Consider the following 57,671-nt stretch of genomic DNA (forward strand, 5'->3'; position numbering starts at 1 on the left):
TCAGGGGCCGAACTCCGGCCCGCCTCCTTGCCTTTGCCCCCAGCCCACTGTCGCGGCGGATTACCAGCGCGGGAACCGTGAATGCGACGGCGGTCGGTGTGGGGAATGCGAAGCTGTAGGTGCCATACCGTGCAAGCCAATGGGGCAGGGAACCGATCGCTGGTTCCCTGCCCCGTTCATCAGCGGCCGATCTATGCGTCCAGGCCCCCATTGTGCGGAGCCGGCTCCAGATCGAATTCGCCGTCCCGGGCCCCCAGGACGAAGGCTCGCCACTCCGCCTCCGTGTAACGCAGCACGGTCTCCGGGTCGAGCGACGATCGCATCGCCACCGCGCCTTCCGGGAGGTATGCGATCTCCACTCGCTCCTCGTGTTCTTCCGTGCCGGGTGCGCTGTGCCACTCGACGCCCGAGATGTCGAGCGCGTAGAGCTCGTCCTTCTCCCGCTCCTTGCGTGCCTTGAGTTCTTTGTCCTCGGCCTCGGCCATGACGGCTCCGATCCTTCCTCCGCGCCAACGCACTGTGCGGTCACCCTACTTGCTCCCGTTCTCGCTGCTCAGGGGTTCGCCCGGGTGTGACCGTAACGAGGGGTGTCGGCTTCGTTACAGGGGTCGGTGCGCCCTCACCACAGCTCCACGCGGGCGGCTTGGTCGCCGCCGCACGGTGAGCCGTATGGTTCTTGATCACCCCTCGCGCCCCTGTCCGGGCGGCAGTGTCCCCATCGCGCAGGAAGGCCATGGCCTGTGAGCGGCCCGTCCCACTCCCCGTACACCGCCTCAGCTCCCGAAGCCGAGCGTCGCACCCGGCTTCGGCGGCTGCGGACGGCCGGCGCGGCGGTTCTGGCAGCGGCGGTCGTCGCCGTGGGTGTCCTGGGCCTCACGTTGGGCGGTGACGATGCGGAGTCGGAACGGCGTCCGGTGGCCGTCCGGCAGGCTCCGGACGACATCCGCGAGACCGTGGAGAAGGCGCCCGAGTCGCCGGAGGGCGGCAGGTCCCTGTACCTCGTCGAAAAGATCAAGACCGTGGGCAGGAACATCTCGTCCATCGGCACCTGGGCGACGGAGAAGGTCTTCGCGAAGGGTGTCGGGAACTACGTCCAGGGGTTCACCCAACACGGGGACAAGAGCAAGGAACTGTACAAGCTCGACTTCCCCGCCCCACTGTGCGCGGTGACGCGCCACGTCAGCGTGGCCGGCTGGACGGTCGTCGCCTACCTACCCCGGCCAGAGCCCTGACCCGGACGAGGACTCCACCACCACGGCCATGAGCCTGCCCTGCGACCGCCTCACGGTCTTCGACGTCGACACGGGCGAGAAGAAGTGGGACGTGCGGCGGCCGGGCGACGGCAGCGCCATGTCCGTCAACGTCACGATGACGGACGGCGCGGTCCTCGTCACCTGGGGACAGGGCTCTGCGGCGTACGACATGACCACCGGCAAGCGGTTGTGGGCCGACACCACGCCGTCGGCGTGCGAGGCTCCGGGTTCGCGGGTGGCAAGGGCCTGATCGCGCTGCAGCGGTGCGGAGACTCGGGGGACCCCGAGTTCCGGTCCGGGTGGAGAGGGTCGACGCCCGCACGGGCAAGTCCACGTGGACCTACAAGGTCGCCACGGGCGTCACCGAGGTCTACCTGATCTCCTCCGAGCCGGCTGTCATCGCCGTCATGGCGGGCGGCTTCGCCGTCACCGGCCTGATCTCCTCGACGACAGGGGCAAGGCGCGCGCCTCGATCCAGCCCAACCGCGATCACCAGGTCATCAACTGCAGCGAGACGTTCAACGCGGTGGTCGAGACCTGCAGCACGATCGTCGTGGGGAAGGAGCGGCTCTACATCACGACGGACGACGACATCGTCGCGTACGACCTGGGTACCGGAAAGACCGTGTTCAAGTTCGACTCCATACCCGGGCGGCGGATGTATCCGCTGAGGATGAGCGGCGGCGAACTGATCGCGTACCGGGAGTCCGGCAATCTCTCTCCCGCCGCTGTCGTCAGCCTCGATCCGTTGTCCCGCAAGGAGACGCTCCTCCTGCTCATCGGCGGGACCCTCGACCTGGTCGACGTCGGGGATCCGACGGAGGACGACATCATCTGCGAGCACGGCATCATCTGCGAGCACGGCCGGATCTACTTCGCCACCGAAGCCCTGTACGGTCCGAGCGACAAGGGGGAAGTCGGGGAGGAGACCACCGTCGCGATCGGTTACGAGAGCGTCGCCCTGTCCAGGCGCTGATCCCGGCCCCGGCCCAGGCCCCGGCCAAGCCCGTCCCCCCAGCCTGGTACCCTGGCTGACGGCCGTTTGTGTGCGCACCCCCGGACTCCGGAGGTAGCTCCCGGCGGACCTCCGTCACCCGAGTCACAGAAGCCCCCCTGAGACGCAGACCAGGGGCACTCGGTGGCATCAATGAGACTCATGAGGAGTATCGCGTGTCGCTCGACGCCGCTACGAAGAAGCAGATCATCAGCGAGTTCGGTACCAAGGAGGGCGACACCGGCTCCCCCGAGGTCCAGGTCGCGATGCTCTCCCGCCGGATCTCCGACCTGACCGAGCACCTCAAGACCCACAAGCACGACCACCACTCCCGCCGTGGTCTGCTGATCCTGGTCGGTCAGCGTCGCCGTCTGCTGCAGTACCTCGCCAAGAAGGACATCCAGCGCTTCCGTGCGCTGGTCGACCGCCTCGGCATCCGCCGCGGTGCGGCGGGCGCCAAGTAAGACGCCGTGAGGGGGGCGGTTCCCGGGAAAAGGGGACCGCTCCTTTGTTGTACGTACGTCTTTGTTGTACGTACGTCCGCGGCTCGCGGCGCGTACCGCGGCGGCCCCCTGGAAGGGGGCGCGCGGCCCCGCCGCACGCGGGACGTACGGGCGGAAACGTGCGGAGTGTCACCACCCCTTTGTAGTGTGGTAGCAGAACGCAATACGCACGCCACAGCGTGAGCGCCCGGGACACGGGCGCCCGCACGCACACCGAACGAGGAGAAGCGCACCTCGCCGCCGCCGGTCCTCGGTAGTGGCCCCCGGGGGATTGCGAATCCCGAGGGCTTCGATCGAAGACCGGCCCGCACCAGACGGCGCGCTTCTCCGCCACCGTCCCCCCGCCACACGGGCGGGCCCAGGGACGAAAGACGAAAAGTATCGGAGAATTTGCTAGTGGAGAACGAGACCCACTACGCCGAGGCCGTCATCGACAACGGCTCCTTCGGCACCCGCACCATCCGCTTCGAGACGGGCCGCCTGGCCAAGCAGGCCGCCGGCTCCGCCGTGGCGTACCTGGACGACGACACCATGGTGCTGTCGGCCACCACCGCCTCCAAGAACCCCAAGGACCAGCTCGACTTCTTCCCCCTCACGGTGGACGTCGAGGAGCGGATGTACGCCGCCGGCAAGATCCCCGGCAGCTTCTTCCGGCGTGAGGGCCGTCCCTCCGAGGACGCCATCCTCACCTGCCGCCTCATCGACCGTCCGCTGCGCCCGTCCTTCAAGAAGGGCCTGCGCAACGAGATCCAGGTCGTCGCCACGATCATGGCGCTCAACCCCGACCACCTGTACGACGTCGTCGCGATCAACGCCGCGTCCGCGTCCACGCAGCTGGCCGGCCTGCCCTTCTCCGGCCCGATCGGCGGCGTCCGCGTCGCGCTGATCAACGGCCAGTGGGTGGCCTTCCCGACGCACACCGAGCTCGAGGACGCCGTCTTCGACATGGTCGTCGCGGGCCGCACGCTCGAGGACGGCGACGTCGCGATCATGATGGTCGAAGCCGAGGCCACCGAGAAGACCATCCAGCTGGTCGCGGGCGGCGCCGAGGCGCCGACCGAGGAGGTCGTCGCCGCCGGTCTGGACGCCGCGAAGCCCTTCATCAAGGTGCTCTGCAAGGCCCAGGCCGACCTCGCCTCGAAGGCCGCGAAGCCGACCGGCGAGTTCCCGGTCTTCCTCGACTACCAGGACGACGTCCTGGAGGCGCTCACCGCCGCCGTCAAGGACGAGCTGACCCAGGCGCTCACCATCGCGGGCAAGCAGGACCGCGAGGCCGAGCTGGACCGCGTCAAGGGTCTCGCCGCCGAGAAGCTGCTCCCGCAGTTCGAGGGCCGCGAGAAGGAGATCAGCGCGGCCTACCGCTCGCTGACCAAGTCCCTGGTCCGTGAGCGCGTCATCAAGGACAAGGTCCGCATCGACGGCCGCGGCGTCACGGACATCCGTACGCTCGCCGCCGAGGTCGAGGCCATCCCGCGCGTGCACGGCTCGGCGCTGTTCGAGCGTGGCGAGACCCAGATCCTGGGCGTCACCACCCTCAACATGCTCCGGATGGAGCAGCAGCTGGACACCCTCTCCCCGGTGACCCGCAAGCGCTACATGCACAACTACAACTTCCCGCCGTACTCCGTCGGCGAGACCGGCCGCGTCGGCTCCCCGAAGCGCCGCGAGATCGGCCACGGCGCCCTCGCCGAGCGCGCCATCGTGCCGGTCCTGCCGACGCGCGAGGAGTTCCCCTACGCGATCCGTCAGGTGTCCGAGGCCCTCGGCTCCAACGGCTCGACGTCCATGGGCTCGGTCTGCGCCTCCACCATGTCGCTGCTGAACGCCGGTGTGCCGCTGAAGGCCCCCGTCGCCGGTATCGCCATGGGCCTGATCTCCCAGGAGATCAAGGGCGAGACGCACTACGTCGCCCTCACCGACATCCTCGGTGCGGAGGACGCCTTCGGCGACATGGACTTCAAGGTCGCCGGCACCAAGGAGTTCGTGACCGCCCTCCAGCTCGACACCAAGCTGGACGGCATCCCGGCCTCCGTCCTGGCCGCCGCTCTCAAGCAGGCCCGTGACGCCCGCCTCCACATCCTCGACGTGATGATGGAAGCGATCGACACGCCGGACGAGATGTCCCCGAACGCCCCGCGGATCATCACCGTCAAGATCCCCGTGGACAAGATCGGTGAGGTCATCGGCCCGAAGGGCAAGATGATCAACCAGATCCAGGAGGACACCGGCGCCGAGATCACGATCGAGGACGACGGCACCATCTACATCGGTGCCCAGGTCGGCTCGCAGGCCGAGGCCGCCCGCGCCACGATCAACTCGATCGCCAACCCGACCATGCCGGAGGTCGGCGAGCGCTACCTGGGTACGGTCGTCAAGACCACCACCTTCGGTGCGTTCGTGTCGCTGCTCCCGGGCAAGGACGGTCTGCTGCACATCTCGCAGATCCGTAAGCTCGCCGGCGGCAAGCGCGTGGAGAACGTCGAGGACGTGGTCGCGGTCGGCGCCAAGGTCCAGGTCGAGATCGCCGAGATCGACTCCCGCGGCAAGCTCTCCCTCATCCCCGTGATCGAGGGCGAAGAAGGCTCCGAGGACAAGAAGGACGACGGCGACAAGTGACGTCCCGTAGCTCCAAGGCGACGGCCCGCACCTCCACGGAGGCGCGGGCCGTCGCCCGTACCCAAACCCTGATCAAGGGCATGAACGGCATCGGTACGGTCCGCAAGACCACCCTCCCGGGCGGCCTGCGCATCGTCACCGAGACCCTGCCGTCCGTGCGCTCCGCCACCTTCGGCATCTGGGCGCACGTCGGCTCCCGCGACGAGACGCCCGCGCTGAACGGCGCCACCCACTATCTGGAGCACCTGCTCTTCAAGGGCACGGAACGCCGCAGCGCGCTCGACATCTCGTCCGCGATCGACGCGGTCGGCGGCGAGATGAACGCGTTCACGGCGAAGGAGTACACGTGCTACTACGCACGGGTGCTCGACTCCGACCTGCCGCTGGCCATCGACACGGTCTGCGACATGCTCACCGGCTCGCTCATCCGCGAGGAGGACGTCGACGTCGAACGCGGCGCCATCCTCGAAGAGATCGCGATGACCGAGGACGACCCGGGCGACTGCGTGCACGACCTCTTCGCGCACACCATGTTCGGTGACACCCCCCTCGGCCGCCCGGTCCTCGGCACGGTCGACACGGTCAACGCCCTCTCCGCCGACCGCATCCGCCGCTTCTACAAGAAGCACTACGACCCGACCCACCTCGTGGTCGCCTGCGCGGGCAACATCGACCACACCAAGGTCGTACGACTGGTCCGCGCGGCCTTCGAGAAGGCGGGCGCCCTCACGCGCACGGACGCCACCCCGATCGACCCGCGCGACGGCCGCCGCAGCCTCCGTACGGCCGGCCGCGTCGAGCTCATCGGCCGCAAGACCGAGCAGGCCCATGTCGTCCTCGGCATGCCCGGCCTCGCCCGCACCGACGAGCGCCGCTGGGCTCTCGGCGTCCTCAACACCGCGCTCGGCGGCGGCATGTCCTCCCGCCTCTTCCAGGAGGTCCGGGAGAAGCGGGGCCTCGCCTACAGCGTGTACTCGTACACGTCCGGCTTCGCCGACTGCGGTCTCTTCGGCGTGTACGCCGGCTGCCGTCCGTCGCAGGTGCACGACGTGCTCAAGATCTGCCGCGACGAGCTCGACCAGGTCGCCGAGCACGGACTGCCGGACGACGAGATCGAGCGCGCCATCGGCCAGCTCCGCGGCTCCACGGTCCTCGGCCTGGAGGACACCGGCGCGATCATGAACCGCATCGGCAAGAGCGAGCTGTGCTGGGGCGAGCAGATGTCCGTCGACGAGATGCTGACCCGGATCGCCATGGTGACCCCGGACGAGATCCGTGCCGTGGCCCGCGAGATCCTGGGCCAGCGCCCCTCCCTGTCGGTCATCGGCCCGCTCAAGGACAAACAGGCGTCCCGTCTCCACGAAGCCGTCGCCTGACACCCCAGTTAAGGAACCAAGCAATGAGCAAGCTGCGCGTGGCGGTCCTCGGTGCCCGGGGCCGTATCGGCTCCGAGGCCGTACGGGCCGTCGAGGCCGCCGAGGACATGGAGCTGGTCGCCGCCCTGAGCCGGGGCGACAAGCTGGAGACGCTGGCCGAGACCGGCGCCCAGGTCGCCGTCGAACTGACCACCCCCGCCTCGGTCATGGACAACCTCGACTTCTGTGTCCGCCACGGCATCCACGCGGTCGTCGGGACCACGGGCTGGACCGACGACCGCCTCGCACAGCTCAAGGCCTGGCTGGACGGGTCCCCGGAGACCGGCGTGCTCATCGCGCCCAACTTCTCCATCGGGGCCGTCCTGACCATGAAGTTCGCGCAGATCGCGGCGCCCTACTTCGAGTCCGTCGAGGTCGTCGAGCTGCACCACCCGAACAAGGTCGACGCCCCCAGCGGCACCGCCACCCGTACCGCCCAGCTCATCGCCGAGGCCCGCCGCGCGGCCGGTACCGCCCCGGCGCCGGACGCCACCGCCACGGCTCTGGACGGCGCACGGGGCGCCGACGTCGACGGCATCCCCGTGCACGCCGTACGCCTCCGTGGTCTCCTCGCCCACCAGGAGGTCCTGCTCGGGGGCGAGGGCGAGACCCTGACGGTCCGTCATGACTCCCTCCACCACAGCAGCTTCATGCCGGGCATCCTGCTCGGCGCCCGCCGCGTGGTGACGACCCCGGGTCTCACCTTCGGCCTCGAACACTTCCTCGACCTGGGCTGATCGGGACGGGAAACGTCATGCGCGCGAAGCTCACCTACGCCGTCACGGCAGCCGTCCTGGTCGTCTACTTCGTCCTGGTCGGAAGCCGCGGGCTCCTGCTCATAGAGACCGGCACACCGGTCACGATCGCCTTCGGCGTCGCCGTGCTCGTCCTGCCGGGGATCGGCCTCTGGTTCCTCTGGAAGAACACCCAGTTCGTCCGCAAGGCCAACCAGCTCGCCGCCGAACTCGACGCCGAAGGGGGCCTCCCCGTCGACGAGTTGAAGCGCACCCCGAGCGGCCGCATCGACCGTGACTCGGCCGACGAGGTCTTCGCACGGCGCAAGACGGAGACCGAGGACGCCCCCGACGACTGGCGCACCTGGTTCCGCCTCGCCGTCGCCTACCACGACGCCCGCGACACGCCCCGGGCTCGCAAGGCCATGCAGCGGGCGATCGCCCTCCACGACGGCAAGCCGGCGCCGACCACCTGATGTGCCGCACCCGCAGAGGGGTGAGGGGCCGGTCCGCACCCACGGACCGGCCCCTCACCCCTCTGCGCGACTACGCGGCGCGCCCGTACTCCGCCGCCCACGCCTCGATCGTGTCCGCCGCCCGGTCGAAGGCCTCCGTACGCGCCAGGAAGTCGGCGTTGTGCGTGGTCATCAGCGGCGTCACGTACTCCTGCACGTGGTCCGTGCGGACGAGGAGCAGCGCCTGCCCCTGCACGGACCGCGGCAGCCCGAGCCACCGCACCGGCTGCTGCACGGTACGCACCGAGACGCTCGCCTCCCAGGACGCCGTACGCGTTCTGAAGAAGCCCACCTGACGCACTCCTCGCGCGCTCACCCAGATGCCGACCCGCAGCAGCCGCAGCGCGCAGCCGATGACCAGCAGTGCCGCGCCGAAGCAGATCGCGCCCGTCCGCGGTGTCTCGGCCACCGTGATGATGACCGCCGCGACCAGCACGTAGGAGGCGAGCAGCAGGAGCAGCGCGGCCGCGCCGACCCGCCACGGGCCGGGCCGGTAGGGGCGCCGCCAGCGGTCTCGGTCGTCGAACGGCAGCGCTTCGTCCGCCGCCTGGTCGAAGGCGCGGTCGGCGGTCAGGAAGGGCAGGGGCACGGCTGATCCTCACTCAATCCACGCACAGGTTTCGCCGGGTGAGGCTACCGAGCCGGGCCCCTCCCCACCACTCTCGGGGGTCCGACGGGGGCACAAGGGGGTGCAACCCGGGCCATCCGGGCTCCCTGTCGGTGCCGGGCCGTAGAGTGGGCGCCGCCCGAGAGCAGCAATGGGAAGGACCCTCCGAGCCGTGACCGACACCCCCGCCGACGACCTCAAACCCAGCTTCCGCAGCGATGTCACCGTCGAGTTGGTGAAGCACAGCGCGGCCGACTCGGACGTGCTGTGGGCCGCCCGCGTCTCCACCGCCGGCGAGCAGTCCCTGGAGGAGCTGACGAAGGACCCCGAGCGCTCCAAGGGCCTCATCAACTACCTCATGCGGGACCGGCACGGCAGCCCCTTCGAGCACAACTCGATGACCTTCTTCATCAGCGCCCCGATCTTCGTCTTCCGCGAGTTCATGCGCCACCGGGTCGGCTGGTCGTACAACGAGGAGTCCGGGAGGTACAGGGAGCTCCAGCCCCACTTCTACGTCCCCGACGAGGCCCGCAAGCTCGTCCAGGAGGGCCGTCCCGGCAAGTACGTCTTCGTGGAGGGCACGCAGGCGCAGCAGGAGCTCGTCGGGCGGGTCATGGAGGACTCGTACGTCCACGCGTACGAGGCGTACCAGGAGATGCTCGCCGCCGGTGTGGCCCGTGAGGTGGCCCGCGCGGTGCTCCCGGTCGGGCTCTTCTCCTCGATGTACGCCACCTGCAACGCCCGCTCGCTGATGCACTTCCTCGGTCTGCGCACCCAGCACGAGCTCGCGAAGGTGCCGTCCTTCCCACAGCGGGAGATCGAGATGGTCGGCGAGAAGATGGAGGCGGAGTGGTCCCGGCTCATGCCGCTCACGCACGCCGCGTTCAACCTGAACGGCCGGGTCGCGCCGTAGCGGACCGCCGACTTTCGGCCAGGCACAGATGTACGGGTCAGCCGAGCGAAGTGTCCGTATTGCGGCATTTCGCGAAGTTCATCTAGCCTGATCAAACGGACCCGGCACTGCTTGAACCCCCGAGCAGGCAGTGCCGGGCTCCGCATTTGTCCTGACTTTTCCCGCCCCCCGAGGGCAGACCGTGCCCTGAGCAGCGAGTAGCGTGTTACCCATGGCTCCGACCTCGACTCCGCAGACCCCCTTCGGGCGGGTCCTCACCGCCATGGTCACGCCCTTCACGGCGGACGGCGCACTCGACCTCGACGGCGCGCAGCGGCTCGCCACCCACCTGGTGGACGCAGGCAACGACGGCCTGGTCATCAACGGCACCACCGGCGAGTCCCCCACCACCAGTGACGCGGAGAAATCGGACCTGGTACGAGCCGTCCTCGAAGCCGTCGGCGACCGCGCCCACATCATCGCCGGCGTCGGCACGAACGACACCCACCACAGCACCGAGCTGGCCCGCGCCGCCGAGAAGGTCGGCGCCCATGGCCTCCTCGTCGTCACGCCGTACTACAACAAGCCTCCGCAGGAGGGCCTGTACCGGCACTTCAAGGCGATCGCCGACGCGGCCGACCTGCCGGTGATGCTCTACGACATCCCCGGCCGCAGTGGCGTCCCGATCGACACCGAGACGATCGTCCGGCTCGCCGAGCACCCGCGCATCGTCGCCAACAAGGACGCCAAGGGCGACCTCGGCCGTGCCAGCTGGGCCATCGCCCGCTCGGGCCTCGCCTGGTACTCCGGCGACGACATGCTGAACCTCCCGCTGCTCTCCGTGGGCGCGGTCGGTTTCGTCTCGGTCGTGGGCCATGTGGTCACTCCCGAGCTGCGCGCCCTCGTCGAGGCGTATGTCTCCGGTGACGTCCAGAAGGCCACCGAGATCCACCAGAAGCTGCTCCCGGTCTTCACCGGCATGTTCCGCACCCAGGGCGTGATGACCAGCAAGGCGGCGCTCGCCCTGCAGGGTCTGCCCGCCGGACCGCTGCGCGCCCCCATGGTGGAGCTTTCGCCCGAGGAGACGGCTCAGCTCAAGATCGATCTTGGTGCCGGCGGGGTACAGCTCTAACACCGGACTTCGCACGACGCGACACCCTGACTTCACAACTGAATAGGCAGGACGAAAGCGCCTGCGTCCACATCCACAACTGCTTTTGCACGAACGTCATGCGCGCCACGTGCCACAGAGGTACGTGGCGCGCGTGGTGAGGAGAGTCTTTTGAGTCATCCGCATCCTGAACTCGGCCCACCGCCGCCGCTCCCCGAAGGTGGCCTACGGGTCACCCCGCTGGGCGGTCTCGGCGAGATCGGCCGGAACATGACCGTCTTCGAGTACGGCGGCCGTCTGCTGATCGTCGACTGCGGGGTGCTCTTCCCCGAGGAGGAGCAGCCCGGAATCGACCTGATCCTGCCGGACTTCTCGTCCGTCAGGGACCGCCTCGACGACATCGAGGGCATCGTCCTCACGCACGGTCACGAGGACCACATCGGCGCGGTCCCGTACCTGCTGCGCGAGAAGCCCGACATCCCGCTGATCGGCTCCAAGCTGACCCTCGCCCTCATCGAGGCCAAGCTCCAGGAGCACCGCATCCGCCCGTACACCCTCGAGGTGGTCGAGGGGAACCGCGAGCGGATCGGCCCGTTCGACTGCGAGTTCGTCGCGGTCAACCACTCCATCCCCGACGCCCTCGCCGTGGCCATCCGCACCCCCGCGGGCATGGTGGTCCACACGGGCGACTTCAAGATGGACCAGCTCCCGCTGGACAACCGCCTGACGGATCTACACGCGTTCGCACGGCTGAGCGAGGAGGGAATCGATCTCCTCCTCTCCGACTCCACGAACGCCGAGGTTCCTGGCTTCGTTCCGCCCGAGCGCGACATCTCCAACGTCCTGCGCCAGGTCTTCGCGGGCGCCAGCAAGCGGATCATCGTGGCCAGCTTCGCCAGCCACATCCACCGCATCCAGCAGATCCTCGACGCCGCCCACGAGTACGGCCGCCGGGTCGCCTTCGTCGGCCGCTCGATGGTCCGGAACATGGGCATCGCCAGGGACCTCGGCTATCTGAAGGTCCCACCGGGCCTGGTCGTGGACGTCAAGACACTCGACGATCTGCCGCAGCACGAGATCGTCCTCGTGTGCACCGGATCGCAGGGCGAACCGATGGCCGCCCTGTCCCGCATGGCCAACCGGGACCACCAGATCCGCATCGTCCAGGGCGACACGGTGATCCTGGCCTCGTCCCTGATCCCCGGGAACGAGAACGCCGTCTACCGCGTCATCAACGGCCTGACCCGCTGGGGCGCCAACGTCGTCCACAAGGGCAACGCCAAGGTGCACGTCTCCGGACACGCCTCGGCCGGTGAGCTGCTGTACTTCTACAACATCTGCCGCCCGAAGAACCTGATGCCGGTGCACGGCGAATGGCGCCACCTGCGCGCCAACGCCGAACTGGGCGCTCTGACAGGCGTACCGCACGACCGCATCGTCATCGCCGAGGACGGCGTGGTCGTCGACCTCATCGAGGGCAAGGCCAAGATCTCCGGCAAGGTCCAGGCCGGTTACGTGTACGTCGACGGCCTCTCGGTCGGTCTCGGCGAGCCGGCCCTGAAGGACCGGAGGATCCTGGGCGACGAGGGCATCATCTCGGTGTTCGTCGTCGTGGACTCCTCCACCGGCAAGATCACCGGCGGCCCGCACATCCAGGCCCGCGGCTCCGGTATCGAGGACTCCGCCTTCGGCGAGGTCGTCCCGCGCATCACCGAGGTCCTGGAGCGTTCGGCGCAGGACGGGGTCGTCGAGCCCCACCAACTGCAACAACTCATCCGGCGCACCCTCGGCAAGTGGGTCTCCGACACCTACCGGCGCAGGCCGATGATCCTGCCTGTGGTGGTTGAGGTCTGACCCACCGTCAGTGCCCGTACGGGAGCGGGGCTCCTCGATTTGCATCGGGGCGCCCCGCTCCAGTACGTTTACGGCTCCGCCCAGGGGGGAACCCGACGCAACTGTGCGTCAGGAGCCACCCGGACCGGGCGGAAATTCCGACTCAGAACCTCTGATAAAGTCGGAGTCGCCGGAAAGGGAAACGCGGAAGCGTAAACCTGGAAAGCGCCGAGGAAATCGGATCGGAAAACGATCTGATAGAGTCGGAAACGCAAGACCGAAGGGAAACTGCCCGGAGGAAAGCCCGAGAGTAGCTTGGGTGAGTACAAAGGAAGCGTCCGTTCCTTGAGAACTCAACAGCGTGCCAAAAATCAACGCCAGATATGTTGATACCCCGTTCCCGGCCGGTTATCGGTTGGGGCGAGGTTCCTTTGAAGTAAAACACAGCGAGGACGCTGTGAACCATCGGATCATTCCTCCGGTGGTTCCGCTCTCGTGGTGTCGACCCGATTACGGGTAAACATTCACGGAGAGTTTGATCCTGGCTCAGGACGAACGCTGGCGGCGTGCTTAACACATGCAAGTCGAACGATGAACCACTTCGGTGGGGATTAGTGGCGAACGGGTGAGTAACACGTGGGCAATCTGCCCTTCACTCTGGGACAAGCCCTGGAAACGGGGTCTAATACCGGATACAACACTCTCGGGCATCCGATGAGTGTGGAAAGCTCCGGCGGTGAAGGATGAGCCCGCGGCCTATCAGCTTGTTGGTGAGGTAACGGCTCACCAAGGCGACGACGGGTAGCCGGCCTGAGAGGGCGACCGGCCACACTGGGACTGAGACACGGCCCAGACTCCTACGGGAGGCAGCAGTGGGGAATATTGCACAATGGGCGAAAGCCTGATGCAGCGACGCCGCGTGAGGGATGACGGCCTTCGGGTTGTAAACCTCTTTCAGCAGGGAAGAAGCGAAAGTGACGGTACCTGCAGAAGAAGCGCCGGCTAACTACGTGCCAGCAGCCGCGGTAATACGTAGGGCGCGAGCGTTGTCCGGAATTATTGGGCGTAAAGAGCTCGTAGGCGGTCTGTCGCGTCGGATGTGAAAGCCCGGGGCTTAACCCCGGGTCTGCATTCGATACGGGCAGACTAGAGTGTGGTAGGGGAGATCGGAATTCCTGGTGTAGCGGTGAAATGCGCAGATATCAGGAGGAACACCGGTGGCGAAGGCGGATCTCTGGGCCATTACTGACGCTGAGGAGCGAAAGCGTGGGGAGCGAACAGGATTAGATACCCTGGTAGTCCACGCCGTAAACGGTGGGAACTAGGTGTTGGCGACATTCCACGTCGTCGGTGCCGCAGCTAACGCATTAAGTTCCCCGCCTGGGGAGTACGGCCGCAAGGCTAAAACTCAAAGGAATTGACGGGGGCCCGCACAAGCAGCGGAGCATGTGGCTTAATTCGACGCAACGCGAAGAACCTTACCAAGGCTTGACATACACCGGAAACGGCCAGAGATGGTCGCCCCCTTGTGGTCGGTGTACAGGTGGTGCATGGCTGTCGTCAGCTCGTGTCGTGAGATGTTGGGTTAAGTCCCGCAACGAGCGCAACCCTTGTTCTGTGTTGCCAGCATGCCCTTCGGGGTGATGGGGACTCACAGGAGACTGCCGGGGTCAACTCGGAGGAAGGTGGGGACGACGTCAAGTCATCATGCCCCTTATGTCTTGGGCTGCACACGTGCTACAATGGCAGGTACAATGAGCTGCGAAGCCGTGAGGCGGAGCGAATCTCAAAAAGCCTGTCTCAGTTCGGATTGGGGTCTGCAACTCGACCCCATGAAGTCGGAGTTGCTAGTAATCGCAGATCAGCATTGCTGCGGTGAATACGTTCCCGGGCCTTGTACACACCGCCCGTCACGTCACGAAAGTCGGTAACACCCGAAGCCGGTGGCCCAACCCCTTGTGGGAGGGAGCTGTCGAAGGTGGGACTGGCGATTGGGACGAAGTCGTAACAAGGTAGCCGTACCGGAAGGTGCGGCTGGATCACCTCCTTTCTAAGGAGCACTTCTTATCCGGCTTTGCCGGATCAGAGGCCAGGACATCAGCGAACGACTGATGCTGGTTGCTCAAGGGTGGAACGTTGATTATTCGACCGGTTCACGGGTCGGAGGCTGTGAGTACTGTCCGTAAGGGCGTGGAAAGCATGATCTCCGGACGTCGATCGGGTCGGGCACGCTGTTGGGTGTCTGAGGGTATGGCCGTTCAGGTCGCCTTCAGTGCCGGCCCCAGTGCACTCGGACTTCTGGTCCGGGGTGATGGGTGGTTGGTCGTTGTTTGAGAACTGCACAGTGGACGCGAGCATCTGTGGCCAAGTTTTTAAGGGCGCACGGTGGATGCCTTGGCACCAGGAACCGATGAAGGACGTGGGAGGCCACGATAGGCCCCGGGGAGTCGTCAACCAGGCTTTGATCCGGGGGTGTCCGAATGGGGAAACCCGGCAGTCGTCATGGGCTGTCACCCTTGCCTGAACACATAGGGCAAGTGGAGGGAACGCGGGGAAGTGAAACATCTCAGTACCCGCAGGAAGAGAAAACAACCGTGATTCCGGGAGTAGTGGCGAGCGAAACCGGATGAGGCCAAACCGTATGCGTGTGAGACCCGGCAGGGGTTGCGTATACGGGGTTGTGGGATCTCTCTTGATCAGTCTGCCGGCTGGTCGGCGAGTCAGAAACCGTATGGGTAGGCGAAGGACATGCGAAAGGTCCGGCGTAGAGGGTAAGACCCCCGTAGCTGAAATCTGTACGGCTCGTTTGAGAGACACCCAAGTAGCACGGGGCCCGAGAAATCCCGTGTGAATCTGGCGGGACCACCCGCTAAGCCTAAATATTCCCTGGTGACCGATAGCGGATAGTACCGTGAGGGAATGGTGAAAAGTACCGCGGGAGCGGAGTGAAATAGTACCTGAAACCGTGTGCCTACAAGCCGTGGGAGCGTCGCGTATCGAGCTTTGCTCGGTGCGTCGTGACTGCGTGCCTTTTGAAGAATGAGCCTGCGAGTTTGCGGTGTGTTGCGAGGTTAACCCGGGTGGGGTAGCCGTAGCGAAAGCGAGTCCGAACAGGGCGACTTTAGTAGCACGCTCAAGACCCGAAGCGGAGTGATCTAGCCATGGGCAGGTTGAAGCGGAGGTAAGACTTCGTGGAGGACCGAACCCACCAGGGTTGAAAACCTGGGGGATGACCTGTGGTTAGGGGTGAAAGGCCAATCAAACTCCGTGATAGCTGGTTCTCCCCGAAATGCATTTAGGTGCAGCGTCGTGTGTTTCTTGCCGGAGGTAGAGCACTGGATAGGCGATGGGCCCTACCGGGTTACTGACCTTAGCCAAACTCCGAATGCCGGTAAGTGAGAGCGCGGCAGTGAGACTGTGGGGGATAAGCTCCATGGTCGAGAGGGAAACAGCCCAGAGCATCGACTAAGGCCCCTAAGCGTACGCTAAGTGGGAAAGGATGTGGAGTCGCACAGACAACCAGGAGGTTGGCTTAGAAGCAGCCACCCTTGAAAGAGTGCGTAATAGCTCACTGGTCTAGTGATTCCGCGCCGACAATGTAGCGGGGCTCAAGCGTACCGCCGAAGTCGTGTCATTCATACAATAGGGCCAACGCCTGTATGGATGGGTAGGGGAGCGTCGTGTGCCGGGTGAAGCAGCCGCGGAAGCGAGTTGTGGACGGTTCACGAGTGAGAATGCAGGCATGAGTAGCGATACACACGTGAGAAACGTGTGCGCCGATTGACCAAGGGTTCCTGGGTCAAGCTGATCTGCCCAGGGTAAGTCGGGACCTAAGGCGAGGCCGACAGGCGTAGTCGATGGATAACCGGTTGATATTCCGGTACCCGCTGTGAAGCGTCAAACATTGAACCAGGCGATGCTAAGTCCGTGAAGCCGTCCCGGACCCTTCGGGGAAAGGGAAGTGGTGGAGCCGACGGACCAGACTTGCAGTAGGTGAGTGATGGGGTGACGCAGGAAGGTAGTCCATCCCGGGCGGTGGTTGTCCCGGGGTAAGGGTGTAGGACGTCAGGTAGGTAAATCCGCCTGGCAATAGTCTGAGACCTGATGCCGAGCCGATTGTGGTGAAGTGGATGATCCTATGCTGTCGAGAAAAGCCTCTAGCGAGTTTCATGGCGGCCCGTACCCTAAACCGACTCAGGTGGTCTGGTAGAGAATACCGAGGCGTTCGGGTGAACTATGGTTAAGGAACTCGGCAAAATGCCCCCGTAACTTCGGGAGAAGGGGGGCCATCACTGGTGAGAGGACGTGCTCCTCGAGCTGGGGGTGGCCGCAGAGACCAGCGAGAAGCGACTGTTTACTAAAAACACAGGTCCGTGCGAAGCCGTAAGGCGATGTATACGGACTGACGCCTGCCCGGTGCTGGAACGTTAAGGGGACCGGTTAGTCACTCTTCGGGGTGGCGAAGCTGAGAACTTAAGCGCCAGTAAACGGCGGTGGTAACTATAACCATCCTAAGGTAGCGAAATTCCTTGTCGGGTAAGTTCCGACCTGCACGAATGGCGTAACGACTTCTCGACTGTCTCAACCATAGGCCCGGTGAAATTGCACTACGAGTAAAGATGCTCGTTTCGCGCAGCAGGACGGAAAGACCCCGGGACCTTTACTACAGTTTGATATTGGTGTTCGGTTCGGCTTGTGTAGGATAGCTGGGAGACTGTGAACTCTGGACGCCAGTTCAGGGGGAGTCGTCGTTGAAATACCAGTCTGGTCGTGCTGGATGTCTAACCTGGGTCCGTGATCCGGATCAGGGACAGTGTCTGATGGGTAGTTTAACTGGGGCGGTTGCCTCCCAAAGGGTAACGGAGGCGCCCAAAGGTTCCCTCAGCCTGGTTGGCAATCAGGTGTTGAGTGTAAGTGCACAAGGGAGCTTGACTGTGAGACCGACGGGTCGAGCAGGGACGAAAGTCGGGACTAGTGATCCGGCGGTGGCTTGTGGAAGCGCCGTCGCTCAACGGATAAAAGGTACCCCGGGGATAACAGGCTGATCTTCCCCAAGAGTCCATATCGACGGGATGGTTTGGCACCTCGATGTCGGCTCGTCGCATCCTGGGGCTGGAGTCGGTCCCAAGGGTTGGGCTGTTCGCCCATTAAAGCGGTACGCGAGCTGGGTTTAGAACGTCGTGAGACAGTTCGGTCCCTATCCGCTGCGCGCGCAGGAATATTGAGAAGGGCTGTCCCTAGTACGAGAGGACCGGGACGGACGAACCTCTGGTGTGCCAGTTGTTCTGCCAAGGGCATGGCTGGTTGGCTACGTTCGGGAGGGATAACCGCTGAAAGCATCTAAGCGGGAAGCCTGCTTCGAGATGAGTATTCCCACCCACTTGATGGGGTAAGGCTCCCAGTAGACGACTGGGTTGATAGGCCAGATATGGAAGCCCGGTAACGGGTGGAGTTGACTGGTACTAATAGGCCGAGGGCTTGTCCTCAGTTGCTCGCGTCCACTGTGTTGGTTCTGAAACCACGAACAACCCCATTCCCTTGTTTGGTCACGGGGGATGGTGCGGTTGAGTGTTTCATAGTGTTTCGGTGGTCATAGCGTGAGGGAAACGCCCGGTTACATTCCGAACCCGGAAGCTAAGCCTTACAGCGCCGATGGTACTGCAGGGGGGACCCTGTGGGAGAGTAGGACGCCGCCGAACAAATATTGAAAGAGCTGGTCCCCGAATTTCGGTTCGGGGACCAGCTCTTTTTTGTTGGGCGTCACTTGGAGTTCACGTTGCGCGACCAGGATCCGCAGCATGGGTACCGTTGGAATGCTCAGGGCCGCGGGTGTCGGGGCCGGTGACGAGGTCGTCGTGCCGGCGTTCGGGAACCCGGAGGTAGCTCACGCGGTGAGCCTCGCAGGGGCTGTGCCGGTGTTCGCTGACATAGATCCGGTGACGTACTGCCTGGATCCCTCGGCTGTCGAGGCCGCCGTGACGTCGCGGACGGTGGCTGCGGTCGTCGTCCACCGCTTCGGTCGGTCCGCCGACATCGCGGCGCTGCGTCAAGTCGGGCAACGGCATGGGCTGTTGGTACTGGAACAGGGAGAGTCGGAGACGCCCTACAGCGAGCTGGGGGTGCGTCGGCAGCGCGCCGCGTATCTCAGCGCGAAGCTGAAGGGCGTAGGGACACCCGAGGGGTGTGACAAGCACACCTTTCAGCAGTACGTCGTGCGGGTGCCCGGGAACGGGCGCCCCGACCGGGATGCCTTCGCGCGGGCCGTGCGGGCCAGGGGAGTCGAGTGCAGCGTGCCGGTGAAGACGCCGGTGCACCGGATGCCCGGGTTCCGCCGGGACGTGTGTCTGCCGGAGACCGAGCGGGCTGCCGACGAGACGCTGGCGCTGCCCATCGGCGGCGAGATGTCGCGGCGGGAACTGCAGCGGCTGGTGTCCGCCTGCAACGCGCTCGGTGGGCTGCTGCAGCCGGCTTTCTAGTTCTGGTGCTCGGGACAACTCGGGGGCGCGTGGGCCTGGTCAGTGCGCCGGGTGGTTCTGAACAGCCGCCGATTCGAGGTATGATCTATCTCGTTGCCGCGAGGGAAACCTCGAACAGGTGACAGGCCCCTATAGCTCAGTCGGTAGAGCGTCTCCATGGTAAGGAGAAGGTCAACGGTTCGATTCCGTTTGGGGGCTCAGCCAAAAGGCCCCGCCCACCTGGGCGGGGCCTTTGTCGTGTCCGGAGTCAGTCCGATTGGAGGCCCGGGACGCGCATCGCCAGAATGGCCATGTCGTCGGAGGGGGCGTCGGAGGCGAAGCGTTCGACGGCGCGCATGACGCGGGCCGCGACCGCGCCCGCCGTGAGGCCCGTGCAGGTGGTGAGGACCTCGGTCAGGCCGTCGTCGCCCAACATGCGGGTGCCCTCACGGCGTTCGGTGACGCCGTCCGTGACGCAGAGGAGGACGTCGCCGGGGTCGAGGGTGACCGTCTGCTCGTACAGCTCCAGGTCCTCCATGACGCCGAGCAGTGGCTGCGGTTCGGCGGCCGGCTCGACCGTGCCGTCCTGGCGGAGGCGCAGCGGGAGCGGGTGGCCGGCGCAGACGACCTTCAGTACGGCGCTGCCGTCCTCCTGGGGCCACAACTCGCCGTACAGCAGGGTCAGGAAGCGGCTGCGGGTGCCCTCGTCGATGATCGCGGAGTTGAGGCGCTCCAGGACCGCGGGCCCGCCGTAGCCCTCGCGGGCCAGCAGGCGCAGGGCGTGGCGGGCCAGGCCGGTGACCGCGGCGGCCTCCGGGCCGGTGCCGCAGACGTCGCCGATGGCGAAGCCGTACACGCCGTCGCGGATGGGGAACAGGTCGTAGAAGTCGCCGCCGACCTCGTTGCCCTCGCCGGCCGCTCGGTAGATGACGTCGACCTCGACGCCGTCGATCTGGGGGAGCTCGGGCGGCAGGAGGCTGCGCTGGAGGGACTGGCTGATGGCCACGCGCTCCGAGTACAGGCGGGCGTTGTCCAGGGCGAGGGCGGCTCGCCGGGAGAGGTCCTCCGCCAACTCCAGGATCTCCTGGCGGAAGTGCTCGTCCGTGGGCTTGCCGAGGGTCAGCATGCCGATGACGCGGTTGCGGGCCACGAGCGGGAGTACGACGGTCTCGCCGCCCACCGCCGAGGCCGTCGCCAGAGTCGTGCCGATGCCCGAGCTGACCGTGGCGGGCTCGCCCAGGCCCAGGCTGCGCATGGACGTGCGCAGGGCCGCCTGGTGGGCCGCTTCCGCAGGGGCCGTCCAGATGCGGGCGCCCGGCGTGGGGATGGGCTCCGGCGGGCGGATCTTGGAGAGGAGGGCCTTGAGGCCGTCGATGAGGTCCTCGTCCTCGTGCAGGACGTAACCCAGGTACGGGTCCGACGCCTGGTCGGCGATCGTGTAGACCGCGCACCAGGTGGCGAGGGTCGGGATCGTCATCTGGGCCATGAGCGCCAGGGTCTGGTCGCGGTCCAGGGTGCCCGCCAGGAGGTCGGAGGCCTCCACCAGGAAGCTCAACGAGCCGCGGCGCAGGCGCTCCAGCTCGCCGAGGCGGGCGGACTCGACGGCCAGGGCGATGCGGTCGGCGGCGAACTGGAGACGCAGGGCCTCCTCGTTGGAGTACCGGCCCTGCGCCTCCGCGGCGACGCCCAGGGAGCCCGTGAGGCGGCCCTCGACCTTGAGGGGGACCGTGACGACCGAACGCATGCCCGTGCCGTTGAGGAGGGGGACGGCGCCGGGGACGGCCGTGAGGTCGTCGTGGACGGCCGGCATGCGGGCCGAGCCGTAGCGGCCGGGGCCGGCCTCCACGGGGACGCGGGCGAAGCGCTGGCGGGCCGAGGGAAGGCCCGTGGAGGCCCGTACCTCCAGCTCGGTCTCGTCGTCGGTGGCGAGGAGGAGGAAGGCGGAGTCGCCGTCGAGCATGTCGCGGGCGCGCTCGACCGTGCGCTGGAGGAGGCCGTCGAGGTCGTCCGGGGCGGGGGAGCCGATGAAGACCTCGAAGGGGTCCGTGGCCTGGCCCTCGCCGGACCCGGAGCCGTCGCCGGAGGACATGCGGATCGGGGTCTGGAGGACGGCGCGCTCGTGGTCCCGTACGAGAAGACAGACCGTGGAGGGGTCTCCGTCCGCGTCGCGGACCCGGAGGTGGGAGGCGTAGACCGGCGTCACCCGGCCGCTGGCGCCGCGGATGCCGTAACTGCCCTCCCAGCGGGAGAGTTGGAGGGCCTCGGCGACGCCGGTGCTGGTGCCGGGGGTGTGCGGCCAGGCGGCGAGGTCGGTGAGGGGCTTGCCGATGACCTGGTCGGGGGCGTAGCCGAAAAGCTCCCCGGCGTCCTCGTTCCAGGCGCTGATCGCGCCCGTGCGGTCGATCTGGACGACGGCGACACGGACCCTGCCGTCGGCGAGCGGGAGCAGCTCGGCGGGGAGGGACGGGCCGGCCGAGCGGGTGCCCACCGGGCGGTCGGGGAGGTCGAGTTGGAACCAGACCTGCTTGTGCGTGGGCGTGTACTCGACGCCCCAGCGGGAGGCCATCGCCGCGCACAGTTGGAGGCCGCGGCCGCCCTCGCGGTCCGGACTGCCCATGTTGATGTGGTTGCCCTGGAGGGGGATCTCGCGTTCGGGGTATCTGTCGGCGACCTCGATGCGTACGCCGTCGTCGGCGCGCAGACACAGGACATCGGCGGAGGTGCCCGCGTGGACGACCGCGTTGGTGACGAGTTCGCTGGTGAGGACCACCGCGTCGTCGACGATGTCGGCGAAGCCCCAGCCCTGGAGGGTGTCGCGGACGAACGAGCGGGCGGTCGCGACGGACCGTGAGAGGGCAGCGAAGCTGGCGGCCGCGCGCGCGGTGATCACAGAACTCCTTGTCCGGTTCTCGACGTGCTGGGATCCTGGGACGGCCTCCTGCCGTGGCAGAGGCTGGTTCTCCGTCGGCCTGGGGTCCTGGGGGGTCTCCCCGGGATGCAGTCCGGTGGTCATGGTGAGGCCGCCCCTCCGATGCCTGCCCGCCGTGCTCGTGCGCCACCGCCCAGGCCGGGTCGGGACCGGCATGGCTGGACAGCCGCATGCAAGGTTACTTACCTTCGCCGTCCATGCGGATGCCGGTCGTCTGTGTTTCCGTCCGGAGGTGTGCGGACCGTGTGCGAAGCTGCCGAACTGTTATGGCCTGGTTCAGCCATGGTGAAACACTGGGCAGGCTTCCAGGAGAAGGTCGGGCAATTCCGAGTACCTTCCCAGTGCGCCGGGGAGTGGCACCTGGCCCGCTGAGCAGAAGTATCCGAGTACCAAGTGGTACGAGTGGTACGAGCAGTGTGAGCAGTACGAAGCGTTCGAATATGACGAAGTACGTCTAGCGGGAACGGTCGACCCTTGCGGGAGGGACACAGTGGAGTCTGGCGCAGCGACGCGGGGCACTAAAGCGCGCGCGAAAGGCGGACAGTCCCTGAGTGACCAGCGCACATCACGCAAACCGCGCAATGGGACCACGACCGTGGACACGGCTGCCCTGAACCGGCTGCTCACGGCGTTGGAGGCGATGCGGGACGGTAACTTCCGCAAGCGGCTGACCGTCTCGGGTGACGGTGTGATGTCCGAGATCTCGGCGGTCTTCAACGAGGTGGCGGACCGGAATCTCCATCTGACCGGCGAGCTGTCGCGGGTGCGGCGTGTGGTGGGGCGTGAGGGCAAGCTCACCGAGCGGCTGGAGACGGGTGCCGCCGAGGGGTCCTGGGCGACGGCGATCGACGCGTCGAACGCGCTGGTCGACGACCTCGTACGGCCGGTCTCCGAGGTCAGCCGGGTGTTGTCGGCCGTGGCGGACGGTGATCTGTCGCCGCGCATGGAGCTGCGGACGCAGGCGCCGGACGGGACCGGGCATCCGCTGCGCGGGGAGTTCCTGAAGGTCGGACGTACGGTGAACAACCTGGTCGACCAGCTGTCCACGTTCACCGACGAGGTCACCCGGGTGGCCAGCGAGGTGGGCACCGAGGGCAAGCTGGGCGGGCAGGCCAAGGTGCGCGGCATGTCCGGTTCGTGGAAGGACCTGACGGAGTCCGTCAACACGATGGCGTACCGGCTCACCGCGCAGGTGAGGGACATCGCGCTGGTGACGACGGCGGTCGCGAAGGGTGATCTGTCCCGGAAGGTCACGGTTCATGTGGCCGGTGAGATGCTGGAGCTGAAGGAGACCGTCAACACGATGGTCGACCAGCTCTCCGCGTTCTCTTCCGAGGTGACGCGAGTCGCCCGAGAGGTGGGTACCGAGGGTCAGCTCGGCGGGCAGGCCGAGGTGCCGGGCGTGGCCGGGGTGTGGAAGGAACTCACCGATTCGGTGAACACCATGGCCGGCAACCTCACCCTCCAGATGCGCGGCATCGCTCAGGTCACCACCGCGGTCGCCAACGGTGATCTGTCGCAGAAGGTGACCGTCCCGGCGCGCGGTGAGGTCGCCAAACTGGCCGAGACGATCAACCAGATGACCGAGACGCTGCGGATCTTCGCCGACGAGGTCACGCGCGTGGCCAACGAGGTGGGTGCCGAGGGTCGGCTGGGCGGTCAGGCGCAGGTGCCGGGCGCGGCGGGGACATGGAAGGACCTCACCGATTCCGTGAACACCGTCTTCCGGAACCTGACCATCCAGGTGCGGGACATCGCGGCGGTGACGACGGCCGTGGCCAACGGCGATCTCTCGCAGAAGGTCACCGTCGATGTCGCGGGCGAGATGCTCGAACTGAAGAACACCGTCAACGGGATGGTCGACCAGCTCTCCTACTTCGGTGCCGAGGTCACACGGGTGGCCAACGAGGTCGGTGCCGAGGGCCGGCTGGGCGGTCAGGCGCAGGTGCCGGGCGCGGCGGGGACGTGGAAGGACCTGACGGACTCCGTCAACACCGCGTTCCGGAATCTCACCGGACAGGTGAGGAACATCGCGGCGGTGACGACGGCCGTGGCCAACGGCGATCTCTCGCAGAAGGTCACCGTCGATGTCGCGGGCGAGATGCTCGAACTGAAGAACACCGTGAACACGATGGTGGACCAGCTGTCGTCGTTCGCCGACCAGGTGACGCGGATGGCCCGGGACGTGGGTACGGAGGGCCGCCTCGGCGGTCAGGCCCGCGTCGACGGCGTGTCCGGTACGTGGAAGGAACTCACCGACTCCGTCAACTCGATGGCCGGCAACCTCACCTCGCAGGTGCGGAACATCGCGCAGGTGACGACGGCCGTGGCGCGCGGCGACCTCTCCCAGAAGATCGACGTGGACGCGCGCGGCGAGATCCTGGAGCTGAAGAACACCATCAACACGATGGTCGACCAGCTGTCGTCCTTCGCGGACCAGGTGACCCGGGTGGCCCGGGACGTGGGTACGGAGGGCCGCCTCGGCGGTCAGGCGCAGGTGCCCGGCGTCGCCGGTGTGTGGCGCGACCTCACCGAGTCCGTGAACGGCATGGCCGGCAACCTGACCGGTCAGGTCCGCAACATCGCGCAGGTCGCCACGGCGGTGGCCCGGGGCGACCTCTCCCAGAAGATCACCGTGGACGCGCGCGGCGAGATCCTGGAGCTGAAGAACACGCTGAACACGATGGTGGACCAGCTGTCGTCGTTCGCGGAGGAGGTCACCAGGGTCGCCCGCGAGGTGGGTACGGAGGGCCAGCTCGGCGGTCAGGCCGAGGTGCAGGGCGTCTCCGGCACCTGGAAGGACCTCACGCAGTCGGTGAACTTCATGGCGAACAACCTGACCATCCAGGTGCGTCAGATCGCCGAGGTCACGACCGCGGTCGCCAAGGGCGACCTGTCGAAGAAGATCACCGTCGACGCGAAGGGCGAGATCCTCGAACTCGTCACCACCGTCAACACGATGGTGGACCAGCTGTCGTCCTTCGCCGAGCAGGTGACCCGGGTGGCCCGCGAGGTGGGCACCGAGGGCATCCTCGGCGGCCAAGCGCACGTGCCGGGCGTCACCGGCATCTGGAAGGACCTCAGCGGCAATGTGAACCTGATGGCCAAGAACCTGACCATGCAGGTGCGGAACATCTCCCAGGTCGCGGCGGCCGTCGCGAACGGCGACCTGACCCGTACGGTGACGATCGAGGCGGCGGGTGAGGTCGCGCAGCTCGCCGACACCTTCAACAGCATGGTGAAGACGCTGAGTTCGTTCGCCGACCAGGTCACCAAGGTGGCCCGTGAGGTGGGCACGGATGGCATCCTGGGCGGCCAGGCGCACGTACCGGGTGTGGCGGGTACGTGGAAGGACCTCACCGAGTCCGTGAACTCGATGGCGTCCAACCTCACCGGCCAGGTCCGCAACATCGCGATGGTCACGACCGCCATCGCCAAGGGCGACCTGACCAAGAAGATCGACATCGACGCGCGCGGCGAGATCCTGGAGCTGAAGACCACCATCAACACGATGGTCGACCAGCTGTCCTCCTTCGCCGAGGAGGTCACCCGGGTGGCCCGCGAGGTGGGCACCGAGGGACAGCTGGGCGGTCTGGCGCGCGTCCGGGACGTCGACGGCACCTGGCGGGACCTCACCGAGTCGGTGAACGAGATGGCCGGGAACCTGACGCGGCAGGTCCGTGCCATCGCGCGCGTGGCCACCGCGGTGACCCGGGGCGACCTGAACCTCAAGATCGACGTCGACGCGTCCGGCGAGATCAAGGAGCTGCAGGACTACATCAACAAGATGATCGCCAACCTGCGCGACACCACGATCGCCAACCAGGAGCAGGACTGGCTCAAGGGCAACCTCGCCCGGATCTCCGCCCTGATGCAGGGCCGCCGGGACCTCGACGACGTGGCCTCGCTGATCATGAGTGAGCTGACGCCGGTGGTCTCCGCGCAGCACGGCGCGTTCTTCCTCGCGTTGCCGTTCCTCGACGGCAAGGACCTGGCCCCGGACAACGACGACCAGTACGAGCTGCGCATGCTCGGCTCGTACGGCTACTCCATGGGCTCCATGCCGACGTCGTTCCGGCCCGGTGAGGCGCTGGTCGGGACGGCCGCGAAGGAGAAGCGCACGATCCTGGTGGAGAACGCGCCGAGCGGCTATCTGAAGATCTCCTCCGGGCTCGGCGAGGCGCCGCCCGCGCAGGTCATCGTGTTGCCGGTGCTCTTCGAGGGGACCGTGCTCGGTGTCATCGAACTGGCGTCGTTCAACTCGTTCACACAGATCCAGAAGGACTTCCTGAACCAGATCGCGGAGATGATCGCGACGAGCGTCAACACCATCTCCGTCAACACCAAGACCGAGGTGCTGCTGAAGCAGTCGCAGGAGCTGACCGAGCAACTGCGCGAGCGGTCCGACGAGTTGGAGAACCGGCAGAAGGCACTCCAGGCGTCCAACGCCGAACTGGAGGAGAAGGCCGAGCTGCTGGCCCGGCAGAACCGCGACATCGAGGTCAAGAACACCGAGATCGAGGAGGCGCGGCAGGTCCTGGAGGAGCGTGCCGAGCAGCTCGCGGTGTCCATGCGCTACAAGAGCGAGTTCCTCGCGAACATGTCGCACGAGCTGCGCACCCCGCTCAACTCGCTGCTGATCCTCGCCAAACTGCTCGCCGACAACGCCGAGTCGAACCTGACGCCCAAGCAGGTCGAGTTCGCCGAGACGATCCACGGGGCGGGCTCCGACCTGCTCCAGCTGATCAACGACATCCTGGACCTGTCGAAGGTCGAGGCGGGCAAGATGGACGTCTCGCCGACCCGTATCGCCCTCGTCCAGCTCGTGGACTACGTGGAGGCCACCTTCCGGCCGCTGACCGCGGAGAAGGGCCTGGACTTCTCCGTACGCGTCTCGCCGGAGCTGCCCGCCACGCTGCACACGGACGAACAGCGGCTGCTGCAGGTGCTGCGGAACCTGCTGTCCAACGCGGTGAAGTTCACCGACTCCGGGGCCGTGGAGCTGGTCATCCGGCCGGCCGGCGCGGATGTGCCGGTGGCCATCAGGGAGCAGTTGCTGGAGGCGGGCTCGCTGCGGGACGCGGACGCCGGCATGATCGCGTTCTCGGTGACGGACACGGGCATCGGGATCGCGGCCAGCAAGATGCGGGTCATCTTCGAGGCGTTCAAGCAGGCGGACGGCACCACGAGCCGCAAGTACGGCGGTACGGGCCTGGGGTTGTCCATCTCGCGGGAGATCGCCCGGCTGCTGGGCGGCGAGATCCACGCGCAGAGCGAGCCCGGACGCGGCTCCACCTTCACCCTGTATCTGCCGCTGCACCCGAGTGAACTGCCCCCGCAGGGCTACGCGCACAACACGCCCGCCGCGCTGGAGGCCGGGGAGCTGCTGGCCTCCGAGAACGAGCTGGCCGAGCGCACCGAGACGCCGGCCGAGGTGAAGTCGTACCGCGAGACCCAGAACGGGGCCGCCGCGCTCTTCAGGCGGCGCCGCAGGTCCGTGCCCGCCCCGCACCACGGCCAGGGCAACGGTCAGGCGCAGGAGCACTGGGCGCAGCAGGCCGTGCAGGAGGCGGCGTCGCAGGCGCGCCGGACGGTCCGCTTCGACGGCGAGAAGGTCCTCATCGTCGACGACGACATCCGTAACGTCTTCGCGCTCACCAGCGTCCTGGAGCAGCACGGCCTGTCCGTGCTGTACGCCGAGAACGGCCGTGAGGGCATCGAGGTCCTGGAACAGCACGACGACGTGACGGTCGTTCTGATGGACATCATGATGCCCGAGATGGACGGCTACGCGACGACCACGGCGATCCGCCGGATGCCCCAGTTCGCCGGACTGCCGATCATCGCGCTGACGGCCAAGGCGATGAAGGGCGACCGGGAGAAGGCGATCGACTCGGGAGCCTCCGACTATGTGACCAAGCCGGTGGATCCGGATCATCTGCTGTCGGTCATGCAGCAATGGATGCGGAGTGAGTGACGCGGAGCGCGGTCGGTGGTCACAACCCGTTGAGCGGTGCACGGAGTTGCTGACTGAGTGTGGCCGAGGCCGTGTAGAAACGCGGGATTCGGGGAACCTTCTGGTCCCCGCTTGCGTTTCTGCTACGAGCACAGTGACATCACGGTGACAGGGTGTGGCGACGGGCGGGGTGCGGCTACGATGACCGGCACAAGGACGGGTGGCGCGAGGGAGTCGTCCCCTGGGGTGACGCCGAGTGGTGTCACGTCGAGTCCTGCGGACAGGGGAGGCCCCAAGCCGGGGCGAGGAGGACGGGCCATGGTGCAGAAGGCCAAGATCCTCCTGGTCGATGACCGGCCGGAGAATCTGTTGGCGCTGGAGGCCATCCTCTCCGCGCTCGATCAGACACTGGTGCGGGCATCGTCCGGGGAGGAAGCGCTCAAGGCGCTGTTGACGGACGACTTCGCGGTCATTCTGCTGGACGTCCAGATGCCGGGAATGGACGGTTTCGAAACGGCCGCGCACATTAAGCGGCGCGAACGGACCCGGGACATCCCCATTATTTTCCTCACCGCCATCAACCACGGACCGCATCACACGTTCCGTGGGTACGCGGCAGGTGCGGTCGACTACATCTCGAAACCGTTCGACCCCTGGGTGCTGCGCGCCAAGGTCTCCGTTTTCGTCGAGCTGTACATGAAGAACTGCCAGCTCAGGGAGCAGGCGGCGCTGTTGCGGCTCCAGTTGGAGGGTGGCGGCAAGGGGGCGGCGGGCGGTTCCAAGGAGCCCTCCGGCGGCATCCTCGCCGAACTCTCCGCGCGGCTCGCGGCCGTCGAGGAGCAGGCGGAGGCGCTGTCCAAACAGCTCGACGACGACTCCGCGGACGCCGCCGCGGTGGCCACCGCGGCCCATCTCGAACGCAAACTCACGGGCCTGCGCAGGGCGCTGGACGCGTTGGAGCCGGGCACGGGCGGGCACCCGTCGGTGCCGTCGCAGAACTGAGCATGTTCCGGAGCGCGGGCCGGGGTCGCACAAGTGGCCCGGGCCCGCGTCCGGTTGTGACCGGTGATCGTGGGGGATGAGGGTCTGTCTGTCCGCGTCAGCTTCGGGGCTCCACGAGCGCGACACGAACGGGTGAAGCAGTGGGCACACGTGTCGGTTGTGGTCTCCACCGGTAACCTCACACTCATGGCCTCACGTCAGTCCGCAGCGAAGAAGCCGCCCGCGAAGAAGGCGGCCGCTCCGACGAAGGCTTCGGCGAAGAAGGCCCCCGCGAAGAAAGCCGCCGCCAAGAAGGCGACGGCGAAGAAGACGGCCCCTCCGAAGCCGGCGCCCAATCCCACCGGAGGCGTGTACAAGCTCGTACGCGCCGTCTGGCTCGGTGCCGCGCACGCCGTCGGCGCCGTCTTCCGTGGCATAGGGCAGGGCGCGAAGGGTCTCGACCCGGCGCATCGCAAGGACGGCGTCGCGCTCCTGCTGCTCGCCCTCGCCCTGATCGTCGCCGCCGGTACCTGGTCCAATCTGCGCGGCCCGGTCGGCGATCTCGTCGAGATGCTCGTGACCGGTGCCTTCGGCCGGCTCGACCTGCTCGTGCCGGTACTGCTCTCGGTCATCGCCGTACGGTTCATCCGGCACCCCGAGAAGCCGGACGCCAACGGACGCATCGTCATCGGTCTGTCCGCGCTCGTCATCGGCGTCCTCGGCCAGGTCCACCTCGCCTGCGGCTCGCCCGCCCGCAGCGCCGGCATGCAGGCGATAAGGGACGCCGGGGGGCTCATCGGCTGGAGCACGGCCACGCCGCTGACGTACACCATGGGCCAGGCCCTCGCCGTGGCGATGCTCGTGCTGCTCACGGTCTTCGGGCTGCTCGTCGTCACCGCGACACCGGTCAACGCGATCCCGCAGCGGCTGCGGCTGCTCGGGCAGAAGCTGGGCATCGTCGCGGACGACGAGGACGAGTACGCCGAGTACGGCGAGGACGACTCCCGCTACGACGAGCAGTGGCGCGACGCGCTTCCCGCGCGCCCCCGCCGACGCGGCTCGGCTCCCGAGGCGTACGACCCCGACTCCGCCGAGCAGGAGGCCCTCACCAAGCGCCGGCCGAGGCGCTCCGCCGTACGGCAGCCCGACCCGAACCGGCCGATGGACGCCGTGGACGTGGCCGCTGCCGCCGCTGCCGCGCTCGACGGGGCCGTGCTGCACGGGATGCCGCCCTCGCCGGTGGTCGCCGACCTCACCCAGGGCGTGAGTGTGGGGGACCGGGAGGAGACCACCCCCGTCCCGGCCGCGCGCAGCAGGACGCCCCAGCAGGAACCCCCGGCCGCCAAGCCGCCCAAGGGCGCCAGGCAGGACGCCCTGGTGCCGGACCTGACCAAGCAGGCCCCGGACGAGCCGCGAGAGCTGCCGGCGCGCGCCGAACAGCTCCAGCTCTCCGGCGACATCACCTACTCCCTGCCCTCGCTCGACCTCCTGGAGCGGGGCGGCCCCGGCAAGACGCGCAGCGCCGCCAACGACGCCATAGTGGCCTCCCTCTCGAACGTGTTCTCCGAGTTCAAGGTCGACGCCTCCGTCACCGGCTTCACCCGCGGGCCGACGGTCACCCGCTACGAGGTCGAGCTGGGCCCGGCGGTCAAGGTCGAGCGGATCACCGCGCTCACCAAGAACATCGCGTACGCCGTCGCCAGCCCGGACGTACGGATCATCAGCCCGATCCCCGGCAAGTCGGCCGTCGGCATCGAGATCCCCAACACCGACCGCGAGATGGTCAACCTCGGCGACGTACTGCGCCTCGCGGACGCGGCCGAGGACGACCACCCGATGCTGGTCGCGCTCGGCAAGGACGTCGAGGGCGGCTATGTGATGGCCAATCTGGCGAAGATGCCGCATGTGCTCGTCGCAGGCGCGACCGGCTCCGGTAAATCGTCGTGCATCAACTGCCTGATCACCTCGGTCATGGTCCGCGCGACCCCCGAGGACGTCCGTATGGTCCTCGTCGACCCCAAGCGCGTCGAACTGACCGCGTACGAGGGCATCCCGCACCTGATCACGCCGATCATCACCAACCCCAAGCGGGCCGCCGAGGCGCTCCAGTGGGTCGTGCGCGAGATGGACCTGCGCTACGACGACCTGGCCGCGTTCGGCTACCGCCACATCGACGACTTCAACGAGGCCATCAGGAACGGCAAGGTGAAGCTGCCCGAGGGCAGCGAGCGCGAGCTCCAGCCGTACCCGTACCTGCTGGTGATCGTGGACGAGCTGGCCGACCTGATGATGGTCGCGCCGCGGGACGTCGAGGACGCGATCGTCCGCATCACCCAGCTCGCGCGCGCGGCCGGCATCCACCTGGTGCTCGCCACGCAGCGGCCGTCCGTGGACGTCGTCACCGGTCTGATCAAGGCGAACGTGCCCTCGCGGCTCGCCTTCGCCACCTCCTCGCTCGCCGACTCGCGGGTCATCCTCGACCAGCCCGGCGCCGAGAAGCTGATCGGCAAGGGCGACGGGCTGTTCCTGCCGATGGGGGCCAACAAGCCGACCCGTATGCAGGGCGCGTTCGTGACCGAGGACGAGGTCGCGGCGATCGTCCAGCACTGCAAGGACCAGATGGCGCCCGTCTTCCGGGACGACGTCACCGTGGGCACCAAGCAGAAGAAGGAGATCGACGAGGAGATCGGCGACGACCTCGACCTGCTGTGCCAGGCGGCCGAACTGGTCGTCTCCACGCAGTTCGGATCGACCTCCATGCTCCAGCGCAAGCTGCGCGTCGGCTTCGCCAAGGCCGGGCGACTCATGGACCTCATGGAGTCCCGGGGCATCGTGGGGCCGAGCGAGGGCTCCAAGGCACGTGACGTTCTTGTGAAACCCGACGAACTGGACGGCGTGCTGGCCGTGATCCGGGGGGAGACTGAGGCATAAGGGCCGCAGCGGGACCGCGGAGGGGCGCACCGCAGGGAAAACCGGTTGTCCGACGGGCGGAACACGGATGGGATTACGGCATCCGGGTATTCGAACGTGACTCACCCGTAAGGAAATGGTGAGCAACCGTTTCCCTTCGGCGTACGTCAAGTTGGACGAGGGGACAGCCCCGTGCCCCACCCTCACCACCAGCAGGATGACCGGCCATTCTGATGGCGTACAAAGTCCCACCGCCCGGTTGCCCCACCCTTTCGTACCCCCCCTAGACTGAACCTCCAGCACAGGTGGCTACACGCTCGAAAGGCGCCCCCGTGTCCATCGGCAACTCCCCTGACGGCAACTTCCCCGAAGACGAGCGTCCGTTCGAAGACGACCGTGACGAACGCCTGGCGGAACGCCCCTCGATCGGTCGTGCCCTCCAGCAGGCACGCATCGCGGCCGGGCTGACCGTCGACGACGTCAGCAACGCCACCCGGGTCCGCATCGCCATCGTGCACGCGATCGAGCAGGACGACTTCGCCCCCTGCGGTGGCGACGTCTACGCGCGCGGTCACCTCCGCACCCTCGCACGCGCGGTGCGCATCGATCCCGTTCCGCTGCTCGCGCAGTTCGACGAGGCGCACGGCGGGCGGCCCGCGCCCACCCCGGCGGCGCCGCTGTTCGAGGCGGAGCGCATCCGTCCCGAGCGGCGCGGCCCCAACTGGACCGCCGCCATGGTCGCCGCGATCGTCGCGGTGATCGGCTTCGTCGGCTTCACCGCGTTCAACGACGGTGACGACGGCGACACCACACAGGTCGCCGAGGGCTCCACGCCGACCACCAGCAAGCCCGCCTCGCCCACGCCCAAGGCCGACAAGCCCGACGCCGACCCGAAGCCCGACCCGACCGACAGCGCCATCGCGGCCGCGCCCCGCGACAAGGTGACCGTGCAGGTCAGCGCCTCCGACGGCCGCAGCTGGATCTCCGCCAAGGACCACAACGGCCGGCTCCTGTGGGACGGCCTCCTCAAGCAGGGCCAGTCCAAGACCTTCCAGGACAGCTCCAAGATCGACCTCGTCCTCGGCGACGCCGGAGCCATCCAGCTCTACGTCAACGGCAAGAAGATCAAGGACGACTTCCGGCCCGGCCAGGTCGAACGCCTGACGTACACGAAGGGCGACCCGGAGGTCGGCTGAGCCTTCGGTACGTCCGCGCCAGCGGACGTACGGACGACCCAGAGAGAACGCGGGTACGGGGTTGGCCAAGATCGGCCAACCCCGTCGACGTGGGCTGTCAGCGGGACGAAGTAGTCTTGAGCCCATGCCTGAACGCCGTACCGTCGCACTCGTCACTCTTGGCTGCGCCCGTAACGAGGTGGACTCGGAGGAGCTCGCAGGCCGCTTGGAGGCGGACGGCTGGGAGCTCGTCGAGGACGCCGAGGAAGCGGACGTCGCGGTCGTCAACACCTGTGGCTTCGTCGAAGCCGCCAAGAAGGACTCCGTCGACGCGCTCCTGGAAGCCAATGACCTCAAGGGTCACGGCAGAACCCAGGCCGTCGTCGCGGTCGGCTGCATGGCCGAGCGGTACGGCAAGGAGCTCGCCGAGGCGCTGCCCGAGGCCGACGGCGTGCTCGGCTTCGACGACTACGCGAACATCTCCGACCGCCTCCAGACCATCCTGAACGGCGGCATCCACGCCTCGCACACCCCGCGCGACCGGCGCAAGCTGCTGCCGATCAGCCCGGCCGAGCGCCAGGAGTCGGCTGCCGAGGTCGCGCTGCCGGGGCACGCCCCCGTCGACCTTCCGGACGGCCTCGCTCCGGCCTCCGGGCCGCGTTCGCCACTGCGCCGCCGCCTGGACGGCTCGCCCGTCGCCTCCGTGAAGCTGGCCTCGGGCTGCGACCGCCGTTGCTCCTTCTGCGCCATCCCGTCCTTCCGCGGCTCCTTCATCTCGCGCCGCCCCTCGGACGTGCTGAACGAGACGCGCTGGCTGGCCGAGCAGGGCGTCAAGGAGGTCATGCTCGTCTCCGAGAACAACACCTCGTACGGCAAGGACCTGGGCGACATCCGGCTGCTGGAGTCCCTGCTGCCCGAGCTCGCCGAGGTCGACGGCATCGAGCGGGTGCGCGTGAGCTACCTCCAGCCCGCCGAGATGCGGCCCGGCCTCATCGACGTGCTCACCTCCACACCCAAGGTCGTGCCCTACTTCGACCTCTCCTTCCAGCACTCCGCCCCCGCCGTGCTGCGCTCGATGCGCCGCTTCGGCGACACCGACCGCTTCCTGGAGCTGCTCGACACCATCCGCGGCAAGGCCCCCGAGGCCGGCGTGCGGTCCAACTTCATCGTGGGATTCCCCGGCGAGACCGAGGACGACCTCGCGGAGCTGGAGCGGTTCCTGAACGGCGCGAGACTGGACGCGATCGGCGTCTTCGGGTACTCCGACGAGGAGGGCACCGAGGCGGCGACGTACGAGAACAAGCTGGCCGAGGACGTGGTCGCCGAGCGGCTCGCGCGGGTCTCGCGGCTGGCCGAGGAGCTGGTCTCGCAGCGCGCCGAGGAGCGCGTCGGGCAGACCGTGCGCGTCCTCGTCGAGTCGGTCGACGGGGACGAGGGTGCGTACGGTCGTGCCGCGCACCAGGCGCCCGAGACGGACGGCCAGGTGCTGTTCACGAGCGGTGAGGAGCTGAGCGTCGGCCTTGTGGTCGAGGCGAAGGTGGTCGCCACGGAAGGCGTCGATCTGGTGGCCGAGGTACTCCCGGGCTCGCTCGGCTCCCCCGTGTGTCCTGAGGAGGCGGCCAGATGACGGGAGCCCCGGCATCCGCGGCGGGCGGCACCTCCGGCGCCAAGGGCGTGACGAGCGCCTCCGGCGTTCCCGGCGCCCCGGGCGCTGCCGGAGAGACGCGGCCCGTGCGTGGCGGGAAGCTGGGAGCTGCCGCCGTCAACCAGGCCAGCCTCTGGAACATCGCGAACATCCTGACCATGGTCCGTCTGGTCCTCGTACCGGGCTTCGTCATGCTGATGCTCATGGACGGCGGGTACGACCCGGTCTGGCGGGCCTGGGCCTGGGCGGCCTTCGCCGTCGCCATGATCACCGACATCTTCGACGGCCACCTGGCCCGGACGTACGACCTGGTCACCGACTTCGGGAAGATCGCCGACCCCATCGCCGACAAGGCGATCATGGGTGCCGCGCTGATCTGTCTGTCCTACCTCGGCGATCTGCCGTGGTGGGTGACCGGAGTCATCCTCGGCAGGGAACTCGGGATCACGCTGCTGCGTTTCATCGTCATCCGGTACGGAGTCATCCCGGCGAGCCGCGGCGGCAAGCTGAAGACCCTCACGCAGGGCATCGCCGTCGGCATGTACGTCCTGGCGCTGGAGGGGCCCCTGGCCACCCTGAGGTGGTGGGTGATGGCCGTGGCGGTCATCCTGACCGTAGTGACCGGACTCGACTATGTGAGACAGGCCATTGTGCTGCGCCGGAGCGGAACGGCCGAGCGCGAAGCCGCGGCGGAGGGAGCGGAACGTTGACCTCCACGGCCGCCGAAGTGCTGCGACTACTGACGGTGAGGGGCGAGACGCTCGCCGTCGCCGAGTCGCTGACCGGCGGTCTGGTCGCGGCAGCACTCACCGCGGCCCCAGGGGCCTCCCAGGCGTTCCGGGGCTCGGTCACCGCCTACGCCACCGAGCTGAAGCACCAGTTGCTCGATGTCGACGAGACCCTCCTGGACCAGCGTGGAGCGGTGGATCCGCAGGTCGCGGCCCAGATGGCGGACGGCGTCCGCAAGGCGCTCGGCGCCGACTGGGGAATTTCGACCACCGGGGTCGCCGGCCCGGAGCCGCAGGACGGCAGGCCCGTCGGCGTGGTCTATGTGGCCGTCGCCGGGCCGTCCGCAGCCGATTCCGGCGTATCAGGTGGCGGGAAAGTGTCGTCGTTGCGGTTGAACGGCGGCCGGGCGGAAATCCGTATGGAGAGTGTACGGAGCGTACTCGCACTGCTTCTTCAGGAGCTTGCGGGCGAACAGACCGGGAATGAGCGGGCACAGGATACGGAACAGAACGGGGGGACTTGATGTTTGCAGCCCTGAGTGAACACAACAGCGCTCCCCGCACGGCCGCAGCGCGAGGCGGTACGGTGGGGCGTGAAGGATGCGGCTACGCGGTCCGAGGAGGGAGCCACCGATGATTCTGCTCCGTCGCCTGCTGGGTGACGTGCTGCGTCGGCAGCGCCAGCGCCAGGGCCGTACTCTGCGCGAAGTCTCCTCGTCCGCCCGAGTCTCACTCGGCTATCTCTCCGAGGTGGAGCGGGGGCAGAAGGAGGCTTCCTCCGAGCTGCTCTCCGCCATTTGCGACGCGCTGGACGTACGGATGTCCGAGCTCATGCGGGAAGTGAGCGACGAGCTCGCCCTTGCCGAGCTGGCCCAGTCCGCAGCGGCCACCGAGCCGGTGCCAGCACCAGTGCGTCGACCGATGCTCAACTCCGTCTCGGTGGCCGGTGTGCCACCGGAACGGGTCACGATCAAGGCGCCCGCCGAAGCGGTGGACGTCGTCGCGGCGTGAGCCGCGTGTATGTGCGTGAGGTTCGGCGCGCGCCGGTGAAGAAGTAGAAGCGGAAGCGGGAGCCCCGGGCGGGGCCTTCAGGGAGACCTGGGGGCACCGGCCGGGGCTTCTGTGTTGCCTGCGGCTCCCGTTTGCCGGGGTGGTGGTGTGCGGTCATGGTGGAGGAGCGGGCTCGGGGCGTGCGCGCGATGCGTGCGTGCGGCCGCGGTAGAGCGCACAGAGTCGTACGGGCGCACAGGGTCGTACGGCGTCCCAAGAAACCGGAGCGTGCTGATGTACGTGGTGAAGAGCCCGCTGTCCGAGGCCGATCTGAAGACCGTCTCCGAGGCGCTGCAGGGCGCCCTGGTCGATCTCGTCGACCTCTCCCTCGTGGCCAAGCAGATCCATTGGAACGTGGTCGGGCCGCGCTTCCGCTCGGTCCATCTCCAGCTCGACGAGGTCGTGGACACCGCCCGGCTGCACTCCGACACCGTCGCCGAACGCGCCTCCACCCTCGGTGTCTCGCCGGACGGGCGGGCCGGGACAGTGGCCGGGAGCAGCGGTATCGGCGCGGCCCCGAACGGCTGGGTCAAGGACGCGGACGCCGTGGGGACCCTGGTGGACGCGCTCGGCGCGGTGATCACCCGGATGCGGACACGGGTGGAGAGCACCGCGGAGGCGGATCCGGTGAGCCAGGACATCTTCATCGGCATCACGGCGGATCTCGAGAAGCACCACTGGATGTTCCAGGCGGAGAACGGGTAGAGCGGCGGCGGACGCGAACGGGTGCCGGCCTGCCGCGCGCCTCGTGACCGGTGGATGCGGTGGGGGCGTGACGACGGCGGTGAGCGGCTGCGGGGCGCATCGGGTGCCCCGTGGGCGCGGTCCTCGTGAGGGGGCCGTGCGTCCCTGTGCCGGTGGTGCGCCCTCTCCGGCCGTGACGAGGGCCGTCTAGCGTCGTTCTGGGGGCCCGGAGGCCTTGGAGGTGGCGGCCATGCGAATAGTTCGCTGGGGGGCGGCTCTGGGTCTCGGTGCGCTGTGGTGGTGGGGTGTGCTGCGACTCGCGCTGGTGCCGGATGCCGGCGCGCTGGAGGGGGCGGTCGCGGCCGGAGGGTGGGGGCTGAGCCTGCTGCCTGTGCACTGCGTACCGAAGGGGCGGGCGCTGGGACGGTCGGGGGGCGCGTCAGGGGGCGCGGGGGGTGGCCCGGTTCTGGAGGACGCGGTGGGGGCCGTGGTCACCAGGGCATGGCCACCCCGCCGTTCGGACGGAGGATCTGGCCCGTGGTGAACGCGGACGCGTCGGAGGCGAGGTGCAACACGGCGTGTGCGATGTCCTCGGGCTCGCCGACCCGGCCCAGCGGTGACAGCCTGGCCATGAAGGACTCCGTCCTCGCCTGTGCCTCGCCGCCGTTGCGGTCGGTCATGGGTGTGCGGATCCAGCCCGGCGCCACCGCGTTGACGCGGATGCCGTGCGCCCCGACCTCGGTCGCCAGGGTCTTCGTCAGCTGGACCACCGCCGCCTTGGTCACGCCGTAGCAGAGCAGCCCCGGGCCGCCGGTGTCGACGGCGCCGGAGGCCATGGTGACGATGCTGCCGCGCGTCCCGTCGGTGATCATCCGGCGGGCCGCCTCCTGGCAGGCGTGGAGCACGCCCTTGAAGTTGACGCTCCACACCCGTTCGAGATCCTCGTCCCGGGTCTCCAATACCGGGCTGCTGTGCATGATCCCGGCGATGGCAGCCATCACATGGAGCCGCTCGCAGGCGGCCACCGCCCGCGCGAGCTGGGCGCGGTCGGTGACGTCGAGGTGGTGGATGTGGGCGGTGCCGTTGCCGGCCTTGATCAGGGTCGCCGTCTCGTGCAGGCCCTGTGCGTCGCGGTCCGCGCAGTGCACGGTGGCGCCGGCCTCGGCGAGCAGGACGGCCGACGCGCGGCCGATACCACTGCCGGCGCCGGTGACGAACGCGGTGCGGCCGGTGAGGTCGTACGCCGGGATGGGCATGAAGTTGACGGTACGAGCGTTTCTGACGGCCCGTCAATTGGCTGTGCGGCGTTGGGAACGGGAAGTCGGGCGGGATGCCCTCGTGGCGCCCGGTGCCGGGGCCGGGCCCGCCTGGCAGGTGGGGCACCAGTAGGTGGGGCGTTCTCGGGAACCGTCGCCCTGGTCGGCCACGCGGACGGGGGTCTGGCAGAGCAGACAGGGGCGAGGGGCCCTTCCGTACACGAACAGGTCGTGCCTGCGGTGGCCCGTCGTGCTGCGGATCGGGCGGTCGCGGTTGGCTTCGAGAAGCTTCTTGGCGAGGGTGGGCAGCCGGGCGGCGAGGTCCTCCGGGAGGGCACCGACGGGGAGCCAGGGGGTGACCCGGAGCAGGAAGCAGAGCTCGCTCTTGTACACATTGCCGATGCCGGCGAGGTTGCGCTGGTCGAGGAGTGCCTCGCCGAGGGGGCGGGCGGGGTCGCTCAGGAGGTTCGTGAGGGCCCGGTCGGGGTCCCAGTCCGGGCCCAGCAGGTCGGGGCCGAGGTGGCCGACGGCACGGTGTTCGTCGGTGGTGCGGATCAGCTCCAGTACGGGCAGGCGGTAGCCGACGGCCGTGCGGTCGGTGGTGCCCAGGATCGCGCGGATCTGGTGCGCCGGGCCGCCGCGCCAGCGCTCGTCGTTGGCGTACACCTTCCAGGAACCGTCCATCCGCAGGTGCGAGTGGAGGGTCAGGCCGCCTTCGATGCGGGTGAGGAGGTGCTTGCCGCGGGGCGTCACGTCGAGGACGGTACGGCCGGTGAGGTCGGCCGTGGCGTACCTCGGTACGCGGAGGTCGGAGCGGGACAGGACCTTGCCGGCGAGGGCGGTGTGGAGTCGTCTCGCCGTTTGCCAGACGGTGTCACCTTCGGGCATGGGTCAAGGGTGGCACGGGTGGAGGGGGCATGGGCGGAGGGGTGTGGGGGCGGGGCGGCTGATGGCTCGGGGGGTTCGGTCGGTCGGTGGGTGCGGGTGGTGTGGGGCTGGTCGCGCAGCCCCGCGCCCCTGATGGGGCGGGGGCTTTCGTGGGTCGTCGCTCGGTGGTCATGGGTGGTCATGAGTGGTCACGCTCGGATGCGTAGGCCGCGTGGGGTCGCGATGAAGCCTGCTCCCTCCAGGAGGGGGCCGTACGGGGAGGTGAGGGCGGAGGTGCCGTTCACGCGTTCCACCGTGACCGTGCCGAGGGAGCCTGCGCGGGCCGCAGCGGACAGGGCTTCGGCGGCCGGACGGAGGCGTGGATCGTCGGTGGGCCGGGCGTCCGGGTCGGCGGGCCAGGCCAGCAGGGTCTTGCCGCCACGCTCCATGTAGACGGTCAGCTCGCCGTCGACCAGGACGACCAGCGAGCCTGCCTTGCGGCCCGGTTTGTGTCCGGCTTCGGTGGGCGGCTCGGGCCAGGGAAGGGCGGCGCCGTAGGCGTTCGCGGGGTCGGCGGCGGCGAGGACGACGGCTCGGGGGGAGGGGGCGGGGCCAGTGCGGTGCGGGGTGTGGCCGGCTCGGCGGTGGGGGCCGGTTCGACCGAAGGGCCCGCCTTGGCTGTCGGGGCTGCCGTGGCTGTGGGGCGCGCCCTGGTCGTATGGGCTGGGCTCGCCGGGGGTGCCGTCCGGGGCGAGGAGGGAGTCGGAGTCGGAGAAGGTGTCCCAGGGGTCCAGGGCCTGGGCCGTGTCGTGGTCTCCGCCGAAGCCGTTCGGGGTGGGGCTCGGCAGGGGCTCGTTTCGTTCGCGGGCGTTGGACACCGCGCGTAGGCGGTCCACGGCGCCGTCCATCGCGAACTGGGCGGCGCCCAGGCCCTCCACGACGTAACCGCGGCGGGCCTGGCCGCTCTCCTCGAAGACGGAGAGGACGCGATAGACCGCGGAGAAGCCGCCCTCGACGCCCTCGGCGGCCACCGCGCCCCGGGTCACGACGCCGTGGCGGTCGAGGAGGGTGCGGGCCAGGGCGTGGGCGCGAACGGTGGGGTCGGGCTCGTGGACCGGGAGCAGGGACCAGCGGCCAGCGACCGTGGGCGGGCCCGTACGGGACTGGGGGCGTGCGGCGGCGGTCAGGGAGCCGTACCGGCCGCGCGGGACCGTGCGCTTGGCGCGGTGGGCGGTGGAGCCCGCGGTGCGGCCCGAGCCCAGGAGCGAGCGCATGGGGGTGAGCGTGTCGTTGGTCAGCCGACCGGACCAGGCCAGGTCCCAGACGGCGTCGGCCAGTTGGGGATCGGAGGCGTCGGGGTGGGTGGTCGCGCGGACCTGGTCGGCGATCTGGCGGAAGAAGAGGCCGTAGCCGCCGGAGAGGGCGCTCAGGATCGACTCGTGGAGCGCGGTCAGTTCGAGCGGGTGCGGGGGCGGGAGGAGGAGCGGGGCCGTGTCCGCCAGGTACAGCGAGACCCAGCCGTCCTTTCCGGGGAGGGCTCCGGCGCCCGCCCAGACGACTTCGCCGGCCGCGGTGAGTTCGTCGAGCATCGCGGGGCTGTACTGGGCGACCCGGGAGGGCAGGACCAGCTTCTCCAGGGCGGAGGCGGGGACGGAGGCGCCCTGCACCTGCTCGATCGCGCGCACCAGGCCGTCGATGCCCCGTAGCCCGTGCCCCCCGCCCACGTGCTGCCACTGCGGCAGGAACTGGGCGAGCGCGGCGGGCGGCACCGGCTCCAGCTCGTGCCGCAGCGCTGCCAGCGAGCGGCGGCGCAGGCGGCGCAGCACGGCCGCGTCGCACCACTCCTGGCCGATGCCCGCCGGGTGGAACTCGCCCTGCACGACACGGCCGTTCGCCGCCAGGCGGTGGAGTGCCCCGTCCGTGACGGCCGTGCCGAGGCCGAAGCGGGCGGCGGCCGTGGCCGAGGTGAACGGCCCGTGCATGCGCGCGAACCGGGCCAGGAGGTCGCCGAGGGGATCCTTGACCGGCTCGGTGAAGGCCTCCGGGACACCGACCGGCAGAGCTGTGCCGAGAGCGTCCCGCAGGCGGCCCGCGTCCTCGATCGCCGCCCAGTGGTCGGTGCCGGCGACGCGGACCCGGATGGCGCGGCGGGCCCCGGCCAGCTCCCGCGCCCACTGCGGCTCGGCGCCGCGCTCGGCCAGCTCGGCGTCCGTGAGCGGTCCGAGCACGCGGAGCAGGTCCGCGACGCCTTCGACGTCCTTGATGCGGCGGTCCTCGGTGAGCCACTGGAGCTCCTGCTCCAATTCGGTCAGGACCTCGGCGTCGAGCAGCTCCCGCAGCTCCGCCTGGCCCAGCAGCTCGGCCAGCAGCCGGGAGTCCAGCGACAGGGCGGCGGCGCGGCGCTCGGCGAGCGGGGAGTCGCCCTCGTACAGGAACTGGGCGACGTACCCGAAGAGGAGGGAGCGGGCGAAGGGGGAGGGCTCCGGGGTGGTGACCTCGATGAGACGGACCTTGCGGGATTCGATGTCGCCCATCAGCTCGGTGAGGCCCGGGACGTCGAAGACGTCCTGGAGGCATTCGCGGACCGCTTCCAGGACGATCGGGAACGAGCCGAACTCGCTGGCTACCTGCAGCAGTTGGGCCGCGCGCTGACGCTGCTGCCACAAGGGCGTGCGCTTGCCGGGGCTGCGGCGGGGCAGCAGGAGCGCGCGGGCGGCGCACTCGCGGAAGCGGGACGCGAACAGCGCCGAGCCGCCCACCTGGTCGGTGACGATCTGGTCGACCTCGCCCTTGTCGAAGGCGACGTCCGCCGCGCCGAGGGGAGCCTGCTCGGCGTCGTACTCCGTGCCCGCCTTCATGGGCTCCATGTCGAGCAGGTCCAGGCCCATCAGGTCGGCGTCGGGCAGGCGCAGCACGATGCCGTCGTCGGCGTGCATGACCTGGGCGTCCATGCCGTACCGCTCGGAGAGCTTCGCCCCGAGGGCGAGGGCCCAGGGGGCGTGGACCTGGGCGCCGAAGGGGGAGTGGACGACGACCCGCCAGTCGCCCAGCTCGTCGCGGAAGCGTTCGACGACGATCGTGCGGTCGTCGGGCACGTGGCCGCATGCCTCGCGCTGTTCGGCCAGGTAGGAGAGCACGTTGTCCGCGGCCCAGGCGTCGAGTCCGGCGGCCAGCAGGCGCAGCCGGGCGTCCTCCTCGGACAGGGAGCCCACCTCGCGCAGGAACGCGCCGACCGCGCGGCCCAGTTCGAGCGGGCGGCCCAGCTGGTCGCCCTTCCAGAAGGGCAGGCGGCCCGGGACGCCCGGTGCGGGGGAGACCAGCACCCGGTCGCGGGTGATGTCCTCGATACGCCAGGAGCTGGTGCCGAGGGTGAAGACGTCCCCCACCCGGGACTCGTACACCATCTCCTCGTCGAGCTCGCCGACCCGGCCGCCGCCCTTCTTGGGATCGGAGCCCGCGAGGAAGACCCCGAAGAGGCCGCGGTCGGGGATCGTGCCTCCGGAGGTGACCGCGAGGCGCTGGGCGCCCGGCCGTCCCGTGATCGTGCCGGCCACGCGGTCCCACACCACGCGCGGGCGCAGCTCCGCGAACGCGTCGGACGGATAGCGGCCCGCGAGCATGTCGAGGACGGCCGTGAACGCGGATTCGGGGAGCGAGGCGAACGGGGCGGCGCGGCGGACCGTGGCGAGGAGGTCGTCGAACTGCCAGGTGTCCATCGAGGTCATGGCGACGACCTGCTGCGCCAGTACGTCCAGGGGATTGCCGGGGACCCTCAGGGACTCGATGGAGCCGGTGCGCATCCGCTCGGTGACCACGGCCGACTGGACCAGGTCGCCACGGTACTTGGGGAAGACCACGCCCCTGGAGACGGCGCCCACCTGATGCCCGGCACGGCCCACGCGCTGCAGGCCGGAGGCGACCGAGGGTGGCGACTCCACCTGGACGACGAGGTCCACCGCGCCCATGTCGATGCCCAGTTCGAGGCTGGAGGTGGCGACCACGGCCGGCAGCCGGCCCGCCTTCAGGTCCTCCTCGACCAGGGCGCGCTGCTCCTTGGAGACCGACCCGTGGTGGGCCCTGGCGAGGACCGGGGGCGCACCCTGCGCCGCACCCGAGCCGCCCATCAGCTCCGCCGGGGCGTGGTGCTCGTCCAGGGGCACACCGGTGGCACGCTCGTACGCGATCTCGTTGAGCCGGTTGCACAGCCGCTCCGCGAGGCGGCGGGAGTTGGCGAACACGATCGTGGAGCGGTGGGCCTGGACGAGGTCGGCGATCCGCTCCTCGACATGCGGCCAGATCGACGGCCGCTCCGCGCCCTCGCTGCCGTCGGCGACCGGGGAGCCGCCCAGCTCGCCCAGATCCTCGACCGGTACGACGACGGAGAGGTCGAACTCCTTGCCGGACGGGGGCTGGACGATCTCCACCCGGCGGCGCGGGGAGAGATAGCGGGCGACCTCGTCGACGGGACGCACGGTGGCGGACAGGCCGATACGGCGTGCGGGCCTGGGCAGCAGCTCGTCGAGCCGCTCCAGGGAGAGCGCCAGGTGGGCGCCGCGCTTGGTGCCCGCGACCGCGTGCACCTCGTCCAGGATCACCGTCTCTACGCCCGTGAGCGCGTCGCGCGTGGCCGACGTCAGCATCAGGAACAGCGACTCGGGGGTGGTGATCAGGATGTCCGGCGGGCGCGTGGACAGGGCGCGGCGCTCGGCGGCCGGGGTGTCCCCGGAGCGGATGCCCACCTTCACCTCGGGCTCGGGCAGCCCCAGACGCACCGATTCCTGCCGGATACCGGTCAGCGGACTGCGCAGGTTCCGCTCCACGTCCACCGCGAGCGCCTTCAGCGGTGACACGTACAGCACCCGGCAGCGCTTCCTCGGATCGGCCGGGGGCGGGCTCGACGTCAGCTGGTCCAGCGCGGCGAGGAACGCGGCCAGCGTCTTGCCGGAGCCGGTCGGGGCGACCACCAGGACGTCCGAGCCCTCGCCGATCGCCCGCCACGCCCCGGCCTGGGCCGCGGTGGGCGCGGAGAAGGCCCCCGTGAACCAGCCGCGGGTCGCGGGGGAGAAGCCGTCGAGGGCCCGATCTGCGGAGCTGACCATGCCCCCATCCTGCACCCGGCCACTGACAATGGCCCGGGCCTGCGGAAACGGCATGGAGCGGGCGGGCAGAGGGAGGCGGGGGAGGTCCGTGAGGCCGGGCGATCCGCGCTGCTCGCGGGGGCGCAGAATGAGGGGTATGGCGGGTTCGGTGGAGCGTGCGAGGCACTGGCGGTACGCGGAACTGCCCGGGGTCGACCTGCTGCGGGCGAGCTACGTCGAGAAGAAGTTCGTGCGGCACACCCACGAGAACTTCGTGATCGCGGCCATCGCCGACGGCGTCGAGGTGTTCCACCACGGCGGCGCCGACCAGTACGCGGGCCCGGGCACCCTGGCTCTGGTGAACCCCGACACCCCGCACACCGGCCGCGCCGGCGTGCCCGAGGGCTGGCGGTACGGCGCCGTCTATCCGTCGCCGGACGTGGTGGCCGAGATCGCCGCCGAGACCACCACGATCCGCGGCACCCCCGGCTTCGTGAGCCCGGTGCTCGAAGATCCCTACGCCGCGGGCCTCGTCCATCAGGTGCTGCGGGCCGTCGACGAGGGCAACGCGCTGGCCGCCGACACCGTGCTGCGGGTCGCCGTGACCCGGCTGCTGCGTCTGAACGGCGGGCCGCTGCCCCAGCGTGCCGTCCGCACGGCCGGCGCCCCCGTCGCGGCACGCGCGCGTGCCGTGCTCGAGGAGCGGATGGCCGACCCGCCGACCCTGGAGCGGCTCGCCGCCGACCTCGGCACCAGCCCCTTCGCCCTCCTGCGGGCCTTCCGCACGGCCTACGGCATGCCACCGCACACCTGGCTGACCGACGCCCGCGTCCGCCGGGCGCGGAGCCTGCTCGACGCGGGCACCGCTCCCGCCGCTGCCGCCGTCGCCGTCGGCTTCACCGACCAACCGCACCTCAACCGCCACTTCAGCCGGATCGTGGGCGTGCCTCCGGGCGCCTACCAGCGGGAACGCAGGGGTGGTACCGGCGGCGGGCGGGAGCGCGAGGACGCCGTACGGGCACACACGGACGACGTGCGCGGGCGCAAGAACGTACAAGACCCATAGGGGCGGCTGCTCGTACCGTCCGTGGCGTGGTGACTGAACAGACCGGTCTCGTGGAGACAGAAGACGGCGGCGGCACGAAACCCGACGGAGCCGTCGTCCGGGACGCCCTGGGAGTCGGGGTCGCCGTCGGACTGTCCGGGTTCGCCTTCGGGGTGACCTCGGCCGGCAGCGGGCTCAGCCTGCCGCAGACCTGTGCGCTGAGCCTCCTGGTGTTCACCGGGGCCTCCCAGTTCGCCCTGGTGGGCGCGCTGGCGGCCGGCGGCAACCCGTTCACGGCGGCGGCCGGGGCCTTCTTCCTGGGCGTACGCAACGTGTTCTACGGACTGCGCCTCTCCCAGGTGCTGGCCCTCCCGCGCGCGATACGGCCGTTCGCCGCCCAGTGGGTCATCGACGAGACCACGGCCGTCGCCCTCGCCCAGCCCACGCGCCGCGCCACCCGCATCGGCTTCACCGTCACCGGGCTCAGCCTCTACGTGCTGTGGAACCTCACCACACTGCTCGGCGCGCTCGGCGCCGAGGCCCTCGGCGACACCGGCGCGTGGGGGCTCGACGCGGCCGGACCAGCCGTCTTCCTGGCACTCCTCGCGCCGATGCTGAGGACCACCGCGGAGCGGGCCGTCGCGGGCATCGCCGTCGTCCTCGGGCTCGGTCTGCTGCCCGTACTGCCCGCCGGAGTCCCGGTCCTGGTCGCCGCGACGGCCGCACCGGTCGTCCTCTGGGCGGAGGGGCGCCGCGGCACCGGCGACCGACCGGACACCCGCCCGAAGGATGACGGCCCGCAAGGAGAGGCCCGATGAACGTCTGGATCGCGATCGTCGCCACCGCCGTCGGCTGCTACGCCGTCAAGCTCATCGGCCTGCTGGTGCCCGCGGGCGTCCTGGAACGCCCGCTCGTCCAACGCCTCGCCGCCCTGCTGCCCGTGGCCCTTCTCGCCGCCCTCACGGCCCAGCAGACCTTCGCCGCGGGGCACGACCTGGTGCTGGACGCGAGGGCCGCGGGGCTCGCCGCAGCCGCCGTGGCGCTGCTTCTGCGAGCCCCTTTCCTGCTCGTCGTGGCCGCTGCGGTGATCGTGACGGCGGGGGTGCGGGCGATGACGGGCTGACGTTCGCCACGACTGTCCTGCGGCCGTGCGGCCGTGCGGCACGTGCGGCGATACGCCGGATCTGCCCGGACTGCCGCACGGGGACCGTGCTCGACGACACACGCGCGTGCATCCTCGCCGTGCCCGCACGCACGCGTGCCGATCGACCGCCCCGACCGCCCTCAGCCGATCGGCCGCCCGTACGCCCGCAAGGTTCGCAGGGCCTCGATCGTCACGATCGGGCGGCTCTCCATGGCGGTGCTGGGTGCCCACTGGCGCCAGCGGATCGGCCAGCCGCCGTCCTCCGTCTGCTCGCTCGCCAGGAAGTCGAGGGAGCGGGACATCTCCTCGTCGGTGAACCACGCGCGCGCGAGGGAATCCGGGGTGCGGGCGAAGTCGTGCGGGTAGTGGTGCTCGTCCGGGGCGTAACCGGCGGCCACCGGGTAGTCGTTCGGCCGCCCCGGATCCAGCGTGGCGAGCCGGTGTTCGCGCACCAGACGGCCGAGTCGGTCGGCGGCCGCCCGGGCGCGCGAACGGTCGGGGGCGGACTCCAGGAACGCCACGGCGGCGTGGATCTCGTAGGGGTGCGACTTCTCCAGGGACTCGACCGCCTGCCAGCAGAAGTCGGTGGCCCGGAACAGCCACGCGTGCCACACCTGGTTGCGGTGCAGCAGGCCCACCACGGGCCCGGTGGCCAGCAGATCACTGGGCGGGTCGTCGACGATCGGCACGAACGGGGCCGCCGGATAGCCACGCTGGCTGGGGTGCACCGCGGGAAGGGCGCCGTCCGGGGTCGACACCGAGGTCAGATAGCGGCACACGCGCTCCACCCGCTGTCCGCCGCAGAGCCCGATCGAGTCCAGGACACGCAGCGCGTGCCCGGTGTGCAGCGGCTGGCTCACGGGCCCGCGCAGATCGGGTTCCAGCGCGTGACCGTACCCCTCGTCGGCGTTGCGGTAGGCGGCCAGCGCGGTCTCCACCGCGTCGGCGCTCCCGTCCAGGAAGTGGTACGCGAAGCGGCGCTGCTCCAGCACGCGCGCGGTCAGCCAGACGAACTGCTCGGCGCGAGCCAGCGGGGTGTGCGCCGGGGACGACGAGGGGAGTGGGGATGCTCCGGTTTCGGCCATGGCTCCGACCGTAGGGCGGAAAGCGGTATCGGGATGCCGTCCCGGCCAGGCCCACCCCCTGGGGCGGGATACTGGACTCATGCGGTTGACGGTCTTCTGGCAGCGGATGGCGGATCACTTCGGTGAGGGGTACGCCGACACCTTCGCGCTCGATCACGTGATGTCCGACCTCGGCGGGCGCACGGTGCACGAGGCGCTGGACGCGGGCTGGGAGGCCAAGGACGTCTGGCGCGTGGTGTGCGCGAGCATGGGCGTTCCATCCGAAAACCGCTGAAAACGCAGGGACTTCACCGCGCGGACATCGGTCGTCTGACCGGAAGTGCCGGGGGCGGCGACTGGTTGTCGGTGGCGTGGGCGAGACTTGCTCCGTGGCCCCCACAGACGAGACCGCGCAGTTCGAGCACCAGGCATCCCCGGTCGGCACGACACCACCCACCGGCCCCCCGGCCGGCCCGGGGCCCGGCGCCGCGCCGAGTGGCCGTATGCCGCGCTGGCTGCCGCGCGCGATGGTGCTGGCGCTCGCCCTCGTCGCCGTCTTCCAGCTGGGCAGCTGGGCGTTCCACCAGCTCATCGGGCTGCTGGTCAACATCCTCATCGCGTTCTTCCTGGCGCTCGCGATCGAGCCCGCGGTGAGCTGGATGGCCTCGAAGGGGCTGCGCAGGGGCTTCGCCACCTTTCTGGTCTTCCTGATCACGCTGATCGGGGCCGCCGGATTCGTCACCCTGCTCGGTTCGATGCTCGCCGGCCAGATCATCAAGATGGTCGAGGACTTCCCGGCGTACCTCGACTCCGTCATCAGCTGGATCAACTCCAGCTTCCACACCGAGCTCAAGCGCGTCGACATCCAGGAGGGGCTGCTCCGCTCCGACTGGCTGCGGAAGTACGTGCAGAACAGCGCCACGGGCGTCCTCGACGTCTCCGCGCAGGTCCTGGGCGGCCTCTTCCAACTGCTGACGATCGCGCTGTTCTCGTTCTACTTCGCCGCCGACGGCCCACGGCTGCGGCGCGCGCTGTGCTCGGTACTGCCGCCGGCCAGGCAGGCCGAGGTGCTGCGCGCGTGGGAGATCGCGGTCGACAAGACCGGCGGCTACCTCTACTCACGCGGCCTGATGGCGCTGATCTCCGGCGCGGCGCACTACGTCCTGCTGGAGTACCTCGACGTGCCCTACGCCCCCGCGCTCGCGGTCTGGGTCGGTCTGGTCTCGCAGTTCATCCCCACGATCGGCACCTACCTCGCGGGTGCCTTGCCGATGCTGATCGCCTTCACGGTCAACCCGTGGTACGCGCTGTGGGTCCTCGTCTTCGTGGTCATCTACCAGCAGTTCGAGAACTACGTGCTGCAGCCCAAGCTGACCGCGAAGACCGTGGACATCCACCCGGCCGTGGCCTTCGGGTCGGTCGTCGCGGGCACCGCCCTCCTCGGTGCCGTCGGCGCGCTCATCGCCATCCCCGCCATCGCCACCCTGCAGGCCTTCCTCGGGGCGTACGTGAAGCGGTACGACGTCACGGACGACCCCCGGGTGCACGGACACCGCAGACGCGGCTCGGGCGACATCCTCGCCCGCCTGCGGAAGCGGCCGCACCGCTCGGAACAGCAGGACGGGACCGAGGGCGACGTCCTCACGCGCGTGCGCAAGCGGCTGGAGGAGAAGCTGGACCGGAAGCGGGCGACGAGACAGCCGACGGGCGACTCCACGACCGCGCGGCGGGACGACGACACCGCCCGCCGGGACACGGAGGCGGAGGGGGAGACCGGACCGGAGGCCGGGGGAAAGACCGGACCGGAGGGCGGGCCGGGCCCCGAGCACGGCGCCGGGCCCGAGGACGGCGCCCCATAGGGCTGCTGCCGCCGTAGGCCGTCACCCGGCGCCGAGCTTCGTCCTCGGCCGCCGCGTCCGTGTGAACCCGCTCGCCCGGAAGACCTCCGGGTGCCGTGTGGTGCGCTTGACACTAAAATCGAACATCCATTCTTATGGAGGCTCCGGCGAGGGTCTCGACGGGAGTTCGACAGGGTTTTCGTGCGGAAGTGCCCGAGTTATCCACAGGCCGGGCGGGCGTCGGGGCCCATTGTCAGTGGCAGGCGTTAGCGTCTTTCACGTGAAGCGATCGACTCAAGCAAATCGGGTGGAACCCATGGCAGGAACCGACCGCGAGAAGGCGCTCGACGCCGCGCTCGCACAGATTGAACGGCAGTTCGGCAAGGGCGCGGTGATGCGCCTCGGCGAGCGGCCCAACGAGCCCATCGAGGTCATCCCCACCGGGTCGACCGCACTCGACGTCGCCCTCGGCGTCGGCGGCCTGCCGCGTGGCCGAGTGGTGGAGGTGTACGGCCCGGAGTCCTCCGGCAAGACGACCCTGACCCTGCACGCGGTGGCGAACGCGCAGAAGGCCGGCGGCCAGGTGGCCTTCGTGGACGCCGAGCACGCCCTCGACCCCGAGTACGCGAAGAAGCTCGGTGTCGACATCGACAACCTCATCCTGTCCCAGCCGGACAACGGTGAGCAGGCCCTGGAGATCGTGGACATGCTGGTCCGCTCCGGCGCCCTCGACCTCATCGTCATCGACTCCGTCGCCGCGCTCGTCCCGCGCGCGGAGATCGAGGGCGAGATGGGCGACAGCCACGTGGGTCTGCAGGCCCGCCTGATGAGCCAGGCCCTGCGGAAGATCACCAGCGCGCTCAACCAGTCCAAGACCACCGCGATCTTCATCAACCAGCTCCGCGAGAAGATCGGCGTGATGTTCGGCTCCCCGGAGACCACGACCGGTGGCCGGGCGCTGAAGTTCTACGCCTCGGTGCGACTGGACATCCGCCGCATCGAGACACTGAAGGACGGCACCGACGCCGTCGGCAACCGCACCCGCGTCAAGGTCGTCAAGAACAAGGTCGCGCCGCCCTTCAAGCAGGCCGAGTTCGACATCCTCTACGGGCAGGGCATCAGCCGCGAAGGCGGCCTGATCGACATGGGCGTGGAGAACGGCTTCGTCCGCAAGGCCGGCGCCTGGTACACGTACGAGGGCGACCAGCTCGGCCAGGGCAAGGAGAACGCCCGCAACTTCCTGAAGGACAACCCGGACCTCGCCAACGAGATCGAGAAGAAGATCAAGGAGAAGCTGGGCGTCGGCGTCCGGCCCGAGGAACCCACCGCAGAGCCGGGAGCGGACGCGGCGGTCTCTGCCACCCCCGCGGACGACGCCGCCAAGACGGTGCCCGCGTCGGCTGCCAAGACCCCCAAGACCAGGGCCGCGGCGGCGAAGAGCTAGTCCGTGACGCGCAGAACGGACTGGGGCGAGTACGCATACCCCAGTGCCCCCGAGAGCCGGGGGCGCGGGGCCGGCGGCGGGGGCACGGGGGAATCCGCCGCGGACGGGCACGGGTACGGGTCCGGTCCGTACGACGACATGGCGTCGTACGGCACGGGCGAGCCCCGCGACGGTGAGTTCTACGACGGCGAGCCGTACGACGACGGCGGTGAAGGTGGCCCCGGTCGGCGGGAGGACGGCTCGCGTTCCGGTGCGGGCTCGGCCGTCGGCGCCCGTCGGCGTGGCGGCGGTGCCTCGCGCGCTGCGGGCGGTGACGCGCGTGGCCGGCGCGGCGGCCGGGGCGGGCGGCGGCGTGGCTTCGGGGAATCGGGCGACGGCCCGGACGACGGGGGACCGCAGGACGGGGGCTCGTCTTTCTCGTCGAGGGCCGAGAAAGGGGAGTCCTCAGGGGACCCGGCTGAGCGGGCGCGCGCGATCTGCCTGCGCCTGCTCACCGGGACCCCGCGCACCCGCAAGCAACTCGCGGACGCCCTGCACAAACGCGAGATCCCCGAGGACGTGGCGGACGAGGTGCTGTCGCGGTTCGAGGAGGTCGGGCTGATCAACGACAGCGCGTTCGCGGACGCCTGGGTGGAGTCCCGGCACCACGGCCGGGGCCTGGCCCGGCGGGCCCTCGCCCGGGAGCTGCGCACCAAGGGCGTCGACTCGGCACTGATCGACGAGGCCGTCTCGCAGCTCGACTCCGAGCAGGAGGAGACGACCGCGCGCGAGCTCGTCGCCCGCAAGCTGCGCTCCACGCGAGGCCTCGACCGGGACAAGCGCCTGCGCCGTCTCGCCGGCATGCTCGCTCGCAAGGGCTACCCCGAGGGCATGGCCCTCCGAGTGGTCCGGCAGGCACTGGAGGAAGAGGGGGAGGACACGGAGGGGCTGGAGGACGAGGGGTACTGAGCCGAGGGGGATCGAGCGGGGGTATGGGGGCGGGGCGCCCCGGCTCCGGGCGGGTGACGGCGCCCGAGGACAGCGGATCGGGGCGGGGGCAGGAACGGGACAACCCGGCTGCTTCCCAACGGAGTTCACCGGGAGCCACGCGTGTGCCAAGCGCTCCGGAGCCGTCGGGCCGGCTCGGCCCGCTCGGCTCCTGGGCTACTGCCAGTCGGCCGGGCGCTCCACGTGTTCCAGGCGCAGCACCTGTCCCGTGCGGCTGTAGCGGCGGATGCGGGGGAGGGGCGGGTAGTAGGCGTGCACGGAGATCGCGTGCTCCTCGGAGGACTCGTTGAGCACCTCGTGGACGTGGTGGCGTCCGAAGGAGCGGCCCTTGCCGGCGGACAACTGCCGCTCGCGGTCGACGCCTTCGCTGAGTTCGAGGGTCTTCCAGCCGTCGGTGGGCAGCCGGGCGGCGAGCGAGTACTCCCTGAGTTCGCCCGCGGCGGTGACGAAGGCGCCCACCGAGTCGGCGTGGTCGTGCCAGCCGGTGCCGGTGCCGGGCGGCCAGCCGATGAGCCAGGCCTCGCTGCCGCCGGGGCCTTCGAGCCGCACCCAGGTACGGCCCTCGGGGTCGAGCGGGAGCGAGGCGATCAGCTCGGCGTCGGCGGCGGTCCGGCGTGCGAAGTCGAGCAGTTCCGCCTGCGTGGGGCCGGAGACGGCCGGAGCGGAAGCGGGGGGAACAACGGGGGACACAGACACGGGTACCGTCCTGGAGTGCGTTCGCTCGGGGGCGCGCGACGGCACGCAGGCGGCGCGCGCGGAAAAGGATGTGGGGATGCGAATTCAGCAGGACGGACGACACACGCAGCCCGCATAGCGGACGAGGTCCATATGGACCCTCCGCCACAGGCGCGTAGAGGTGTCGGTCACGGACCGGAGTACACCATGACGGCGCGGAGCGGTCAACCGACCGTCACCATGTGGACGCACAGTGACGGCCGCTCCGGAGGACTCACTCGCTTCAGCGCGGACTCGCGGCCGCTCCGCTGGTCTCGGGCTGCTGCTTCGCCCCGCCCAGCGTCGCTTCGGCCGCCGTGTACAGGTCGGCCGGGCGTACGCCGCTCAGGGCGGTGACGAGGTATCCGTCGGGGCGGATGAGGAGGACGGTGTGGGCGGCGGCACCCGGGTAGGCCTCGGCCACCAGCAGCTCGGCGGGACGCGGCAGGGCGGAGACGGCGGCCGCGAGGCGGGGCATGAGCCCGGCGCTCATCCAGTGCTTGCGCTCCCACACTCCGGTACCCGGCGCGATCAGCACCACCAGCATCGCCCCGCGTCCGAGCCGGTCCCGTAGAGGTACGAAGGAGCCGTCCTCCGCGGTCACCTCCACATCCACGACCTGGGTGCCCGGCGGTGTGTCGACCGGAGTCTCCGCCGCGGCGCGTGGAGGCATGAGCGGCGAGTCGGAGTACGCCCCCGGCGCACCCAGTGCCCCGCGCCCCAGGTGGCCGTCCGCGAGCAGCGCGTCGTGGCCCCGGGACGAGCCGGGGACGTACGACCGCAGGCCCTTGCCGCCGCGCAGCAGGGGCAGCACCTGGTCGGCCGCGCGCAGCCGGGCGGCGACGACCGCGCGCCGCTCCGCCTGATAGCTGTCGAGCAGGGCCTCGTACGGGCCGTGGTGCCAGGCCAGGGCCAGTTTCCAGGCGAGGTTGTCGGCGTCCCGCAGCCCCTCGTCGAGACCCTGGGTGCCGAGCGCCCCGAGCAGGTGCGCGGCGTCCCCGGCGAGGAAGACCCGGCCGACCCGCCACCGCCGGGCGAGCCGGTGGTGCACGGTGTGCACGCCGGTGTCGAGCAGGTCGTACGGCGGTGTGGAGCCGCCCGTCCAGCCGGCGAGGGTCTCCCGGACGCGGGCCACGAGGAGTTCGGGCGTCACGAGGTCCTTGCCCGGCGGCAGGAGCCAGTCCAGGCGCCAGACGCCCTCGCCGAGGGGCCGGGCGGTGATCTCCCCGCCGGACGGGCCCGAGGTGCGCCACGGCGGCATGCGGTGCAGCAACGCCTCGCCCGGCCAGGGGAGTTCGGCGCGCAGTGCGGCGACCGCGTGCCGTTCCACCGCCGTACGGCCGGGGAAGCGGATGTCCTGGAGCTTGCGGACCGTCGAGCGCGGCCCGTCGCAGCCCACCAGGTAACTGCCGTGCCACCAGGTGCTCTTGGGCCCGCGCGTGTGGGCGGTGACGCCGGACTTCTCCTGCTCGATCGCGTCGAGCCGGCTCTCCACGGCGACCTTGACGAGCCGTTCGCCGGCGATGGCCTCGCGCAGGGCGGCGGTCAGGACGTGCTGGGCGATGTGGAGCGGGGGGAGGTCGGCGGAGCCCTCGACGACGGCGTCGGGCCCGCCGCGGGCGCCCTTCGAGCCCTCCCGCGGCGGGATGTCCGGCTCGTCGAACTCGTCGAAGCCGGTCTGCCCGAACCGGACCTGACGCATCACCTGCTTGCGCCGCATCGACCGCCATCCGGCCCAGCGGCAGCCGGCCCGGGAGAGCGGGACGCCGGACAATCGTTCCAGCAGTGCGGCCGTGTCCTCGTTCAGGACCACGGTCCGCGCGAGCCGCTGCTCGTCCTTCCCCGGTCCCTCGTCGAGGACCACGGACGGCACCTCCTGCCGCGCCAGCGCAAGGGCGAGCGTGAGCCCCACGGGCCCGGCGCCGACGATGATCACCGGGTCCACGGCGCGGCGCCCCCTGCCCGACGTGACGTCCCGGCGGACGTGGGTGAACAGGAAGTTGGAGCAGGGTGCACGATCACAGAACGTATGCAACCCATTGCCGGTGCTTGCGTCAAGTGACGGAGGCGGTGGCGGGCCGGTGCATGCCGGGGATGGGTGGAGCGGCCGGACACACGGCGAGGCCGTCGATGAGTCGCGCCGGGTGTACTCGCCGCGTGTACGGGGCTGATCGCGCGAGCGCCGATGTCAGGCGGGGGACGGGAGGACGCCCGCCTGCCAGGCGATGCGGGCGGCCTGAATGCGGCTGGCTGCGTGGAGCTTGGTGCACAGGGCGCGGACGTGGTCCTTGACCGTCTCCGGGCTGATATGGAGTGTCTCGGCGATGGCGCGGTTGGGAAGTCCGTCGCTGACCAGGGCGAGGACTTCGAGCTCGCGAGGGCTGAGGCTGGCGAGGCGTTCCTGGCCCGTACCGGGTGGGTGCGCCGGGGCGGCGCGGCCGTTGATGACCGCGTCGGCGAGTTCGGGGGAGAGGGCGCGGCTGCCCTCCACGATGGCGGCGAGGGCCCAGGTGAGGTTCTTGGCCGCGGAGCGGTGCAGCAGGACGCCCGCGGCGCCATGTGTGAGAAGAGCGCGGGCGTCGGCGTCAGTGATGCGTTCCCCGATGACCAGGACCGCAGGGGGATGGGTGAGACGGGCGAGGGTCTCCAGCAGCAGAAGAGAGGACCGGCCGGAGGTGTGACCACTGACGAGGAGGTCCGGGCGGGTGGCGCGGATGAGGGTGGCCGCCTGGCCGGCTCTGCCCTCGAACACGACGCTGGTGCACGCGCCGTGCGGCGCGTCACGGGTCAGCGCCTGAAACATCTCGCGCAAGCCCGTGCGCGAGAGCGATCTGTCGTCGATGATTCCCACCCGTAGCATGCGGTCCCCGTTGTGGTTGCTCACGTGCGTGACGGTCCTGCTGTCGTCGCCGAGTGGTCGGCATCAGCGACGTCGAGCACGATCCTGGGGCGATCGCGCGTGCACGTCAATTGGCCCTTGGGGAGGGGCGATTGTCGCCATGCCTCCCCCGCGAAGCCTTGTCGCTCGGAATGGCAATCCCCGTTCCGGGGGTGAACTTCGGGGAGCCCCCCGCACAGGGGAGATCTTCCTCGTGGGCACCTGGGCCACAGTCATGGCCGTTCACGACGTCCTGGACGAGAGAGGAACCTCATGACGGGGAACGGGACGAGCAGAAGAATGGGACGGGCCGCCGCCGCTGCCGCGTGCGCGATGGCCATGGGTGTCGTCGCCGCGCCCGCCGCCGACGCGGCGCCTGTCGCACCCGCGGTCGCAGCGGTCAAGGCCAAGTGCGGGGCCACCGATCTCAAGGTGTGGTACGACAAGGACCAGGACGGCACCTTTCTGAAGGTGTGGTTCCAGACGGCCAAGGGCTGCAAGAAGGGGCGGAAGATCTCCAGCCTCGTCGGCGAGATCTACTGCGTCACCACCAAGAAGCGCGTCTACCGCCAGAACGTGGCAGCCAAGAAGGCCCCGTACTCGACCCTGATTCAGGCGCTGCCGCCGAAGAACAAGTGCAAGGACTTCTGGGCCAAGTCGAGCATCGTCTACAGCAATGCCAAGACGGTGGTGTTCAAGGACACCTGGCGCTGGAAGTGGGGCGACCAGCCCGCCTGACGTGATGTTCCGCGAAAGGCTCGAATTTTCCTCGACTCACACCGGATCGCTCAGGCGAGAGGCTTCTGAAGGAGGCCATTGATGCAGGACAAGGGCATGGGCAGAGTGGTGCGCCGAAGCGCCATGGTCATGGGGACGGCTGTGCTGGCCGCCGGGCTGGCCGCTCCCTCGGCGACCGCGGACGGTCCCGCCGAGAAGTACCTGGGCAAGCGCTCGGGCAGCATCAAGCTGATCATCTACCCGTACACGTGGGTCGACAAGCAGTACCGGAGTACGTCCCTCAAGAACGTGCGCAAGCACTCGATCCGCATCACCTACAAGAAGTGCGCCTGGTGGAAGGCCCGTGCTTCGGTGAAGTGGGGGAAAAGGACCGACGTGTCCGAGTCCACGGTCAAGGGCTGCAACAAGTCCGTCGTGCTGTCGCCCATGGGCAACCTGAAGGCGAACGTCACGCTGACCATCCACCAGCTCAACGCCGATGACACGTCCGGGAGCACGTCCATCAAGCCCATCGGCTGAACCGTGAGACTGAGCGGTCTCCTGTCCGTCCCATCGGGGACGGACAGGAGACCGTTTCCTTCTCACGGGTGTGGATTCATGTGTGCGGAGCGAGCACTGACGGCGCGTGAGAAGGACGGAGACAGCCCACTGCCCGCTGCGCCGGTCGAGTGACCGGCGCAGCGGGCAGTGTGACGCTTACAGTTCGGCTCCGGTTCCCGTGGTACCCGCGACTGCTGCCGCGGGAAGCACCGCACCCGTCGATTTCTTGCCCCGCCGGATCCGGCTCTCCAGCATGCTGGCGAAGCTGGTCAGCAGGAAGTTCAGCACGATGTAGATCACGGCGACGACGATGAAGCTGGGGATGATGTTCGCGTAGAACCCGCTCATCGTCCGCACGGAGCGGAGTAGCTCCGCGTATCCGATCAACGCGCCACCCAAAGCGGTGTCCTTGACGATGACGACGAGCTGGCTGACGATCGCCGGCAGCATCACGGTCACGGCCTGGGGCAGTAGGACGTTCGTCATGGTCTGCCCCTTGCGCAGACCGATGGCCTGAGCTGCCTCCGTCTGGCCCTTGGGCAGCGAGAGGATGCCGGCCCGAACCACCTCGGCGAGGACCGAGGCGTTGTAGAGGACCAGACCGGTGACGACCGCGTACAGGGGGCGGATGTCGCTGCTGATGTCGGTGAACGACGCGTAGAGCTCGTTCGCGAACAGCATCAGGATCAGTACGGGGATGGCGCGGAAGAACTCGACGACCGCACCGGCCGGGACCCTGACCCACCGATGGTCGGAGAGCCGTGCGATACCGAAGAGCGCACCGAGCGGCAGGGCGATGACCAGCGCGAGCCCCGCTGCCTTCAGCGTGTTGCCCAGCGCGGGCAGCAGATACGTGTCCCAGGCCTCGGCAGTGATGAAGGGCTTCCACTTGGCCCACTCGAACTGACCCTTGTCGGCCATGACGGCGATCACCCACCAGGCCACCAGGGCCAGTACGGCGATGAACACCACGGTGTAGACGACGTTGCGCGTCTTGGCACGGGGGCCAGGAGCGTCGTAAAGAAGGGAGGTCATCGCTTTACCGCCACTCGCTTGCTGACCCATCCGAGGATCAGGCCGGTTGGCAGGGTG

44 protein-coding genes, 1 tRNA gene and 3 rRNA genes (1 of these 48 cut by a window edge) are annotated in these 57,671 nt (G+C 69.1%); 35 read left to right on the top strand and 13 right to left on the bottom strand.

What is annotated here, in order from left to right; genetic code table 11:
- Positions 1 to 191 precede the first annotated feature (191 nt).
- A complete protein-coding gene (locus OG272_RS35630) occupies positions 192 to 485 on the bottom strand; it encodes a DUF397 domain-containing protein (protein ID WP_086748467.1) in 294 nt (97 codons plus the stop codon).
- A 255-nt stretch (positions 486 to 740) separates the two neighbouring features.
- Between OG272_RS35630 and OG272_RS35635 the strand changes: the two genes are divergently transcribed.
- The 8 genes from OG272_RS35635 to OG272_RS35670 all read left to right on the top strand — a co-directional run bounded on the left by OG272_RS35635 (position 741) and on the right by OG272_RS35670 (position 7,991).
- On the top strand, positions 741 to 1,232 hold the full coding sequence (locus OG272_RS35635; RefSeq protein WP_327727574.1) for a hypothetical protein: 492 nt from the start codon (positions 741 to 743) through the stop codon (positions 1,230 to 1,232).
- A 28-nt stretch (positions 1,233 to 1,260) separates the two neighbouring features.
- Positions 1,261 to 1,503, top strand: coding sequence for a hypothetical protein (locus OG272_RS35640; protein ID WP_327727573.1), 243 nt, complete (start codon positions 1,261 to 1,263; stop codon positions 1,501 to 1,503).
- 276 nt (positions 1,504 to 1,779) lie between these two features.
- Positions 1,780 to 2,229, top strand: a complete 450-nt coding sequence (locus OG272_RS35645; protein ID WP_328224146.1) for a hypothetical protein — start codon at positions 1,780 to 1,782, stop codon at positions 2,227 to 2,229.
- Positions 2,230 to 2,423: 194 nt separating this feature from the next.
- A complete protein-coding gene (rpsO, locus tag OG272_RS35650; RefSeq protein WP_030041128.1) occupies positions 2,424 to 2,711 on the top strand; it encodes a 30S ribosomal protein S15 in 288 nt (95 codons plus the stop codon).
- A gap of 435 nt (positions 2,712 to 3,146) precedes the next feature.
- Positions 3,147 to 5,366, top strand: a complete 2,220-nt coding sequence (locus OG272_RS35655) for a polyribonucleotide nucleotidyltransferase (protein WP_327727571.1) — start codon at positions 3,147 to 3,149, stop codon at positions 5,364 to 5,366.
- Positions 5,363 to 6,742 carry a pitrilysin family protein gene (locus OG272_RS35660; RefSeq protein WP_327727570.1) on the top strand — a complete coding sequence of 460 codons (1,380 nt, stop codon included), beginning with the start codon at positions 5,363 to 5,365 and terminating at the stop codon, positions 6,740 to 6,742. The genes OG272_RS35655 and OG272_RS35660 overlap by 4 nt, the downstream gene beginning before the upstream one ends.
- 23 nt (positions 6,743 to 6,765) lie before the next feature.
- On the top strand, positions 6,766 to 7,518 hold the full coding sequence (gene dapB / locus OG272_RS35665; RefSeq protein WP_328224147.1) for a 4-hydroxy-tetrahydrodipicolinate reductase: 753 nt from the start codon (positions 6,766 to 6,768) through the stop codon (positions 7,516 to 7,518).
- A gap of 17 nt (positions 7,519 to 7,535) precedes the next feature.
- Positions 7,536 to 7,991, top strand: coding sequence for a hypothetical protein (locus OG272_RS35670; RefSeq protein ID WP_327727568.1), 456 nt, complete (start codon positions 7,536 to 7,538; stop codon positions 7,989 to 7,991).
- Positions 7,992 to 8,061: 70 nt separating this feature from the next.
- On the opposite strand, the gene OG272_RS35675 is transcribed toward OG272_RS35670, so the two are convergent.
- A complete protein-coding gene (locus OG272_RS35675; protein ID WP_326576443.1) occupies positions 8,062 to 8,619 on the bottom strand; it encodes a hypothetical protein in 558 nt (185 codons plus the stop codon).
- 190 nt (positions 8,620 to 8,809) lie between these two features.
- Here OG272_RS35675 and thyX point away from each other — a divergent pair, with 190 nt between their 5' ends.
- The 8 genes from thyX to OG272_RS35715 all read left to right on the top strand — a co-directional run bounded on the left by thyX (position 8,810) and on the right by OG272_RS35715 (position 19,147).
- Complete coding sequence (thyX, locus tag OG272_RS35680; RefSeq protein ID WP_326576441.1) at positions 8,810 to 9,550, top strand: FAD-dependent thymidylate synthase; 741 nt, start codon at positions 8,810 to 8,812, stop codon at positions 9,548 to 9,550.
- Between the two features lie 211 nt (positions 9,551 to 9,761).
- The gene (dapA, locus tag OG272_RS35685) at positions 9,762 to 10,661 is read left to right on the top strand and encodes a 4-hydroxy-tetrahydrodipicolinate synthase (RefSeq protein ID WP_326576439.1); all 900 of its coding nucleotides are present in this window, start codon (positions 9,762 to 9,764) and stop codon (positions 10,659 to 10,661) included.
- 150 nt (positions 10,662 to 10,811) lie between these two features.
- Entirely contained in the window at positions 10,812 to 12,494 is a 1,683-nt protein-coding gene (locus tag OG272_RS35690) for a ribonuclease J (RefSeq protein ID WP_326576437.1), read from the top strand.
- Between the two features lie 502 nt (positions 12,495 to 12,996).
- Positions 12,997 to 14,523: ribosomal RNA gene (locus OG272_RS35695) — 16S ribosomal RNA — on the top strand.
- 312 nt (positions 14,524 to 14,835) lie between these two features.
- Positions 14,836 to 17,959 (top strand): 23S ribosomal RNA (locus OG272_RS35700).
- Positions 17,960 to 18,055: 96 nt separating this feature from the next.
- Positions 18,056 to 18,172, top strand: a 5S ribosomal RNA gene (gene rrf, locus OG272_RS35705).
- The 16S, 23S and 5S rRNA genes sit together here, the layout of an rRNA operon.
- 114 nt (positions 18,173 to 18,286) lie before the next feature.
- Positions 18,287 to 18,949, top strand: coding sequence for a DegT/DnrJ/EryC1/StrS family aminotransferase (locus OG272_RS35710; RefSeq protein ID WP_326585593.1), 663 nt, complete (start codon positions 18,287 to 18,289; stop codon positions 18,947 to 18,949).
- Positions 18,950 to 19,074: 125 nt separating this feature from the next.
- Positions 19,075 to 19,147, top strand: a tRNA-Thr gene (locus OG272_RS35715).
- Between the two features lie 49 nt (positions 19,148 to 19,196).
- On the opposite strand, the gene OG272_RS35720 is transcribed toward OG272_RS35715, so the two are convergent.
- Positions 19,197 to 21,941 (bottom strand): SpoIIE family protein phosphatase, encoded by a 2,745-nt coding sequence (locus OG272_RS35720; protein WP_327727567.1) that lies wholly within the window; start codon positions 21,939 to 21,941, stop codon positions 19,197 to 19,199.
- Between the two features lie 406 nt (positions 21,942 to 22,347).
- Between OG272_RS35720 and OG272_RS35725 the strand changes: the two genes are divergently transcribed.
- The 10 genes from OG272_RS35725 (at position 22,348) to OG272_RS35770 (ending at position 37,530) form a co-directional block, all read left to right on the top strand.
- Positions 22,348 to 27,834, top strand: a complete 5,487-nt coding sequence (locus OG272_RS35725; RefSeq protein WP_327727566.1) for a HAMP domain-containing protein — start codon at positions 22,348 to 22,350, stop codon at positions 27,832 to 27,834.
- A 297-nt stretch (positions 27,835 to 28,131) separates the two neighbouring features.
- Positions 28,132 to 28,815, top strand: coding sequence for a response regulator (locus OG272_RS35730; protein ID WP_326576431.1), 684 nt, complete (start codon positions 28,132 to 28,134; stop codon positions 28,813 to 28,815).
- Between the two features lie 186 nt (positions 28,816 to 29,001).
- On the top strand, positions 29,002 to 31,725 hold the full coding sequence (locus OG272_RS35735; protein WP_327727565.1) for a DNA translocase FtsK: 2,724 nt from the start codon (positions 29,002 to 29,004) through the stop codon (positions 31,723 to 31,725).
- A 311-nt stretch (positions 31,726 to 32,036) separates the two neighbouring features.
- Complete coding sequence (locus tag OG272_RS35740; RefSeq protein WP_328224148.1) at positions 32,037 to 32,900, top strand: RodZ domain-containing protein; 864 nt, start codon at positions 32,037 to 32,039, stop codon at positions 32,898 to 32,900.
- A gap of 124 nt (positions 32,901 to 33,024) precedes the next feature.
- Positions 33,025 to 34,506 carry a 30S ribosomal protein S12 methylthiotransferase RimO gene (rimO, locus tag OG272_RS35745; RefSeq protein WP_326576425.1) on the top strand — a complete coding sequence of 494 codons (1,482 nt, stop codon included), beginning with the start codon at positions 33,025 to 33,027 and terminating at the stop codon, positions 34,504 to 34,506.
- Positions 34,503 to 35,234, top strand: a complete 732-nt coding sequence (gene pgsA / locus OG272_RS35750; RefSeq protein ID WP_327727563.1) for a CDP-diacylglycerol--glycerol-3-phosphate 3-phosphatidyltransferase — start codon at positions 34,503 to 34,505, stop codon at positions 35,232 to 35,234. Before rimO ends, pgsA begins: the two co-directional genes overlap by 4 nt.
- A complete protein-coding gene (locus OG272_RS35755; RefSeq protein ID WP_327727562.1) occupies positions 35,231 to 35,776 on the top strand; it encodes a CinA family protein in 546 nt (181 codons plus the stop codon). Before pgsA ends, OG272_RS35755 begins: the two co-directional genes overlap by 4 nt.
- 109 nt (positions 35,777 to 35,885) lie before the next feature.
- Positions 35,886 to 36,263 carry a helix-turn-helix domain-containing protein gene (locus tag OG272_RS35760; RefSeq protein WP_005481441.1) on the top strand — a complete coding sequence of 126 codons (378 nt, stop codon included), beginning with the start codon at positions 35,886 to 35,888 and terminating at the stop codon, positions 36,261 to 36,263.
- A gap of 273 nt (positions 36,264 to 36,536) precedes the next feature.
- Positions 36,537 to 37,007, top strand: a complete 471-nt coding sequence (locus tag OG272_RS35765) for a DNA starvation/stationary phase protection protein (RefSeq protein WP_326585592.1) — start codon at positions 36,537 to 36,539, stop codon at positions 37,005 to 37,007.
- Positions 37,008 to 37,236: 229 nt separating this feature from the next.
- The gene (locus tag OG272_RS35770; protein ID WP_326576415.1) at positions 37,237 to 37,530 is read left to right on the top strand and encodes a hypothetical protein; all 294 of its coding nucleotides are present in this window, start codon (positions 37,237 to 37,239) and stop codon (positions 37,528 to 37,530) included.
- On the opposite strand, the gene OG272_RS35775 is transcribed toward OG272_RS35770, so the two are convergent.
- The 3 genes from OG272_RS35775 to OG272_RS35785 form a co-directional block, all read right to left on the bottom strand.
- A complete protein-coding gene (locus tag OG272_RS35775) occupies positions 37,478 to 38,242 on the bottom strand; it encodes an SDR family oxidoreductase (RefSeq protein ID WP_326576413.1) in 765 nt (254 codons plus the stop codon). The genes OG272_RS35770 and OG272_RS35775 overlap by 53 nt on opposite strands.
- A 33-nt stretch (positions 38,243 to 38,275) precedes the next feature.
- Positions 38,276 to 39,130 carry a DNA-formamidopyrimidine glycosylase family protein gene (locus tag OG272_RS35780; protein ID WP_327727561.1) on the bottom strand — a complete coding sequence of 285 codons (855 nt, stop codon included), beginning with the start codon at positions 39,128 to 39,130 and terminating at the stop codon, positions 38,276 to 38,278.
- A 188-nt stretch (positions 39,131 to 39,318) separates the two neighbouring features.
- Positions 39,319 to 44,208 (bottom strand): ATP-dependent helicase, encoded by a 4,890-nt coding sequence (locus OG272_RS35785; RefSeq protein ID WP_328224150.1) that lies wholly within the window; start codon positions 44,206 to 44,208, stop codon positions 39,319 to 39,321.
- 136 nt (positions 44,209 to 44,344) lie between these two features.
- Between OG272_RS35785 and OG272_RS35790 the strand changes: the two genes are divergently transcribed.
- The 3 genes from OG272_RS35790 to OG272_RS35800 are packed head-to-tail and all read left to right on the top strand — an operon-like array spanning position 44,345 to position 46,355.
- Positions 44,345 to 45,253 carry an AraC family transcriptional regulator gene (locus tag OG272_RS35790; RefSeq protein WP_326576408.1) on the top strand — a complete coding sequence of 303 codons (909 nt, stop codon included), beginning with the start codon at positions 44,345 to 44,347 and terminating at the stop codon, positions 45,251 to 45,253.
- Between the two features lie 29 nt (positions 45,254 to 45,282).
- The gene (locus OG272_RS35795) at positions 45,283 to 46,050 is read left to right on the top strand and encodes an AzlC family ABC transporter permease (RefSeq protein ID WP_327732107.1); all 768 of its coding nucleotides are present in this window, start codon (positions 45,283 to 45,285) and stop codon (positions 46,048 to 46,050) included.
- Complete coding sequence (locus tag OG272_RS35800; RefSeq protein WP_326576406.1) at positions 46,047 to 46,355, top strand: AzlD domain-containing protein; 309 nt, start codon at positions 46,047 to 46,049, stop codon at positions 46,353 to 46,355. The genes OG272_RS35795 and OG272_RS35800 overlap by 4 nt, the downstream gene beginning before the upstream one ends.
- A 161-nt stretch (positions 46,356 to 46,516) precedes the next feature.
- Here OG272_RS35800 and OG272_RS35805 read toward each other — a convergent pair whose 3' ends face one another.
- Positions 46,517 to 47,461, bottom strand: coding sequence for a hypothetical protein (locus OG272_RS35805; protein WP_326576405.1), 945 nt, complete (start codon positions 47,459 to 47,461; stop codon positions 46,517 to 46,519).
- 79 nt (positions 47,462 to 47,540) lie between these two features.
- On the opposite strand from OG272_RS35805, the gene OG272_RS35810 reads away from it, so the two are divergent.
- The 4 genes from OG272_RS35810 to recX all read left to right on the top strand — a co-directional run bounded on the left by OG272_RS35810 (position 47,541) and on the right by recX (position 51,670).
- Entirely contained in the window at positions 47,541 to 47,735 is a 195-nt protein-coding gene (locus OG272_RS35810; RefSeq protein WP_328224151.1) for a DUF3046 domain-containing protein, read from the top strand.
- Positions 47,736 to 47,829: 94 nt separating this feature from the next.
- Positions 47,830 to 49,299: an AI-2E family transporter gene (locus OG272_RS35815; protein ID WP_328224152.1), complete on the top strand. Its 1,470-nt coding sequence runs from the start codon at positions 47,830 to 47,832 to the stop codon at positions 49,297 to 49,299.
- Between the two features lie 295 nt (positions 49,300 to 49,594).
- Positions 49,595 to 50,722, top strand: coding sequence for a recombinase RecA (gene recA, locus OG272_RS35820; RefSeq protein ID WP_326576399.1), 1,128 nt, complete (start codon positions 49,595 to 49,597; stop codon positions 50,720 to 50,722).
- Positions 50,723 to 50,725: 3 nt separating this feature from the next.
- Positions 50,726 to 51,670, top strand: coding sequence for a recombination regulator RecX (gene recX / locus OG272_RS35825; RefSeq protein ID WP_328224153.1), 945 nt, complete (start codon positions 50,726 to 50,728; stop codon positions 51,668 to 51,670).
- A gap of 195 nt (positions 51,671 to 51,865) precedes the next feature.
- On the opposite strand, the gene OG272_RS35830 is transcribed toward recX, so the two are convergent.
- The 4 genes from OG272_RS35830 to OG272_RS35845 all read right to left on the bottom strand — a co-directional run bounded on the left by OG272_RS35830 (position 51,866) and on the right by OG272_RS35845 (position 55,307).
- Positions 51,866 to 52,405, bottom strand: a complete 540-nt coding sequence (locus OG272_RS35830; protein ID WP_328224154.1) for a cysteine dioxygenase — start codon at positions 52,403 to 52,405, stop codon at positions 51,866 to 51,868.
- An 84-nt stretch (positions 52,406 to 52,489) separates the two neighbouring features.
- On the bottom strand, positions 52,490 to 52,636 hold the full coding sequence (locus OG272_RS35835; protein WP_328224155.1) for a putative leader peptide: 147 nt from the start codon (positions 52,634 to 52,636) through the stop codon (positions 52,490 to 52,492).
- A 31-nt stretch (positions 52,637 to 52,667) separates the two neighbouring features.
- Positions 52,668 to 54,368 carry an FAD-dependent monooxygenase gene (locus OG272_RS35840; RefSeq protein ID WP_405895497.1) on the bottom strand — a complete coding sequence of 567 codons (1,701 nt, stop codon included), beginning with the start codon at positions 54,366 to 54,368 and terminating at the stop codon, positions 52,668 to 52,670.
- A gap of 243 nt (positions 54,369 to 54,611) precedes the next feature.
- Positions 54,612 to 55,307: a response regulator transcription factor gene (locus OG272_RS35845; RefSeq protein WP_326576391.1), complete on the bottom strand. Its 696-nt coding sequence runs from the start codon at positions 55,305 to 55,307 to the stop codon at positions 54,612 to 54,614.
- Between the two features lie 294 nt (positions 55,308 to 55,601).
- Between OG272_RS35845 and OG272_RS35850 the strand changes: the two genes are divergently transcribed.
- Entirely contained in the window at positions 55,602 to 56,039 is a 438-nt protein-coding gene (locus OG272_RS35850; protein ID WP_327727556.1) for a hypothetical protein, read from the top strand.
- 81 nt (positions 56,040 to 56,120) lie between these two features.
- The gene (locus OG272_RS35855; protein WP_327727555.1) at positions 56,121 to 56,558 is read left to right on the top strand and encodes a hypothetical protein; all 438 of its coding nucleotides are present in this window, start codon (positions 56,121 to 56,123) and stop codon (positions 56,556 to 56,558) included.
- A 177-nt stretch (positions 56,559 to 56,735) separates the two neighbouring features.
- Here OG272_RS35855 and OG272_RS35860 read toward each other — a convergent pair whose 3' ends face one another.
- Both OG272_RS35860 and OG272_RS35865 read right to left on the bottom strand, forming a co-directional pair.
- Positions 56,736 to 57,614, bottom strand: coding sequence for an amino acid ABC transporter permease (locus OG272_RS35860; RefSeq protein WP_327727554.1), 879 nt, complete (start codon positions 57,612 to 57,614; stop codon positions 56,736 to 56,738).
- A protein-coding gene (locus OG272_RS35865; protein WP_327727553.1) for an amino acid ABC transporter permease crosses the window boundary here: on the bottom strand, positions 57,611 to 57,671 show its end. The gene runs 617 nt beyond the window's last position; only the last 61 of its 678 coding nucleotides appear in the window; its start codon lies beyond the right edge, outside the window — the gene reads right to left on this strand; its stop codon occupies positions 57,611 to 57,613. Before OG272_RS35865 ends, OG272_RS35860 begins: the two co-directional genes overlap by 4 nt.

It is taken from the genome of Streptomyces sp. NBC_00104 (genome assembly GCF_045160825.1).
In the GTDB taxonomy this organism is placed as follows: Bacteria; Actinomycetota; Actinomycetes; order Streptomycetales; family Streptomycetaceae; genus Streptomyces.

What these genes read in the sequence shown, in the direction of transcription:
- OG272_RS35780 (WP_327727561.1), bottom strand. Translation starts at nt 39,130, where the DNA reads ATGCCCGAAGGTGACACCGTCTGGCAAACGGCGAGACGACTCCACACC.
- OG272_RS35670 (WP_327727568.1), top strand. Translation starts at nt 7,536, where the DNA reads ATGCGCGCGAAGCTCACCTACGCCGTCACGGCAGCCGTCCTGGTCGTC.
- OG272_RS35760 (WP_005481441.1), top strand. Translation starts at nt 35,886, where the DNA reads ATGATTCTGCTCCGTCGCCTGCTGGGTGACGTGCTGCGTCGGCAGCGC.
- OG272_RS35720 (WP_327727567.1), bottom strand. Translation starts at nt 21,941, where the DNA reads ATGACCACCGGACTGCATCCCGGGGAGACCCCCCAGGACCCCAGGCCG.
- dapB (WP_328224147.1), top strand. Translation starts at nt 6,766, where the DNA reads ATGAGCAAGCTGCGCGTGGCGGTCCTCGGTGCCCGGGGCCGTATCGGC.
- dapA (WP_326576439.1), top strand. Translation starts at nt 9,762, where the DNA reads ATGGCTCCGACCTCGACTCCGCAGACCCCCTTCGGGCGGGTCCTCACC.
- OG272_RS35710 (WP_326585593.1), top strand. Translation starts at nt 18,287, where the DNA reads ATGCTCAGGGCCGCGGGTGTCGGGGCCGGTGACGAGGTCGTCGTGCCG.
- OG272_RS35640 (WP_327727573.1), top strand. Translation starts at nt 1,261, where the DNA reads ATGAGCCTGCCCTGCGACCGCCTCACGGTCTTCGACGTCGACACGGGC.
- OG272_RS35630 (WP_086748467.1), bottom strand. Translation starts at nt 485, where the DNA reads ATGGCCGAGGCCGAGGACAAAGAACTCAAGGCACGCAAGGAGCGGGAG.
- rimO (WP_326576425.1), top strand. Translation starts at nt 33,025, where the DNA reads ATGCCTGAACGCCGTACCGTCGCACTCGTCACTCTTGGCTGCGCCCGT.
- OG272_RS35850 (WP_327727556.1), top strand. Translation starts at nt 55,602, where the DNA reads ATGGGACGGGCCGCCGCCGCTGCCGCGTGCGCGATGGCCATGGGTGTC.
- pgsA (WP_327727563.1), top strand. Translation starts at nt 34,503, where the DNA reads ATGACGGGAGCCCCGGCATCCGCGGCGGGCGGCACCTCCGGCGCCAAG.
- OG272_RS35770 (WP_326576415.1), top strand. Translation starts at nt 37,237, where the DNA reads ATGCGAATAGTTCGCTGGGGGGCGGCTCTGGGTCTCGGTGCGCTGTGG.
- OG272_RS35860 (WP_327727554.1), bottom strand. Translation starts at nt 57,614, where the DNA reads ATGACCTCCCTTCTTTACGACGCTCCTGGCCCCCGTGCCAAGACGCGC.
- OG272_RS35785 (WP_328224150.1), bottom strand. Translation starts at nt 44,208, where the DNA reads ATGGTCAGCTCCGCAGATCGGGCCCTCGACGGCTTCTCCCCCGCGACC.
- OG272_RS35800 (WP_326576406.1), top strand. Translation starts at nt 46,047, where the DNA reads ATGAACGTCTGGATCGCGATCGTCGCCACCGCCGTCGGCTGCTACGCC.
- recA (WP_326576399.1), top strand. Translation starts at nt 49,595, where the DNA reads ATGGCAGGAACCGACCGCGAGAAGGCGCTCGACGCCGCGCTCGCACAG.
- OG272_RS35730 (WP_326576431.1), top strand. Translation starts at nt 28,132, where the DNA reads ATGGTGCAGAAGGCCAAGATCCTCCTGGTCGATGACCGGCCGGAGAAT.
- OG272_RS35775 (WP_326576413.1), bottom strand. Translation starts at nt 38,242, where the DNA reads ATGCCCATCCCGGCGTACGACCTCACCGGCCGCACCGCGTTCGTCACC.
- OG272_RS35855 (WP_327727555.1), top strand. Translation starts at nt 56,121, where the DNA reads ATGCAGGACAAGGGCATGGGCAGAGTGGTGCGCCGAAGCGCCATGGTC.
- OG272_RS35790 (WP_326576408.1), top strand. Translation starts at nt 44,345, where the DNA reads ATGGCGGGTTCGGTGGAGCGTGCGAGGCACTGGCGGTACGCGGAACTG.
- OG272_RS35765 (WP_326585592.1), top strand. Translation starts at nt 36,537, where the DNA reads ATGTACGTGGTGAAGAGCCCGCTGTCCGAGGCCGATCTGAAGACCGTC.
- OG272_RS35805 (WP_326576405.1), bottom strand. Translation starts at nt 47,461, where the DNA reads ATGGCCGAAACCGGAGCATCCCCACTCCCCTCGTCGTCCCCGGCGCAC.
- OG272_RS35735 (WP_327727565.1), top strand. Translation starts at nt 29,002, where the DNA reads ATGGCCTCACGTCAGTCCGCAGCGAAGAAGCCGCCCGCGAAGAAGGCG.
- OG272_RS35810 (WP_328224151.1), top strand. Translation starts at nt 47,541, where the DNA reads ATGCGGTTGACGGTCTTCTGGCAGCGGATGGCGGATCACTTCGGTGAG.